This is a genomic window from Reyranella humidisoli (genome assembly GCF_019039055.1).
Taxonomy (GTDB): Bacteria; Pseudomonadota; Alphaproteobacteria; order Reyranellales; family Reyranellaceae; genus Reyranella; species Reyranella humidisoli.
The window spans coordinates 1,286,589-1,339,248 of sequence record NZ_JAHOPB010000001.1; the positions used below are offsets into that span (position 1 = coordinate 1,286,589).

Genomic DNA, 52,660 nt, shown 5'->3' on the forward strand with positions numbered 1-52,660 from the left:
GGTCACGTCGATGAACTTGCCCTTCTGGAAGGCGGTGGCCTTGAACGGCTTGATCTCGGTGTTGATGAGGGACACGCTTGAAACTCCTTGGTTAACTCTTCGCAACGGTTACTTAGGTTCGTTCTAAGATCGTTTAAAGCGAAAAATACCGAATTGAATAATCGCTTAAGACGATTACATAGGGTGCATGAAACCCGTCCCCACCCTGCGCCAGTTGCGGTACCTGGAAGCCGTGGTCGAGCGCTGCCACTTCGGGCAGGCCGCCTCCGCCTGCAACGTCAGCCAGTCCACCCTGAGCGCCTCGATCCAGGAGCTGGAGGGGTTGCTGGGCGCCCCGCTCCTGGAGCGCACCAAGCGGTCGGTCGTGCCCACGGCGCTGGGCCGCCTCGTGGCCGAGCGGGCGCGCGGCCTGCTGAAGGGCGCGGAGGATCTGGTCGACCTGGCACACGCGTCGCGCGATCCGCTGTCGGGGCCGCTGCATCTCGGCGTGATCCCGACCATCGGCCCGTTCCTGCTGCCGCGAACGCTGCCGACCCTGCGCAAGGCCTTTCCCAAGCTGCAGCTCTACCTGCGCGAGGACCAGACGGCGCGCCTGCTCGACCGCCTCGACAGCGGCGAACTCGACGCCGTGCTGCTGGCGCTGCCCTATGCGCTGCGCGATCTGGAGGTCATGGAACTCGGCGAGGACCCGTTCTCGATCGTCCAGCCGGCGGGCCACCGGCCGGCCGCCAACATCGCCGACGAGAACCTGCTGCTGCTGGAGGACGGCCACTGCCTGCGCGACCAGGCGCTGGCGGCCTGCGAGCTGGAGGGCGCGCGGCGCAATGCCGGCTTCAACGGCACCAGCCTGCATACGCTGGCGCAGATGGTGGCCAACGGCCTGGGCGTGACGCTGATGCCGCAGATGGCCATCGACGCCGGCATCCTGCGCGGCCTCGACGTCACGGTGAGGCCGCTCGCCGGGGCGGTGCCCCATCGGCGCATCGGCCTCGTGTGGCGTCGTTCTTCCGCGCGCACGGAAACCTTCCGCGCGCTCGGCGAGGCGCTGACGGCCGAACTCGCGAAGTCATGAAGAAGTGCAGGTCAGCTCTGCAGGATTGAGTCGACGGGTCCCACAGGCGCCCGTGCTAGGTCGGGAGTGCAGAGAATAAAGGCCTGTGCGCCCGACCGCGGATCTCGCGGTCGGGCTCTTTTTTTGTCTCACAGGCCGGCAGCGTTACTGCTGCTGTCCGGGCGCCGGAACCGGTTCCGGAGTCGGCGTCGCGGGGATCGGCGTGATCCGCGGCACCTCGGGTGTCCGGGGCGCGTTGGTCGTCGCGCCGATCCCGGCCGGATCGGGGCTGCGGGCCATATCGTTCCGGTCCGCCGTGTTGCCCGAGAAGAACATCAGGCCCGCGGCGGCCACGATGGCCGCCACCACGCCGACCACGAGGTAGAGCCCGCGGCTTGGCGCCTTGGGTGTCATGACGACGTCGTCGTAGACGGGTTTGTCGAGCCTCGGATCGTAGTCGGTCATGGCGCTACTCCTGTGGGGTGGCCTGGGGGGCTGCCGGAGTCGGGGCCGCCGGGTTCGCCGGCATCGGAATCGCGGCCGGGCGATCCGGATTGGTGGCGCCCGGCGTGGCCGGGGTTTCCGTCACGGTCCGCTCGATCGGCGCCTGCGCCTGCTCGGGACCCATGCTGTTCTGCGGATTGCCGAAGTACAGGAAGCCACCCACCAGGGCGACGCCCGCAAGCACGGCGAGCAGCACATACCCCGGGCGTCCGTCATCCGGCGCACGATAGGGGTCGGCCTGGCGGTTCAGGGGGGTGTAGCCGGGACGGCCGGGACCCAGGTTGGGATCGTAGTCGCTCATCTGGTCCTCCTCTTGCTGTGTGTCTGCGCGTCCAACGACTCCCCGCAGCCAATGGTTTCCCCGCGAGGGGGTGGCTGCTACCCTGCCCTGCAGATTCCGGAGGTCTCATAAATGCCCGATTCGCTGCCTTTTTCCGCTGGTGCGACGCAACCGGCGCTGCTCGATGCGGCGGGCGCGGCCGCCCTCGTGGCGTCCTACGCGCCGGTCAGCGTGACCGCTGCCGTCAAGGATATCGGGCGTATCGATGCGCACATGGGCCGCTTCATTGCGCTTTCGCCGATCTGCCTGATCTCGACGGCCGACGCCTCGGGCAAGCAGGACGTGACCCCGCGCGGCGATCCGCCGGGCTCCTTCAAGGTGCTCGACGAGAAGACCATCGCGCTGGCCGACCGCCCCGGGAACAACCGGCTCGATACGCTGCGCAATCTGCTGGAGAACCCCGAGGTCGCGCTGATCTTCCTGCTGCCGGGCGTCAACGAGACGGTGCGCGTCGCCGGCACCGCGCGCCTCTCGGTCGATCCGGCGCTGCTCGACTCGATGGCGGTGCAGGGCAAGGCGCCGAAATGCGCCATCGTGATCTCGGTGCGCCAGGCCTATCTGCACTGCGCCAAGGCGCTGCTGCGTTCGCGCCTGTGGTCGCCGGACTATGTCCAGCCCAAGGGCGCTTTCCCGTCCATCTCGCGCATGGTGGGCGACCAGATCGGCCTCAGCGAGGAGGAGAAGAAGAAGCGCGAGGCGGCCACCGAGCACGCCTACAAGGAAGGCCTATGGGCACCTATACAGTAACGGGACAGCGCGCCCGCCAGATGCGGGTGGTGCCGGCCGACGTGTTGAAGCGGCTCTATGCGCGTGACGATACCAAGGGCCTGGTCCAGACGGGCGCGCATCTCGCGCTGCTCGTTCTCGGCGGCTGGCTGGTGCTCGAGACGCGCGGTACCTGGTGGGTGCTGCCGGCGCTGCTGCTGCAGGGCGTGTTCGTGAATTCGCTGTTCGGGGCGATGCACGAGTCGGTGCATTACGGATCGTTCAAGACGCGCTGGATGGCCGACGTGCTGGCCTTCTTCTCGGGTGCGGCGATCCTGAACAATGCCGGCTTCTACCGGCACTATCATCTTGCCCATCATCGCTACACCCAGGATCCCGATCGCGACCCCGAGCTGATCACGTCGGGCACCCCGCGGACCTGGGGCGCCTATCTTTTCCGAGTGAGTTCGATCCCCTTCCTGATGATTCGCGCGCGCGACATCTTCCTGTTTCCCTTCGGCTTCCGCGGCGACGTCACCTACATCCACGAGGCGGCCTGGCCCGAGGTGCGGCGCTGGGGCCGCTGGCTGCTCGCCTTCTATGCCGTGCTGATCGTGGGCTCGATCCTGCTCAAGACCGATGCCGTGCTCTGGGTCTGGTTCATCCCGCTGCTGGTCGGCCTGCCCTTGCTGCGTCTCTATCTCCTGACCGAGCACACGCTCTGCCCCAACAGCGACGACGGCTTCGCCAACACGCGCACGACGATCTCAAATCCCATCGTGCGGTTCCTGATGTGGAACCTGCCCTATCACGCCGAGCATCACCTGCTGCCGAACATTCCGTTCCATCACCTGCCCGAGGCGCACAAGCATCTGCGGCCGCACCTCAAGTATATAGCCAGGAGCTATACCCAGACACACGGTGAGATCATCCGCAGCTTCGGCTGAACGAAACGGGGCGAGGATATGAGGACAAGCGAAGGCATCTGGTCGGCGGATCATGTCCGGCTGCAGCGCGGCGGCACGCTGAAACAGGCCCGGATCGTCTGGAAGACCTACGGCACGCTGTCGCCCAAGCGCGACAACGTCATCCTCTATCCCACCAGCTACGGCGCCCATCACACCGACATCGAATGGCTGGTCGACGTGCGCCACTGCCTCGATCCCAGTCGCTACTTCATCGTCATCCCCAACATGATGACCAACGGCCTCTCCTCCTCGCCGTCGAACACGCCCGATTTCCCCGAGGTGACGACCTTCGACAACGTCATGCTGCAGCGGCAGATGCTGGTGGAACTGTTCGGCATCGACCGGCTGAAGCTGGTCTATGGCTGGTCGATGGGCGCGCAGCAGGCCTATCACTGGGGCGCGCTGTTCGGCGAGGCGGTCGAGCGCATCGTGGTCAACTGCGGCTCGGCGAAGACCGCGCCGCACAACTTCGTCTTCCTCGAAGGCATCCGCACCACCTTGCAGTCCGCCGCCACGCCGCAGCAGGGCCTGCGCGCCATGGGCCGGATCTATGCCGGCTGGGCACTCAGCCAGACCTTCTATCGCCGCGAGATGTGGCGCGGCCTGGGCTTCAGCAGTCTCGAGGATTTCCTCGTGCGGTCGTGGGAAGCCAATTTTCTGCGCCGCGATATGAACGACCTGCTGGCCCAGCTTTTCACCTGGCAGCACGGCGACATCTCCGCCAACGATCTCTATCGTGGCGACCTGCAGATGGCTTTGGCCGGTATCAAGGCCAAGGTGCTGCTGATGCCGTCGGCGACCGATCTCTACTTCCAGACGGACGACAACAGGGAAGAGTTGCCGTATCTCAAATATGGAAAGCTGGTGGAGATCCCGTCGGTCTGGGGTCATCGCGCCGGCAATCCGCGCGACAATCCCGAGGATGCCGCGTTCATCGATGCCCAGGTGGAGGCTCTGCTGAATGATTGAGATGCTGCCCGCGGACGGGCTGGTGATCGTCGCCAAGCACGAATGCCATACCTGCGTGCTGGTCGAGCCGGTGATGCGGAGCCTCGACAGAGCGGGTGCGCTCACGGTCATTACCCAGGACGATCCGGCCTTTCCCTCCGGCGTCGGCCGCGTGCTCGACGACCAGCAGCTCGAACGTTCGTTCCATCTCAGGATCGAGGCCGTGCCGACGCTGATCCGCTACGAGGGCGGCCGCGAAGTCGGCCGCACCGTCGGCTGGGATCGAGCCGAGTGGACCCGCCTCGCCGGCAGCGCAGCCGAGGGCAAGGGCCTGCCGGCCTGGCAGCCGGGCTGCGGCTCGCGCAGCGTCGAGCCCGGCGTCCAGGAAGCGCTGATCGCGCGCTACGGCGATCCCGGGCTCGCGTCGCGAGAGATCCCGGTCGGCGAATGGGACGATCCCATCGAGGCCTGCTTCGAGCGCGGCTGGAGCGACGGCCTGCCCGTCGTGCCGCCGACCGACGAGCGCATCCTGCGCATGCTGGGCGGCACCGACCGCAAGCCAGACGAGGTGGTGGGCCTGGTGCCGCCGAATCTGGCGCCCTGCACGGTCGAGAAGGTGGCGATCAATGCGGTGATGGCCGGCTGCAAGCCGGAATACCTGCCTGTCGTGCTGGGCGTGCTGGAGGCGGCGCTCGATCCGCTGTTCGTGCTGCACGGGCTGCTCTGCACCACGCACTTCTCTGGGCCGCTCGTCATCATCAATGGACCGGCGGCGAAGGCCGTCGGGATGAATTCCGGCGTCAATGCGCTGGGCCAGGGCAATCGCGCCAACGCCACGATCGGCCGCGCGCTTCAACTCATCGTGCGCAACGTGGGCGGCGGGCTGCCGGGCGGCATGGACCGCGCGACCCTGGGCAATCCCGGCAAGTACACGTTCTGCTTCGCCGAGGACGAATCCGATCCGGACTGGGAGCCGCTGGCGCAACGCCGCGGCATCGAAGCCGGCAAGAGCGCCGTCACGCTGTTTCACGCCGAGGGCGTCCACGGCTTCATCGACCAGAAGTCTCGCACGCCGGAGGAGCTCACGCGCTCGCTGGCGATGGGCCTGTTCGGGGTCGGCCATCCCAAGCTCTGCGACTCGGGCAACGCCGTGCTGGTGCTCTCGCCCGAGCACTATCGCATCTTCAAGGACGGCGGCTGGAATCGCCGCCGCATCGAGGACGAGCTTTACCAGGCGCTGAAGCGGCCCGGCCGCGACCTCATCCACGGCGCGCAGAACGTGCCGGAGGGACTGCCGGCGTCGATGGCCGACAAGATCGTCGACAAGTTCCAGCCCGACGGGCTGCTGATCGTTCGCGCTGGCGGTCCTGCCGGTCTATTCTCCGCCATCATCGGCGGCTGGCCCGGTCAGCGTGTGCGCGAGGAATGCCAGGCCGTCACCCACGAGATTCGCTGAAGGAATTTCCCATGAGTTATTCGAGCAAGCTGCGCGATCCCACCGCCGAGACCTCACCGACCCGCCGCGCCCGCCTGGCGCCGCCGGCCTCGCTCGACGGCAAGGTCGTCGCGCTGATGGATATCGGCAAGTCGCGCGGCGCGGAGTTTCTCGACCGGCTCGAGGGCCACTTCAAGTCGGCCGGCGTGACCACGAAGCGATATCGCAAGCCGACCAATACCAAGGTGGCGCCCGCCGCGGTGATGCAGACCATCGCCGCCGAAGCGCAGCTCGCGGTAATCGCCTTAAGCGATTGAGGCTCATGCACATCGTGCAGTCTGCACGACCTTCATAATCTCGACGGACGCGGGCTCCCCGGCGTCAACATCGTGACCACCGAATTCGTGGACGGCGTCACCGCGCAAAGCGATGCGCTGGGCTTCGAGCCGGCTGTCGTCTACGTCCCGCATCCCATCCAGAACCGCACGAAGGCCGAGGTCGAGGAAATCGCCGACCGCGCCTTCGCCCAGGTCATGGCGATGTTGAAGAGCGCCTAGAGTCTTTCCGTCTCACATTGACCGACCTCATCCTGAGGAGGCGCGAAGCGCCGTCTCGAAGGATGGGCAATAAACTCGGTGCGCGTGCCCACCCTTCGAGACGCGCTCCTGCGGAGCGCTCCTCAGGGTGAGGTGGTCTTTGCAGTGGTGATTCTTCCTCGACCGGAAAGGCCCTAATCCTTCTCCGGCACCACGGCCGGCTGCACGGAATTGTCGTTGGCCGAATCGGCATCGGTTTCGACAGGTGCCGACGATTGCGGCGGCAGCGGTGCGTTGGCGATGAAGGCCGCGACGACGGCGGCGGTGGCGCGCGGCGCTTCTTCCATCGGGTTATGGCCGAGGTTCTCGAAGATCTCGAGCTTGGCGCCCTTGATGTCCTCCTGGAAGCGGAACGCGTCGGCGACCGGCACCCAGCGGTCCTTGGCGCCCCAGATGATCAGCGTCGGCACGTCCATGCGCCTGAGCGGCGTGGGATCGAGCGGTTCCTGCGTGCGGGCGCGCTGCAGGGTCGCCTCGCGATTGCCGGGGAAGCGCTGAAGTTCGGAATAGCGCCGGATGCGCTCGGGCGTCACCATTGCAGGGTCGGCATAGACCTCGGTGAGAGATCGGCGGACCAGCCCCTCCGGCTTGAAGTAGATGCCGATGTCGCCGACGACCGGCGTGCGGGCGAGGCGGGTCGGCAGCGGCGCCTCGCCGCCCTTGCGCGGATAGCCCGCGGCGTCGACGAGGATGAGCTGGATGACGCGATCGGGCCGGGTCGCGGCGAAGGTCCAGGCAACGGCCCCGCCCAGCGAATGTCCCGCCACGACGACCTTTTCCAGGCGGAGCGTGTCGATCAGCACCTCGATGAAGTCGGCATAGGCTTCCACCGTATACTCGTCGCGCGGCCAGGCACCGGTCAGGCCGTGTCCCGGCAGGTCGACGGAAATGACCCGCGCCTCCTTGCCGAGTTCGCGCGCCCAGCCTTCCCACGTGTGCAGCGAGCCGTTCGAGCCATGGATCAGCAGGATCGGCACGCCGTCGGGATTGCCCTGCTCGCGGACATGGGCGCTCACGCCGCCGACATCGACGAAGCGGGAGCGGTCGTTCGTGTAGCGGGCGATCAGCGTCTCGGGCCGCAGCGAGGGCGCATAGGCCCACATCGCCACGCCGGCCAGCACGGCGACGCCGAACAGCGCATAGAGCGGCCAGCGCCGCCGTGGGGCCTCGTCCCTACGGCGCCGGGGTGGCATCGCCCGGTCTTTCGGTGGAGGTCTCCTTCGTTTCCGGCGAAGGGTCGGCGTGCAGCGAGAAGTTGAGCTTGTCGAGGCCCCGAACCTTGAACTCCGGGACGGGGCTGGGGTCGATGATCTTGTTCTCGATCAGCTTCTGCAGGAGCGCGCGGTTGAGATCGTTGGTGACGATCAGCCGGTCCTCGAGGCGGGCAACGAACACGAACAGCTCGAAGTCGAGGCCGCTGGAGGCGACCTTCACGAAGCGCACGATCGGCGCCGGCACGCGCAGCACGCGGGCGTGGCCCAGCGCGGCTTCGCGCAGTATCGCTTCCATCGCATTCACGTCCGTTCCGATCGGCACCGTCAGCTTGATCTCGATGCGGCTCGACGTGTCGGAATAGGTGCGGTTCACGACCGGATTCTGCAGGAACAGGCTGTTGGGAACGATGACGTGGGTGCGCTGGAAGGTCTCGATCTCGGTCGCCCGGATGTTGATGCGGCGCACGAAGCCTTCGTGGCCGTTCACGGTCACCCAGTCACCCGCCTTGATCGGCCGCTCGACCAGGAGGATCACGCCCGAGATGACGTTGTTGGCGATGTTCTGGAGGCCCAAGCCGATGCCGACCGACAAGGCGCCCAGCACGATGGCGAGGTTGGTGAAGTCGACGCCCAGCGCGCCGATGCCCACCAGGATGGCGATCATCACGCCGGCATAGTTGAGGCCGGCATCGATCGACTGGCGCAACGGCAACGGCGCATCGACCGTCGGCAGCACGCGATCGCGTACGATGCCGCGCACCAGCCGCGCCAGCAGCATGCAGACGAAGAAGGCAACGATCGCCATGCCCACGTTGCCCAGCGAGATCGTGACGCCGCCCACCTTGACGCCGCGCAGGAGCTGGCCGAACCCGTCCATGATCGCGTCGGTGTCGACGTTCCAGGTCGCGGGGATGGCGATCGACAGCAGCAGGATCAGGGCCGCGTCGAACACCAGCAGCACCAGATACTGGCCGCGCAAGCTGGTGTCGGGCGCCAGCCCGAGGCTGCGACGAACCCACTTGCCCGATGGCGAGTTGGGGGACGCCGCCGCTTCCAGCAGGTCGGCGACGAGCCGGTGCAGCAGCAGGGCGATGCCGATCAGCAGGCAGGTCGTCGAGATCGCCGAATGGAGGTGCGAGCCGAGGGTCGCGTAGCCGATGAGCGAGAAGACGATCGACGAGAAGACCGCGACCACGAGCGCGAGCCGCGCCACGGTCCACCAGGTGCCGCCGATCATCGGTGGCAACTCCGAGCCTTCGGGACGGGCCGCCCGCCAGGCGCGGTTTGAGAGGGCAGGCAGGCTGAGGACAGCCACGACGCTGGTCAGCACGACGGCGCCGACCGCGGCCACGGCGTCGCGCCCGTCGCCGCGCGTCAGCGCCAGGTAGATGAATTCCAGAGGCAGGCTCACCGAGAACAGGCGGCGCAGGGCTTGCGACAGATAGTGTGCGGCATCGTCGGTCAAGGGCAGCACGCGCCACTCGGGGCGCTGCGGCGACAGGCCGGCGGAGGTCATCCCGAAGACCAGCAGCAGCAGCACGAGGCGCAGCACGGCATCGGGAATCAGCGTGTCGATCGGAGCGGGTGGATGGCTGGCCAGCAGCAGCTTGCCGATCAGCCACACCGCCAGGATGGGTACGAGGACGAGACCGAGCCCGTCGATGGCCGTCACGATGGTCTGGTCGCTGTGGGCGTCGATATGCGTGCCGCCCCGTCCGAATCGGCGACGCAGCCATCGCCCGACCCACCACAGGAGGATCGTGATGACGGCCCACAGGCCGAGGGGCACCAGGTCCGGGCTGGCGGAGCCCAGCGACAGGAAACCGTCGCGGCTCCAGGTCGCCATGGCGGTGGTGAGGCCCTTCACCGACGCCACAAGCTGCGGCCCGATCTTGTGCCAGACGCCGGGCGACAGGGGCGAGGGATCGCGACGCAGCAGGGTCTGCAGCACCAGTTCGCCGCGCAGCCTGGTCATGCGTTCCAGAAGCTGGTCGGCACGGGCGATCACGACCTCGCACTGCTTGTAGCGGCTCTCCGCGACCGTGGCCTGTTCGGTCAGCCGTTCGCGCTCGGCCTTCACCGCATCGGTCTCGGGGGGCGCGTCGGTGCCGGGCTTCAGTTCGAGTGGCGCCAGGAGCTTCTTGGTGTCGGCCAGGTCGTTGCGGGCCAGGGCGGCCGCGGCGAGCGCCGCCGCCCGCACATCGGTTGTCTGCTCGCGCAGCCCATCGATCTCGACCGGCAGCAGGTCGGCCTGCTCCGTGCGCGCGGCGATGCGGTCGAGCTGCCGCCCCCACAATTCGATGAGCTGGCCGAACGGTCGCTGCGGCACGACGGTCTGGGCCGAGGCCGCGACACTGGCGAACAGCAGCACGAGCCATGTGAGGCGGGCTAAAGATCGCATTCGCTGAGCGATTCCCGGAAACGACGAAAGGATTTCGTGGTCCCTACCACGGGCGGCCCGGATCGGGCCATGCCGACGGCCTTCTGGCCCCGCGAGAGGGCGAAATCAGGGCGCATTTCGCTGCGCTCCCGTCACGGCCGCTTCGCCGTTGACAGGGCCGGGACGACGCGGAACCTTGCCGCCCGAAACGAAAAGGGAGACAGGCATGGCCGAGGGCCAAGGTTCCGTTGGCGAAGTCCGCATCAAGCCCGACCGCCTGCACGACTTCACGATGGCGATCTGCCGGGCCGATGGCAGCTCCGCCGAGGAAGCGAAACTCGTCGCCGACCATCTCGTGCTGGCCAACCTGTTCGGCCACGACAGCCACGGCGTCGGCATGATGCCGCACTACATCCAGAACACGATCAACGGCGCCTGCAAGCGCAACCACCACGCCAAGATCGATCGCGACAACGGCGCGGTGATCGTGGTCGACGGCGGCGCCGGCTACGGCCAGGTCATCGCCAAGGAGGCGATGGACATCGGCATCGAGCGGGCGAAGAAGCACGGTGTCTGCGTGGTCGGCCTGAAGAACTCCCACCATATCGGCCGCATCGGCCACTGGGGCGAGCAGTGCGCGCGCGCCGGCATGGTCAGCACCCATTGGGTGAACGTGCATGGCCACAAGTCGCTGGTCGCCCCGTTCGGCGGCGCCGAGGCGCGCTTCACGACCAACCCGTACTGCACGGCCATCCCGCGCAAGGGCCAGGAGCCGATCGTGCTCGACTTCGCCACGAGCCAGGTCGCGATGGGCAAGGTCCGCGTCGCCAACAACAAGAAGATCCAGATGGAGGAAGGCCTGCTGATCGACGCGGCGGGCAATGCCACCACCGAGCCCGGCGTGATGTACAACGCGCCCTACGGCGCCATCCTGCCGTTCGGCCTGCACAAGGGCGGCGGCCTCGCCGTGATCTGCGACCTGCTGGCCGGCGCGCTGACCGGCGGCCGCACGCACAGCCCGCGCACGATCAAGAAGGACGGCACCGACATTATCAACAACATGCTGTCGATCATCATCGATCCCGATTCGATGGGCGGCACCGCCTTCTTCGAGGACGAGGTCGACAATTTCATCGGCTGGGTGAAGTCGGCCAGGCCGCAGCCCGGCGTCGCCGAGGTGCTCGTGCCGGGCGAGCCCGAGCGCGCGCGCAAGCTCGATCGCGAGAAGAACGGCGTGCCGATCGACACCACCACCTGGCAGCAGCTCGTGGACACGGCGCGCACGGTGCGCCTGAACGACACCGACATTCCCCAGATGTCCGGCGCCTGACGCGACCGGAAGACAGGAGAGACCGAGCATGGCCAAGATGAAGCTCTACTACGCGCCCTCGTCGCCCTATGCGCGCAAGGTCAGGGTGCTGGCCATCGAGACCGGGCTCGACAAGAAGCTGGACCTGGTCAACGTCGCGCTGACGCCGGTGGCGCCCAATGCCGACGTCGACAAGCACAATCCGGTCGGCAAGATCCCGGCGCTGTCGATCAAGAACATGGACCTCTTCGACTCGCCGGTGATCTGCGAGTATCTCGACAGCCATCACAAGGGTCGCAAGCTGTTTCCGCGCAAGGGCCGCGAGCGCTGGATGGCGCTGCGCCAGCAGGCGATGGCCGACGGTCTGCTCGATGCCGCGCTGCTCGCCCGCTACGAGAGCTTCCTGCGGCCCGAGGAGAAGCGCTGGCCCGACTGGTCGAAGGGCCAGATGAAGAAGATCGACGGCGTGCTCGACCAGCTCGAAGCCGAATCGAAGGTGCTTAAGGGCAAGCCGACGATCGGCACCATCTCGATCGGCTGCGCGCTGGGCTATCTCGACTTCCGGTTCGCCAACCACGACTGGCGCCACAAGCGGCCCAAGCTCGCCAAGTGGTTCACCGCCTTCTCGAAGACGCCGTCGATGAAGGCCACCGTCCCGCCGCCGGCCTGATCGACATGACCGCCGACGAAATCATCGCCCGCCTCGGGTTGCAGCCGCACCCCGAGGGCGGGCATTTCCGCGAGACCTTCCGGGCGGCCGATCCATTGGGCAAAGGTGGACGCGGCGCCAGTACGGCGATCTTCTTCCTGCTGAAGGCGCGCGAGCGTTCGCATTGGCACAAGGTCGATGCCGACGAGGTCTGGCACCATTACGCGGGCGCGCCGCTCGAACTGTCGATGAGCGACGATGGCCACGCCACGCGCCACCTGCGTCTCGGAAGCGATTTCGGCCTCGGCGAGACGCCGCAGATCGTGGTGCCGCGCGGCGTCTGGCAGGCCGCGCGCTCACTCGGCAACTGGACCCTGGTCGGCTGCACCGTGGCGCCGGCCTTCGACTTCGCGGGCTTCGAACTCGCCCCGCCCGGCTGGCAGCCGGGCGCCTAGCGCTTCCAGAGTTCGCGCGAAGCCAGCACCGCGCCGACCGTGACCAGAAGGGCGGCGGCGATCAGCGTCCCGGTTGGTTCGGCGAGGCCGCAGGCGACCAGGATCGCGGTCGACAGGATCGGCGTGGCGTAGGAGATGGCGCCCAGCGCGCGAATGTCGCCGCGCTTCACCGCATGATCCCAGAAATAGAAGGCCGAACCCGCCGGCCCGAGGCCCAGCGCCAGTACGGCCAGCCAGGCCGTCCCACTCGCCGGCCAGACGGTGCGCTCGAAGGCCAGATGGCAGGCGAGCGAGAGCAGGGCCGACGCGGCGCAGAAGGCGGCGATCGCATCGGTCGGCGTCTCGCCGAAGCGGCGCGACAGAACGGAGTAGATCGACCAGGCGAAGGCGCAGCCCAGCGCCAGCAGGTAGCCCAGCGCGTGGCTGTCGGCGAAGTTCAGCCCGCGGCCAAAGGCCAGCAGCGCCACGCCCGCGAAGCCCAGGGCGGCGCCGGCCAGATGCGGCCAGCCCAGACGTTCGCCCGCCAGCGGCGCGGAGAGCAGGACGATCAGCAACGGCCAGAGATAGTTGATGAGGTTGGCCTCGGCCGGTGGCGCGAGCTGCAGGGCCGCAAAATAGAGGGCGTGGTAGCCGAACAGGCCGCCGATCCCCAGCAACCAGACGCGCGCCGGCCAGCCGACCAGTCCGGCCCACCCCACGCCGCGCGAAAGCGCGCGCACGATGCCGATCGCGGCACCGACCGAGAAGGTCATGGCGACCATCTGGAAGGGCGGGATCGGGCCGGCCAGCACCGAGAGGAGGGCGAGCGAACTCCACAGGGCAATGGAGATCAGGCCCGCCGCCATGGCCTGGCGCCGGATACTGGGGTCGGTCGTCATCGACGCCGCATAGAGAATGAAGCGGAGATTGTCGAGCGGATGCGCAGAACGCTTTTCGCGAGTACGATGCGGCTGCAGCGGAGCCTGGATGTTCGTTAGGCCGACCAATCCGATCAGTCATCGACTGGCGCGTATCGCCTTCATCTTAGCGACCGTGGGGTCGCTGATCGTAGCCGTCTCCGGCCCGCTGCATCGTTACCTCGGCCTCGACATCGAGGCGGCCATCGCCGTCTTCCGCTATGGCTTCTATCTCACGGTCGCGGGCATTGCGCTCGGGCTCGGCACCATGCTGCCTGCACGGCCCGGCGACCGGCGGCGCGGCTTCGTGGCGGCCTTCCTGGCCATCGTGATCGGTGCTGCCGGCGCCTGGGTGCCTCTGCACTGGTTTCTGGAGGCGCAGCACCGGCCGGCGATCAACGACATCACCACCGACACCGCCAGCCCGCCGCCGCTGGTCGCCACCGCGCAATTGCGGCGCGGGGCGCCCAATCCGCCCGCCTATCCGAAAGACAATGCCGCGATCCAGCGCGCCGCTTTTCCCGACATCGAGCCGGTAATACTGGCCGTGCCGCCGGCGGAGGCCTTCAAGCGCGTCGACCGCGTGGCCACGGCACTGGGCTGGGAAATCGTGGCGCGCGTGCCGGCCGACGGTCGCCTCGAGGCGATCGCGACCAGCCCATGGTTCGGCTTTCGCGACGACATCGTCGTGCGCATCCGGCCGCAGGGACCGGGCAGCCGCATCGACATCCGCTCCAAGAGCCGCATCGGCGAAGCCGATCTCGGCGGCAATGCCGAGCGCGTACGCACCTTCATCGCGCGCCTCAAGGCCGAGATCTGACGCTCTACGCGAGCGGCAGCGTGAAGCAGAAAAGCGTGCCCTGGCCGTTGGATTCAATGAGCGCGATGTCGCCGCCGTGCAGGCGCACCAGGTCGCGGGCGATGGCCAGCCCGAGGCCCGTGCCACCCGGCCGTCCGCCGGACGTGAACGGCTGGAAGAGCTGCCTTGCCACCGCGGGCGGGATGCCGGGTCCGTTGTCGGACACTTCGAGCAGCAGGTATCCGCCGTTGCGGCGGGCGCGGACGGTGACGCAGGTGGCGCCGGCCTCGAAGGCGTTGCGGCCAAGATTGATGAAGACACGATAGAGCACGTCGCGGTCGCACCGCGCCGCGCCGCCGCGCCCGATCTCGTTGATCCAGGTGCGCAGCGCATTGGGATCGTGGTCCTCGCCCTGCTCCTGAAGCGCCACGCCGACCTCGTCGACCAGATCGGCGAGATCCACGTCGGCCAGCCGGGGGGACGGCTTGTCGCGCACATATTCGATCGCGTCGCTGGCCAGCCGCGCGGCGCGGTCGATCGTGTTGAGGATGGTCGGCGCCAGCGCGCGGGTACGCTCGTCGTTGCTGCGCGCCAGCCGGTCCGACAACAGGCGTGCCGTCGAGAGCATGTTGCGCAGGTCGTGGTTGATCTTGTTGGTCGCGGCGCCGACCTCGGCCAGCCGCGACTTCCGGCGCAGCGACGCGCGCAATTCGCGCTGGAGGATCTGGAACTCGCGGTCGACCACGCCGATCTCGTCGTTGCGTCGCGGCGGCGCGCGATCGGTGTTCGCCTCTTCCGGCGCGCGCCGGAAAGCCGTCATGGCGGCCGACAGGTCCTGGAGCGGACGGACGACCAGCCAGCGCAGGGCGAGGTAGAGAAGCGACGCCGTGAACAGGGCGATGATGACCGACAGGACAAGGATACGGCTGGCATAGGCGTACATCGCCTCGCGCATCGGCGGTTCGTCGGCGACGATCCAGACCATGGCGCCGGGCATGCGCATCGATTCGCCGCCGACCCGGATATAGTGTGAACCGTTGCGTGCCATCGCCTCCAGCGCATCCCAGATCATGCCGAGGGCGCCGCGGTCCTTCAGATTGAAGCCCTGCATCTCCGGCCGCGGCTCGATGTTCATGAGCGCGCGCTTGGGCTTGTTCGGCTCGACCAGCACGACGGCTTCGACGCGGGCATGCGCCAGCAGCGAGCGCTTCACCTCTTCCGTCACCATGTTGTCGGGCGTGGCGTCGAGTGCGAGCGCCGCCAGCGTGCCGCTCTCGATCAGCTGTTCGAGATAGACCAGCCGGAAGCGCGCGATCGAGGGCAGGAAGATCGCGACCTCGGCCGTCATCACGGCGACGACGACCAGCCCCAGGATTCGCCACGACAGGCCGAAGGCAGGACTGCGCCGCCGCGCGGGGCGGACGGATTGTTCCGTCAGGGTGGCGTCGGCGGTCATCGCGCCACTTTACCAGACCGGCAATCGGGCGAGGAAGCGGACCAGCCCGCGCGTGCGCGGCCCGAACAGCGTTTCGGTATAATAGCTGCCCGCCGCCCGTTTGGCGGTTTCGCCGAGCGTCGGATAGGGCGGCACGAACCCGGCCAGGGTCGAGATCTTCAGCCGGCCGGCCATGGCCAGGCACCAGGTCTGGATCAGTTCGCCGGCCTGCGGGCCGGCGATGCCGGCGCCCAGGACGCGACCGCGACGGTCGGTGATGGCCTTCACGAGGCCATCGGTTTCGTGCTCGGTCTGCGCGCGGTCGTTCTCGGAGAATTTCCAGCGCAGGACCCTGATGCCGTCGCCGTGCTTCGCGCGCGCCTCGCGTTCGCCGAGGCCGACCTGTGCCAGTTCGGGGTCGGTGTAGGTCGCCCAGGGCACGATGCCAGGATTGAGCTTCGCCGGCGCCCGGAACAGCGCGCCGCGGATGAAGAGAGAGGCCTCGTGACCGGCCATGTGGGTGAAGGCGTAGAGGCCGTTGCAGTCGCCGATCGCCCAGACGTTGCGGTTGGAGGTCCTGAGCGAATCGTCGACGGTGATGCCGCGCCTGTCGTGGGCAATGTCGGCCTTGTCGAGATCGAGTACCTCGACGTTGGGAATCCGTCCGGCCGCGACCAGAAGATGCGACCCCTCGATCCTCTCGCCGCCTTCGAGCACGGTCGCGATGCTGCCGCCGGTGCGCTCGACCGACGCGACCCGCGTCCCCTCGCGAATGTCGATTCCCTCGGCGCGCAGCCGGGTCACCACGATCGCCGACAGTTCGGGATCGTCCTTGGCCAGGCAGGTCGCCGCTTCCAGCACGGTGACGCGCGCGCCCAGCCGCCGGAAGGCCTGCGCCATCTCCACGCCGATCGGCCCGCCGCCCAGCACCATCAGGTGCGAGGGCAGCGTGCGGTTGGCGAAGATCGTCTCGTTGGTGAAGTGCGGGACCTCGGCTAGGCCCGGCACGGGCGGCAGTGCGGGGCGCGAGCCCGTCGCCAGCACGATGCGCTTGCTGCGGATGCGGTGGCTTCCCGCCAGCAACTCGTTGCGGCCGACGAAGCGGGCTTCGTCCTGCAGCACCCGCACGCCGAGCGCCTCGAACCGTTCGACGGAATCGTTGGGCGCGATCGCGGCGATCACGCCCGCGACGTGATCCATCACCTTGCTGAAATCCACCGTGGGCTCGACCGGCGCGATGCCGAAGGCCGCGCCGCTGCGCTGCGCCTGGGCCGCGCGGGCGGCGGCGATCAGCGCCTTCGACGGCACGCATCCGAAGTTGAGGCAGTCGCCCCCCATCGGCCCACGCTCGACCAGCACGACGTCGAGGCCGAGCTGGGCGGCGCCGGAGGCCACGACCAGACCGGCCGAGCCGCCGCCGACGATGCAGACATCGGGCGTGAGCAGGCCGCTCATCTCAGGCCCCGCGCTTGCGGCGCAGGCGACCGTAGATCACGGGGACCAGCGACAGGGCGGCGAGGCCCAGCAGCGGCACCAGAATGCGTCCTTCGAAGATGATCCCGAGATCGGGCTGTTCGCCTCTCTTCAGCACCATGCCGAGTCCGGAGCCAACGCTGGCATAAACCACGGCCGCCGGCGCGATGCCGAGCATCGTCGCGGGCACGTATCGCCGCAGCCGCATGCCGAGCAGGGCCGGGACGATGTTGATCAGCCAGAAGGGAAACACCGGCACCAGCCTCAGAAACAGCAGATAGCTGAAATCGTTGTGGTGGAAGCCCGCCTCGAAACGCGCCAGCCGGGCGCCGGCGCGCTCCCGGAAGAGATCGCGAAAGGCGTAGCGCGCGGCGAGGAAGACGGCGATCGAGCCCGCCGTCGCGCCGAGAACGGAGAGACCGGCGCCTGCCCAGGTGCCGAACAGGAATCCGCCGACCGGCGTTGCCAGGATGGCGATCGGCAGCGAGAAGGCGACCATGAACGCATAGGCCAGCATGAACCCGAACGCCGCCAGCACCTGGTGTGCAGCGACCCACGCCGTCAGCGTCGCCTTGTGACGGGCCAGCATCTCGAATGAGAAATAGCGCTCGAGACCGAGCAGCAGGAAGGTCGCCAACCCGGCCAGCAGGATCGCCACTGGCAGCAGCCGGCGCAGTGTCGACGGGTTCATCTGGCCTTTCGTCTCGTTCAGCTTCGATATTGACGCTGCGGCGCCGATCCTCAAAGCACATGCTTTCACGCCTGGGTGAGCGACCGCCTCATGAAGGCAGGCCCGGATCGGTCGCCGCGAGACCTGGCCTTTGCGCCATCCGTTCCCACCACGCGGTCAGCCGCGGCCGCATCCCCAGCAGCTCAAGGCCACGCCTGGATTGCGCGAAGTAGGCGATCATGGCGCCGAGATGGAGGTCGGCCAGCGAGAGATCGGGACCGGTGAGCCATTTGTCGCTCGCCGCCAGCGACTCCAGGGCGTCGAGCACCTTGGCGGAGGAAGCCAGGCCCTTCTCGAGCTCGACCGGATCGCCGGCCGTCCCGGCATGGGGGCGAACGACATCGTGGACGAAGACCTGCCGGACCAGCGGCCAGTAGGCGTAGGCGTCGACCACGCCCATGATCTGGTCCATGCGGGCGAGCCGGCGTGTATCGGCGGGCTGGAGGGCGGGTCCTGGAAAGGCCCGGTCGATGTAGCGGACGATGGCGCCGGTCTCGTAGAGCCCGAATCCGTCATGGACCAGGGCCGGCACGCGTCCGAACGGGTGGAGGGCCAGATAGGCGGCAGGAATGTCGCCGGCGAAGGGGTTAACCTCCACCCGCTCGTAGGTGACGCTCTTTTCCGACAGCGCCAGACGGGCGATCCGGACGTACACGCTGTAGCGGTAGCCGTGAAGAATGAGGGTCATGGAGCATCCTAGCCCTCGTTGACTCCGGCGGGGCACATGCTTATTACCTCGCCCACGGATTTCGCCCCCGGTGCACCGCGCGGGGGCCTTGTTGTGTTCTAAGGAGTTGCGTCATGAAACGCACTTATCAGCCGAGCAAGCTGGTTCGGGCCCGCCGTCACGGCTTCCGGTCCCGCATGGCGACCGTCGGAGGCCGCAAGGTCATCGCGAACCGTCGTCGGTCCGGCCGCAAGCGTCTGTCGGCCTAGTTCTATTGGCCGCGGCGCGCCTCGGGCGTCTGCCGAATCGTAGCGACTTCCTACGCGTCCAGGCCGGGCGGCGATGCGCCATGCCCGGCTTCGTGCTGCAGGTCGCGCCTCTTCCGGCCGATCTCGTCTTTCCGGCCATCCGGGTCGGCTTCACCGTCAGCCGCAAGGTCGGCAACGCCGTCGTCCGCAACCGGGTCCGCCGCCGGCTGCGCGAAGTGGCGCGCCTCGTGATCCCGCAGGCGGCGCGCGCCGACCAGGATTACGTGCTGGTGGGCCGCCAGGGAGCCATCGGCCGGGACTTCCTCGCGCTGCAGGCCGAGCTGCAGGAGGCACTGCGGCGCCTCAAGTCCCTCACCGTCGCGACGCCATGACTGCCCCTTGATCTGCATTGGCTGCTTGCGCCGGAGCGCTTAAATCGCCAGTTTCCGGGCCGCATGATGTCCTTGGTCCTGCGCGGCGCGATTCGTTTCTACCAACTCACGCTCGCCTACTTCTTCGTCGGTGCCTGCCGCTACGAGCCGTCGTGCTCGGCTTACGCGGTCGAGGCGCTGTCGAAGCATGGCGGGCTGCGGGGAAGCTGGCTCGCCGCGCATCGACTGTGCCGCTGCGGCCCCTGGGGGGCTGGTGGCTACGATCCCGTTCCGCCGGCCGCCGCGCGCCCGCGCACGCCGCTTTCCTGTCACTCCGCCCGGCGCACCTGACGCGTCACGAAAGATCGCCGACCAATGGATCAGAAGAATTTTATCGTCGCCATCGTCCTCTCGGTGCTGATCATCGTGGGCTGGCAGGTGGTGTTCCCGCCTTCCAAGCAGGCGACGCAGAACGGCCAGCAGCAGGCGTCGACACAATCGGGCGCGCCCGCGGCACCGGCCGGTCAGAATGGCACCGCGCCCGGTGCGGCGCCCGGTCCCGGCAGCGTTCCAGGGCAGCAGCCGATCGTGAGCCGCAGCGAAGCCGTTGCCCTCACGCCGCGCGTCACCTTCAGCACGCCCGAGCTCGTCGGTTCGATCTCGCTCAAAGGTGCGCGCATCGATGACGTGCAGCTCGTGAAGTATCGCGAGACCATCGATCCCAAGAGCCCGCCGGTGCCGGTCCTGTCGCCGGTCGGCAGCAAGAGCCCCTACTACGCCGAGTTCGGCTGGTCCGCGTCGGATCCCGCGATCAAGGTGCCGGGCGCCGACACGATCTGGACATCGGAAGCGCAGAGCGTAGCGCCCGGCAAGCCGGTCAAGCTGACCTGGGACAACGGCCAGGGCCTGGTCTTCGGCCTCACCATTGCGATCGACGAATTCTTCATGTTCGACGTGAAGCAGAGCGTCGAGAACAAGACCGACAAGCCGGTCACGCTGTTCCCGTGGAGCCTGATCGTCCGCTATGGCGAGCCGACCTACGAAGGCATGTACATCCTCCACGAGGGTCCGTACGGCGTCTTCAACGGCACGCTGAAGGAATTCAGCTACTCTGACTTCAAGGGCGGCAAGCAGCAGAAGATCGCCACGACCGGCGGCTGGGTCGGCATCACCGACAAATACTGGATGTCGGTGCTGGTGCCCGACCAGAAGTCCAAGGTCGACGTCTCGATCAAGCAGACCGGCGCCGGCGCCGACGTGAAGTACCAGGTCGACTATGTCGGCAGCGGCGTCGCCGTCGCGCCGGGCGCGACCACCACGACCGAGGCCCGGCTGTTCGCCGGCGCGAAGATCGTGCGGGTGATCTCCGACTATGAGAGCAAGTACGGCATCGAGAAGTTCGACCTCACGATCGACTGGGGCTGGTTCTGGTTCTTCACCAAGCCGCTATTCTGGCTGCTCGAGTGGCTCTACGTGCATCTCGGCAATTTCGGCCTGTCGATCCTGGTGCTGACCGTGATCGTGAAGGCCGTGTTCTTCCCGCTGGCCAACAAGTCCTATGCGGCGATGAGCAAGATGAAGCGGCTCCAGCCCGAGATGGAGAAGCTGAAGGAGCGCTATGGCGAGGACCGCCAGCGCATGAACCAGGAGCTGATGCAGCTTTATCGCCGCGAGAAGGTGAATCCGGCGGCGGGCTGCCTGCCCATCCTGGTGCAGATCCCGGTGTTCTTCGCGCTCTACAAGGTGCTCTACACCACCATCGAGATGCGCCATCAGCCGTTCTACGGCTGGATCAAGGATCTGTCCGCGCCCGATCCGCTCACGATCCTGACCGGCTTCGGCATGTTCCCGTGGGACGTCCCGACGTTCCTGCACTTCTTCAACATCGGCATCTGGCCCATGATCATGGGCGTCACGATGTACCTGCAGCAGAAGCTGAACCCGCAGCCGACCGATCCGGTGCAGGCGCGCGTGTTCCAGTTCCTGCCGATCCTGTTCACCTTCATGCTGGCGCCCTTCGCCGCCGGCCTGGTGATCTACTGGGCGTGGAGCAACACGCTCTCGATCGCGCAGCAGTACATGATCATGCGCCGCCACGGCGCGCCGATCGGCAACAAGGCGGCACCGGCGGCACTTCCGGCCGCGCCGGCTCCCACCGACAACAAGAAGGGCGGCAAGGGATCCGGCAAGAAGAGCTGATGCCGGACAAGTCACCCGACGCCGCGGCCGACGAGGGATTCTCGCCGGCCGAGATCGAGGCGGCCCGCAAGCTGTTCGCGGGCCCCTGCGACTTCGTCTCGGGCGCCGCCTCGGTCGAGTCCCTGCCCGGCGTCTCGCTGCCGGAAGTGGCGTTCGCCGGCCGCTCCAATGTCGGCAAGTCGAGCCTGGTCAACGCGCTGACCGGCCGTCGCACCCTGGCGCGCGTCTCGGGTAATCCCGGCCACACGCGGCAGGTCAATTTCTTCAACCTGGCCGACCGGCTGATGCTGGTCGACCTGCCGGGTTACGGCTTCGCCAAGGTCTCGCGCTCGATGAAGGAGACCTGGCAGGATCTCGCCTCGGCCTATCTGCGCGGTCGTCCGACCCTGATGCGCATCTTCGTGCTGATCGACGGCCGGCACGGCGTGAAGGAGAGTGATCGCGAGACGATGCGCAACCTCGACAGCGCGGCCGTCTCCTACCAGATCCTGCTGACCAAGACCGACTATCTGCGCGCGTCGGACATCCCCGCCGCGGTCAAGGCCGCCGAAGCGGTGGCGCGCAAGCACGGCGCGGCCCACCCCGAGGTGCTGCCCACCAGCAGCGAGACGGGTTTCGGCATTCCGGAACTGCGCGCCGAGATCTTCGCGGTCGCGCAGCTTTAGAATCTCCGTCGTCTCGACCGGAGCCTCGCGCAGCGAGGCTCCGGTCGAGACGATGAGGTCTATATTTACGCCGCGTCGTGGAAGATCACGCCCAAAGTGAAGCGCTCGCCTTCGCGCAGGCTCGACACGCCGTGGCGCATGGCGGTGCGATGCCAGCCGCGCACGCCCTTCGACGGTCGTTCGTTGACCGCAAAGATCGCCGCATCGCCCTGCTCGAGCGGCACGACCTCGCCGCGCGACTGCATGCGCGGCCGCTGCTCGACCAGCATGAACTCGCCGCCGGTGAAGTCGCGGCCGGGGGCACTCAGCAGCACGACGACCTGCAACGGAAACACCATCTCGCCGTAGAGGTCGCGATGCAGGCAGTTGTAGTCGCCCGGCCCGTAGCGCAGCAGCAGCGGCGTCGGCCTTGTCTGGCCGGCCGCGTGGCACTCGCGCAGCCAGGCGTCCAGGGTCGCCGGGAAGCGCCTGGGCTTGCCGAGCTGCTCGTTCCAGCGGTTGGCGACCTCGGCGAGCGCCGGATAGAGCGCCTGCCGCAGTCGCTCGACCGGCTCGGGAAGGTCGTAGGCGAAATACTGATACTCGCCCTGCCCGTAGCCGTGGCGCTGCATGACGATGTGCTTGCGGAATCGGGCCTGCTCGGGCCACAGGGCGGCCAGCGCCCGGCACGCCTCGGCGTCGATCAGGTTCTTCGCCACGGTGAAGCCGCGATTTGCCAGGGTTTCGCTGTCGAAAATCTGTGTAGCTGCCATTCGGACATCCTGACGCGGCGGGACCGGTTCTTCTATCCGCGACCCGCCTGATATATTATGCGCCTTGGCCCTCTCCCGCGCGGAGAGGGCTTTCGTTCAATTGGGGATGCTGGAAATGGCCGAGGCTGTTCAACCGGACAAGGAGCAGAAGCGTCTCATCCGCATGGCGGAGACGATCTCCAAGGCGCTCCCCTACATGCGCCGGCACAACGACGCCACCTTCGTGGTGAAGTATGGCGGCCACGCCATGACCGACCCGAAGCTCGGCGACCTTGTCGCCCGCGACGTGGTGCTGATGAAGCAGGTCGGCATGAACCCGATCGTCGTCCATGGCGGCGGCCCGCAGATCAACAAGATGCTGGAGAGGGTCGGCATCAAGAGCACGTTCGTGAACGGGCTGCGCGTCACCGACGCCGCGACGATGGAAATCGTCGAGATGGTTCTGGCCGGCTCGATCAACAAGGCGATCGTGGCCGACATCAACGAATGCGGCGGCATCGCCGTCGGAATCTGCGGCAAGGACGGCAACCTGATCCTGGCCAAGAAGGTCACGCAGATCCGCGATCCCAAGACCGGCGAACTCCTCAATGTAGACCTGAAGCAGGTCGGCGAGCCCGCCAAGATCAACGTCATGGTGCTGGAGCAGCTGCGCCGCGCCGACGTGATCCCGGTGGTTGCCCCGATCGGGTTCGGCGTGAACGACGAGCTGACCTACAACATCAACGCCGACACCTCGGCCGGCGCCATCGCCGGGGCGATGAAGGCCAAGCGCCTGCTGTTCCTGACCGACGTGCCGGGCGTCCTCGACAAGGACGGCAAGGTGATTCCCGAGATGACGATCGAGCAGGCGCGCGCTCTCATCGCCGACGGCACGATCTCCGGCGGCATGATCCCCAAGGTCGAGAACTGCATCGATGCGGTGAACTCGGGCGTCGAAGCCGCCGTCATCATGGACGGGCGGGTGCCGCACTGTCTCCTGCTGGAAGTCTTCACCGAAGCGGGCGTCGGCACCATGGTCCGGCGCAGCTGAGCCCGGTCTGACCTTGAAAAGCCCCTTTTCCCTGCATATTTAGGCCCAATGGCTCTCCTGCCCATCCTCACGGCGCCCGATCCGCGCCTGAAGAAGAAATCCCTGCCGGTCGACGCCGTCGACGCCGGTGTGCGCCAGCTCATGGATGACATGCTGGAGACGATGTACGACGCGCCCGGCATCGGCCTCGCCGCGCCGCAGGTCGGCGTGCTGAAGCGTGTCATCGTGCTCGACATCGACCGCGAGGACACCAAGACCGGCCCGCTGTTCATGGCCAATCCCGAGATCGTCGCGGCGTCGGACGAGGACGTCGCCTACGAGGAAGGCTGCCTCTCGGTGCCGGACCACTATTCCGACGTGGTTCGTCCCGCGACGGTAACGGTTCGCTACCTCGACCGTGACGGCAAGCAGCAGGACCTCGCCTGCGACGGCCTGCTGGCGACCTGCGTGCAGCACGAGATCGACCATCTCGACGGCGTGTTGTTCATCGACCACATCTCGGCGCTGAAGCGGAACATGATCCTTCGCAAGCTCCTGAAGGCGCGCAAGGAACAGGAACGCGACGCGGCCGAAGGCCGGCCCGCGAAGGCCCACGCGAAGGAAGATCCCGAGCACGCACTCTGAGGTTGAGGCGGGCGCGACGCGCTGACCACAACCAAGGTGTCATCCTGAGCGTAGCGAGGGATCCTTAATCTTCTGCCGCGCGAGGATCCCTCGCTACGCTCGGGATGACACTGTTGTTGGAGCGAGGCTCCTTGCAAGCGATTCAATCGATCAGCTTGCCGTCGGCATCGAAGAACGGAAACGGGCCCTCATAGTCGCCGATGACGGCGGTGTGGGTCACGAGCTGGCCGTCGTTCCACCAGTGCAGCATGAATCCCGGCGGCTCCATGCAGAAGCGGCTGGGGGCATCGGGATGGATGTCGAGCGCCACCTGATGGGCGGGACTGGGGCAGGTCATGGCCGGCCGGCCACCGACCTGGGCGTGGATCGTGCGATGGAGATGGCCGCACAGGATCAGTTCGATCTGGGCATGTTTTGCGACGACGTCCGCAAAGGCCTCGCGGCCCAGCAGCCCGATCTTGTCCATGTGGCCGATGCCGGTGACGAACGGCGGATGGTGCATCATCACCAGCGTCGGCGCTTCCGGCTTGTCGGCCAGCGTCCGGTCGAGCCAGTCGAGGCGCTCGCGGCAGAGTTCGCCGCCGCCCTGGCCGGGGACCAGCGTATCGAGGCCGACCAGGCGCAGCGGATAGTCGTCGATCGCGAACTGCAGGAACCTGCCCCGCTCCGGCAGGTAGCCGCCGTCGCGGAAGGCGTCGCGCATCGCCTCGCGCTCGTCGTGATTGCCCGGGATGGCGACGATGCGCTGCCGGATCGGCGCCAGGATCGACTTCAGGTGTTCGTATTCCTCGGGCCGGCCGAGATCGACGAGGTCGCCGGTCAACAGCACGATGTCGGGTTGCGGGCTCAGCGCCAGAAGCTCCTGCACGCAGCGGCGCAGCATGGAGGCCGTGTCGACCTTCCTGTAGGCGAGCTTGCCGGGCAGCTTGATGTGGGTGTCGGTGATCTGGGCAATCAGCATGTCATGCTCCTCACAGGACCAGCAGGCCGCGCGGATCGATGGCCAGGCCCACCGCCTCGCCATGCTGGAAGTCGCGTCGCGCCGTGCTCTCGATCACCAGCGGGCGCTCCTCACCGACATCGACGAAAAGCCGCGTGCGGTCGCCCAGGAAGAAGGCCGACGCCACCTTGCCTTGCAGGCTCGCCGCCTCGCCGCTCTCGGCGACACGGATGTCCTCGGGCCGGAACAGGATCTCGGTCGCCGTGGCGGGCGCTTCGGCCCAGGGAACGATGCCGGCTTTGCAGCGGAAGATGCCTTCGCGGGCCGTGCCGGTCAGCCGGTTCATCGTGCCGATGAAGTCGGCCACGAAGCGCGTGGCCGGTCGCTGGTAGATCTCGCGCGGCTTGCCGATCTGGGCGACGCGACCATGCTCCATGACGACGATGCGATCGCCCAGTGCCATCGCCTCGGCCTGGTCGTGCGTGACGTAGATCGCCGTGATGCCGAGCGAGCGCAGCAGCGAATCGATGTCGAGGCGCAGCGTGTCGCGCAGCTTGGCGTCGAGGGCGGTCAGCGGCTCGTCGAGCAGCAGCGCCCGTGGCCGCACCGCGATGGCGCGCGCAAGCGCCACGCGCTGGCGCTGGCCGCCCGAGAGCTGGTCGATGCGCCGGTCCGCGAGCCGCGTGATCTGCATCATCGCCAGCATCTCCGAGACGCGCGCCTTCACCTGCGCATCCGGTACCTTGCGGATGCGCAGGCCGTAGCCGACGTTGCCGGCCACGGTCATGTTCGGGAAGAGCGCGTAGGACTGGAACACCATGCCGACATTGCGCTGCTCGATCGGCAGGTGCGTGACATCGACCCCGTCGAACAAGACCTTGCCGCCGGCATCGGGCTCTTCCAGCCCGGCGATGATGCGCAGCGTCGTGGTCTTGCCGCAGCCGGAGGGGCCCAGGAACACGACGGTCTCGCCGGCATGGATGGCGAGATCGAGCGGCTCCAGCGCGCGGGTACCATCGACGAAGGTCTTGGCGCAGTTCTCGAGCGCGATGGAGACGGGTTTGCCGGCGTCGGTCATTCTGTTTCCTCCGCCACCAACTTCACCGGTCGCGGCTTGGCAAAAGCCTGCATGGCCAGCAGCAAGGGCATGATCATCACGAAGAAGACGAGCGTGTAGGCGCTGCCGACCTCGAGCCGCAGCGACGCATAGGCGTCCGCGAGGCCCACGGGCAGCGTCTTGGTGAACGGCGTGTGCAGCAGCCAGGTCATGTTGAATTCGCCCATCGACAGCGTCACCACCATCAGCGAGCCGGCGAGGATGCCCTGGCGGCAGTTGGGCAGCACGATGTCGCGGAAGCGTTCCCAGAAGCCGGCGCCCAGCGACGCCGCGCCTTCCTCGAGCGTCTTGAGGTCGATCGCCATCAGCACGGCGAGCACGCTGCGCACCATGAAGGGCAGGGTGAAGAGCACGTGGCCCACCAGGATGAAGGCCCACGAGGTGCGAAAGCCCGACAGGGTGCCGTAGGTCACGATCAGCGCCAGTGCGGTCGCGAGGCCCGGCACCGCGACCGGCATCACCAGCAATTCCTCGATGGCGCGGGTCAGCGCGTTCTGGCGCTTGGCCAGCACGTAGGCCGCCGGGATGCCGAGCACGAGTGTGGCGGCGAGGCAGGCGAGCGACAGGCCGATCGACAGGAAGATCGTGTCGCGATAGCCGTTCCAGACCTCCATCACCCAGCGCAGGGTGAGGCCGCTCTCGATGCCGACGAAGTAATTCACCGTGAGGCCGGCCATGATCGAGAGGATCATCGGCACGATCAGGAAGGCGCAGACCAGCAGCGTGAAGCCGAGCTGGAAGTAGAAGAGACCGCGACGCTTCATGTCAGCCTGCCGCCGCGACGCTGGATCCGGCGGCGGTGCGTGCCGCTGCGAGGACAACCCAGGTGACCGCGCCCAGCACGAAGCTGAGCGCCGCCGCCATGGCGATGTTCGCCGAGAGGGTGAACTCGGTGTAGATGACCATCGGCAGGACGTCGATCCGGGCGGCGAGCGTGAACGCCGTGCCGAACGCACCGACCGCCGTCGCAAAGCAGATCGCGCCCGCGGAAATGAAGGCGGGCTTCAGCCCGGGAATGATGACGTCGAGCACGACGTGCCACGGCGAGGCGCCCAGCGAACGCGCCGCTTCCTCGAGCTTGGGGTCGAGTTTCTCGGCGGCAGCCATCACGGTGAGGATGGTGCGCGGGATCGAGAAATAGACGTAGCCCATGAAGAGGCCGGAGAGCGTGTAGGCGAAGACCAGCTTCTCGCCGGTCAGCGCCTGCGTCACCTGGCCGATCAGGCCCTGGCGGCCGGCCAGCATGATCACCATGAAGCCGATCACCACGCCGGGAAAGGCCAGCGGAAAGGTCAGCATCGCGACCAGCATGCCGTTGCCGGGGAACCGGTTGCGCTGCAGGAACACGCCGGCAATGCCGCTGATGACGAGGGTCGCGGCCGTCGTCGCGGCGGCCACGGCGAGGGTGGAGAGCAGGCTGTTGAAGTAGTTGGCGTCGGTCACGATCGCGGCATAGGCCGCCCATCCGGTCTTGCCGCTGCCGCCGATGAAGAACAGCCGTGCCATGGGCAGCAGGAAGAAGGCCGCGAAGAAGATGCCGGCCGGCAGCAGGAGGAAGATCAATCGGCGGAGTTCGTTCCGCATGGTTGGTGGTTCCTTCTTGCACACCCCTCATCCTGAGGAGGCGCGAAGCGCCGTCTCGAAGGATGGGCAATCAGCGTAGTGCTCGTGCCCACCCTTCGAGACGCGCTCCTATGGAGCGCTCCTCAGGGTGAGGTCGTAGCTGAGAGCAGCGGGGTGGCGACCTTGCCGTCACCCCGCTGTACCCGTCCCGTCAGTTCACTTCCTTGCGGTAGCGCTCGACGATCTGCGGCTGCGCCTTGGCGAGGCTCTTGAGGTCCACCGGCTTGGCGCGGGCATATTCCGCGTCGGGCAGGAACTTGGCCTTGGCCTCGGCCGACAGCCGGTCGGCGAAGACCGGGCGCAGATAGGCATTGCCCCACATCGCCTGGCTCTCGTCGGACAGGACGAAGTCGAGCACCTTCTTGCCGTTGTCGGGATTGGGTCCCTTGTTCACCAGGCCCATCACATAGGGGAACACCAGCGTGCCCTCCTTCGGGATGACGAACTGCACCGGCGCCTTGTCGGTGTACTGGCCGCGATAGGCGTTGAAGTCGTAGTCGAGCAGGATCGGGATCTCGCCCGAGATCACGCGGGCATAGGAAGTCTGCTTCGGCACGATCGGCTGGTTCTTGGCCAGTTCCTTGAAGAACTTGATGGCCGGATCGAGATTTTCGTAGGTGCCGCCCAGCGCGAGGTTGATCGCCATCACGCCGAGCTGGCCGACGGCGGCCGAGGTCGGGTCGAGATAGCCGACGAGGCCCTTGTATTCGGGCTTCAGCAGGTCGGCCCAGCTCTGCGGCACCGGCTTGTTGCCGAGCGCGGCCTTGTTCACGAACAGGCCGAGCGTGCCGGAGTGGATCGTGAACCAGTTGCCGTCGGGATCCTTGAGGTCGGCCGGGATCTTCTCCCAGTTCTTCGGCTTGTACGGCGTCAGCACGCCGGCATCCTTGGCCGGATCGGCCGCGATGCCGCCGAGATAGGTGACGTCGGCCACCGGGCTGCCCTTCTCGGCGATCAGCGCGGCGATGGCCTGGCCGGAGTTCTTGTTGTCCGGCGGGACCTGGATGCCGAGCCTGGCCTGGATGGCCTTGAGCTGCGAGCCCCAGTCGGCCCATTCGGGCGGGCAGTTGTAGCAGATGGCCCGCTGCTGGGCGGCGGCGCCCGTGATGTTGCCCAGGGCGACGACGCCCAGGGCGGCCGCGATGGCGAGATGTTTCAGCATGGGATCAACCCCTCCTTGTTTGACCAGTCGAACCGTTGGACGCGACGTCGTCTGACCAGACGACGAGCCGGACGCCCGCGTCGCGCAATTGCCCGGCAATGGCATCGGGCGGCGGCCGGTCGGTGAAGACGGCGCTCGCCTCTGTGACGTGGCCGCCGCGCACCGTGGCGCCGCGGCCGAACTTGGAATGGTCGAGGACGAGGAAGCGCTGGCGGCAATGCTGCGCCAGCGCGCTGCGCATCGTGACCTCGTCGGTGCTGAAATCGAGCAGCGTGCCGTCCTCGGCGACGCCGCCGACGCCGTAGATGCCGATGTCGGCGGCGAAGCGGCCGAAGAAGCCGTGGGCCTCGCCCGCCACCACGTCGTGATCGAGGTTGCGCAGGCGTCCGCCGGCCACCGTGATCTCGCTCGAAGCGCTGCGGCTCAGCGCCAGCGCGACGTTGAGGTTGTTCGTCATCGCGCGCAGCCCGGCATGCTCGGCCAGCGCCAGCGCACATTGCTCGGGCGTCGTGCCGATGCCGAAGAACAGCGAGGCGCCGTCCGGTACGTCGCGCGCCACAAGCTGGGCGATCCGCCGCTTGGCGTCGATGTTCAGGACGCGGCGGGCGGGATAGGCGAGGTTCTCGCCGTCGGGCGGCAGCTCGACGCCGCCGTGGCGGCGGCGCAGCAGGCCACGGTCGCAGAGCAGGTTCACGTCGCGCCGGATGGTCTGCGGCGTCACGCCGAACTGAAGGGCAAGCGCCTCGATCGCCTGGAACCCGTCCCCCCGGACGCGTTCGACGATGGCGCGGGCGCGATCTTCCGCCTGCATTCCCGGATCCTGAGCCCGTTTCCTGTCCCGTTCGATCTGCATGGTTCGAATGAACAATGCAGACAGTTGTTTTCGTTCAGATGACTTTCACATGAACATTATGTGTCGTCAAATGAACGAAGGCCGAGCGAAGCTGGGCCAGGGAGCGTCAGGACATTGCGCAGCAATGGCGGGGAGCGTCGACGGCAGAGGGATCACTCATGACCCCTCCGGCCGCCTCGCGTGGCGTTCTTGCCTTTTCTGCGCGGCGCGGGCCTCTGCGCCTTCGTCGCTTCGCTCCTGCAGGCGCTGCCGCCCGCCGGCGCGAAACGAGTTTCGCGCCTTACTGAGCCGCGATCTTCGACGCGGCCGGCGCGAAGTCGCGTTCCATCTCGCGGCGCAACTTCACCGCAGTCAGGGACTCGTCCATCACCACGTCGGCGTAGGTCAGGGACTGGCCGGCCTTGATCGGCTTTACCAGCTTGACGTTGTGCGCGAGGCCGAGCGGCAGGCTGCCGAGGCCGGTCGACTTCTCGGACGGGAACAGCTTGCCGTAGACCGTGTAGCCGCCCTCGCCGTCCAGCATTTCGCCGGGCTTGAGGTCGCGCTTGGCGGTGGCGATGACGTCGGCATGGAAGCCGATCGGCGTGCCGGTCGGTTCCTTGCGCAGGCCGATAGAGGCGACCGACATGCCGACCTCGAGGCCGATCAGGTGCCAGCGCTTGTACATGACGGAGTAGCGACCGCTCGGGTCGGTCTGCAGCATGTACTCCTCGAAGCAGTTCTTCTGGTACTCGGTGGCGGCCTCGAACACGACCCACACGCCCTTGCGGATCTCGTAGGGGATGGCGCGCCCGTCCTTCTCCAGCGACGAGGCGACTTCGACCTGGCCCTTGTGATGGAGCTGGCCGCCTTCGGAGATCGGCCGCATCACGAAGGGCAGGTCCTCCACGGAACACGGCGGGAAGGCGAGGCCGTCCGGCGCCGGCGTGAGGCCGGTGGCATTGGCGACGGCGGTGCTCTCGATGGCGGGCTTGGAGCCGTCGAGGAACGAATTGAACATCTTGGGGTTCAGGCCGCCGCGCCTGGCCTGCTCCTCGTTGAGGCCCCAGTATTTCCACACGGTCTCGGGCGTCGACTGCGCGAAGTGCGGCAGCCACTTGTGGCCGCGGCCGGCCGCCGTCACCTCGAAGCCCGAGGTGCGGGCCCAGTCGACCAGCTCGCAGATCAGTGCCGGCTGGTCGCCATAGGCCAGGGAGTAGATCACGCCGGCAGCGGCGGCGCGCTTGGCCAGCAGCGGGCCGCAGAAGGCGTCGGCCTCCACGGTGACCATGACGACGCTCTTGCCGTGCCTAAAAGCTTCGAGCGCGTGCTCGACGGCGGCGATCGGATCGCCGGTCGATTCGACGATGATGTCGATCTCGGGGTGGCTGACCAGCGCGCGCCAGTCGTCGGTGAGATGGGTGCTGCCGTGCTTGCGCGCGTCCGCGAACGAACTGGCCTGCGTCACGTCGGGCTTCCAGCCGAGCCGCGCCAGGTTCTCTCTCGCGCGGTCGGGCGAGAGATCGGCGATGCCCAAGAGATGGATGCCCGGCGTCGTGGGAATCTGCGACAGGTACATCGAGCCGAACTTGCCGGCGCCGATGACGCCGATGCGCAGCGGATTGGCTTCGGCCGCGCGGGCCTGAAGCATGCGATGGAGACTCATTGTTTCCTCCGGAAGTCTTCGTTTATTCCGCCGCGACCTTGCGATTGACGGCGCGGATTACCGCATCGTCTTCCCAGGCATCGATCGGCGTGAAGTCGCGGTGCGCGATGTAGTCCGGCCGCTTGAAGCGGCGGATCGCGTTGCTGATCGAATTGTAGGTCACGTAGATGATCTGGCGATCCCACGGCGACATGTTGGGGCCGCTGCCATGGACCAGCGTGCCGTGGAAGAAGATCGCCGAGCCCGGACCGCCCTTGGGCGCGACGATGCCGCCCTGGTCGACGAGCTTGGCGATCGTGTCGTTGTCGATCGTCCAAAGCGGATACGACGTGGTGGTGAGGTCGTGCTTGGCCTCAATCGCGCCCTTCTTGTGGCTCCTGGGAATGAACCACAGAGGACCGTTGAACTCGTTCACCTCGTCGATGAAGACCGCGAGGTTCATGGCGCGCGCCTCGGGCATGTCGTCGTCGGCCTTCCAGGTGCCGTAGTCCTGGTGCCACTGCCAGACATCGCCGTCGAAGGCGGCCTTACCGTTGATCTTGAACTGGTGGATGTAGGTCTTGTCCTTCAGCAACTGCTCGGCCGGCTCCACGAAGCGCGGATGATGGATCAGCGCCTCGAACACCGGATGATAGGTGTGGACCGCGAAGGCGGTGCGCACGACGTCGCCGGTCTTCTCGCGGATGTTCTCGGGACGGCGTTGGGCGAAGACCTCGGGCACCGAGGACTTCAGGATCTTCGTTTCTTCCGGCGAGAAATATTCCGGGAAGAAGAGATAGCCCTCTTCGTCGAATTGCTTCAGCTGCTCAGAGGTGAGCTTCATGGTGGTTCCTCCTTTGGCTTGTCGTCTTTGCTTGTAGAAGCGCCGTCTTCAGGCGGCGCGGGAAATCACGACTTTCAGACGTCCCGTGAGAATGTCGGCCATCTGCTCGGCATGGCCCCGGCACAGCGCCTCGGCCTCGGCCGCCTGTCCCGCCTCGAGGGCGCGCAGGATGCCTTCGTGCTCGTCCCACACACTGACGCGCAGATCCTCTTCGCTCAAGGCGGCCGCCATGACCCGGCGCAGATGCTGCCAGTGCTGCTGCGCGGTCTCGCCGATCACGGGATTGCCCGAGGCTTCATAGACGAAGAGATGGAAATCGATGTCGGCCTCGATGACCGACGGGATGTAGCCGCTTGCCACGGCACGCCGGCCGACGTCGAGCAGGGCCCGACCGCGCTGCACGAGGTGGGGCGTGTAGTTCGCGGCGGCGAGCCGGGCGGCGGCGCCGTCGAGGGCGGCGCGGACGACGTAGAGATTGCGCGCCTGCTGCACGTCGAGCGGGGCGACGCACACGCCCTTGCGGCCGGCGTCGATCAGGAAGCCCTCGCGCCGCAGCAGCATCATTGCCTGCAGGACCGGCTGGCGGGACACGCCGAACTGCTGGGCGATCTCCTCCTGGGTGATCCGGGCGCCGGCCTTCAACTCGCCCGAGCAGATCGCCTCCAGGACGGAATCGTGGATACGCTCGGAAAGATCGGGTTCAGGCTGGATCGGACGCATGGCCTGTATACAGAACACCGAAGGGCCGCGAGTCAACCGCCTAGCGAACTTTCAGCCCTTTCGATGCAATAACCTGGAGGCCGCGATCGGGATAGTCGGTGATCAGCCCGTCCACGCCCAGGTCGATCAGCCGGGCCATCTCGGCCGGCGCGTTCACCGTCCAGGGAATGACCTTGAGGCCCAGAGCCTGCGCTTCCTTCACGTTCTCCGCCGTGACGTTGCGCCAGAACGGGGACCATACGGTGCAGCCCGCCTGCCGGGCCAGCCGGGGGACCGAGCCGCCCTGGGCGGCCAGGTCGAGCCCGCCCAGCCAGGGCGAAGGCTTCCCGCTGGCGCGCTGGACCGTGTCGAAGTTGTTGCTCTCGATGGTCAGGCAGGCCGTGGCGATTTCCGGGGCCAGCTTTCGGGCCTCGATCACGGCGCGCCAGTCGAAGGATTGCAGCGTCGTGCGGGCCTCGGCCTTGCCCTTCCGGATGCCATCGACCGCCAGCTTCGCGAAGGCCGCCGGGTCGAGGGTGAGGTCGGGCTTGGCCGGGTCGATCTTGATCTCGATGTTGAACCGGACCTGGGGCGCGGCCTGCGCGAAGAACTCGGCGAGGGTCGGGGAGCGCTGGCCGTCGACCGGCTTCTGCTCGGGGAACTGCTGGGCGTACTTGCTGGCCGGGTTCACGCGACCGATGTCGTAGCGCTTGAGCTCATCCAGGGTCAGCGTGCGGATGGCCGGTCCCGAAGTCGTGAGCCACTGCCCGTCCGGGCCGCGCGTCAGGTCGGGATTGAGCACGGGGTCGTGGCTGATGACCACGACGCCGTCGCGCGTCACCGCGAGGTCGGTCTCGAGCGTGGTGACGCCGAGATCCTGCGCCACCTTGAAACCCGCCAGCGTGTTCTCCGGTGCCAGCCCGCGCGCGCCGCGATGGCCCTGCAGGTCGAAGGCCGCCGCGAGGGCGGTGCTAGCCGCCCAGATTGCGCAGGCGAGCGATGCGATCCGCGATATCGGGATGTGTGGCGAGAAGCGCCGGAGTCTTCGAGGTGAACTGGTTGATCGGGTTGACGATGAAGAGATGCTGCGTGGCACGACTCACTCCGGGAAAGGGCGCGGCTTTCTCTGCGAGCTTGCCGAGGGCAGAGATGAGACCGTTTGGATTGCGCGTGAACTGCACGGACGTCGCGTCGGCAAGGTACTCGCGCTGGCGCGACACCGCCATCTGCACCGCCTTGGCCGCGATCGGCGCCAGGATCGCGACCACGAGCAGGACGACGATCAGGATGCTGCCGCCCGAGCTGCCCTTGCGGTCGCTGCTGCGCATCCGGCCCAGGTTCATCGTGCGCAGGGCCATGTCGCAGACCAGCGCGATCAGGCCGACCGTGACGCCGACCACCACCATGTAGCGCGTGTCGAGGTTGCGAAGATGCGCCATCTCGTGCGCCACCACGCCCTGCAGCTCGTCGCGATCGAGCGTGTCCAGCAGGCCCCGCGTGACGGCGATGGTGCCGCTGCCGACCTTGTTGCCGGTGGCGAAGGCGTTCAGTGCGTCGGTCTCCAGCACCATGACCTTCGGCATCGGCACGCCCGCGGCGATCGAGATCTCCTCGACGACGTTGTAGAGCTGCGGCGCGTCCTTCTTCTCGATCTCCTTCGCGCCGGCCATCGACAGCACCATCCTGTCGCCGACCGCCAGCGAGATCGCGCTCCAGCCGATGCTGGCGGCCGCCATCAGGCCGGCGCCGGCAATGCCGACCTGGCTGACCGCGGGCAGGGAGCCGGAGGACTCGCCTTCGAGCAGCACGCCGACCAGATAACCGATCCCGCCCGCCAGCGCGGTGAGGACCGCCAGCAGCACCATCGTGTTGCGGCGGTTCGCCGCCTGTGCGGCGACGAAGTCCGTGGTGGCGCTCATGCGCCGCTATCCGTCAGCGCAGCGCGACTTTCGGCACTTCGCGCTCGGCCTCCGGCATGTTGAACAGGTCCATCGGCCCGAAGCCCAGCGACGCCGCGGCCAGCACGGCGGGGAAGCTCTGGCGGCGCGTGTTATAGGTGTTCACCGAGTCGTTGTAGAACTGGCGCGCGAAGGCGATCTTGTTCTCGGTGGTCGTGAGCTCCTCCTGGAGCTGCATGACATTGTCGTTGGCCTTGAGCTGCGGGTAGTTCTCCATCAGGGCGAGCAGCCCGTGCGTCGCCTGGCTGAGCGCCGCTTCCGCCGGCCCCGATTGAGCCGGGTTGCCGGCCGCCGCGACCGCGTTGTTGCGCGCCTGGATCACCTTGGTGAGCGTCTCCTGCTCGTAGGCCATCGCGTCCTTCACCACCTGAACGAGATTGGGAATGAGATCGTGCCGGCGCTTCAGCTGCACGTCGATCTGGCTCCAGGCTGTCTGCGCCTGGTTGCGGCCGCCGACGAGGCCGTTATAGACGGCGATCAGCCACAGGCCGATGGCGACGACGATGCCGAGGAAGATCCATGAGCTCATGCCAGTTCTCCTTTGCCGCGGCCGCCAGTCTAGTCATGATCGTGGCCGCCCGGGAGGAATAACGATGGAAACGTCAGAACTGCTGAAGTCTTTCTGCTCGGCCGTCGAGCGCCGCGACGGCAAGGCGTTCGCGAGCCTCTTCACCGAGGATGCGGTCTATCACGACGTGTTTTACGGCGATTTCGTGGGCCGCGAGCGGATCGCCGAGATGATCGACGACTGGTTTCATCGCACCGCGCACGAGTTCCGCTGGGACATGCACCGGCCGGTGAGCGACGGCAGGATGCTCTACGCCTACTACACGTTCAGCTACGTCTCGAAGCTGCCCGGCGCAGAAGGCAAGCGCGTCGGCTTCGAGGGTTGTTCGATGATGCAGCTGCGCGATGGCCTGATCCTCGACTATCGCGAGGTGGCCAATGTCGGGCCTGCCTTCGTCGAACTGGGCTTCGCGCCCGAGCGCACGTCCAAAATCCTCGCCAAGGAGGGCGCGCATCTCAGGTCACAGCCCGAGTGGAAGCGCCATCTGGCGTAGGGGCGGACGATCAGCCGTTATAGGCGCGGCTGCCGCGGTCGCGCAGCCACAGGCGGATGAGCAGGCGCTTGCGCTCTGCATCCGGCCAGTCGCGGAACCCGGTGCGCTTGTGGCCGAGCGCGCGATTATCGATCAGCTGCATCTGGCCGGGCTGAAAGACGAAGCGTGCGGCCATGCCCGGCGCGTTCAGGATCGCTTCGAAAGCTTCGATCGCGGCGACCCCCTCGGGGTCGAGATCGACGCCGGCCAGGGCATGGCCGTTGGTCACCTGGAAGCGCGACAGCCGGGCGATCAGGCGGCCGTCCTCGCGCTCCAGCATCGGATGGTGCGTCGTCATGACGTCGCCTGGCGCATGCTCGCGCTGGCGGTCGAAGTAGAACGGCTGGTAGAGCCTCGGCAGCAGGTCGGGATGCTGCCGGCGCATTTCCTCATGCGCGGCCGCAAAGCTCACGATGCCGCTCACGCCGCCTTCCATCGCCGTGCGCACGCACAGCAGGCCGACATAGTGCGGCGGGACGAGATTGTAGCTGTTGTCGGTGTGGAAGTTCTGTTCGGCGTTGGTGATGTCGGGACGCACGCCGTTGCCGGGAGGTTTGCCGAGATCGGTGACGTCGTAGATCGAAGTGCCGTCCCATTTCTGCGCCACCGGGCGGGCGACCAGCGAGGCCAGCAGCCACCACACGGCGCGCAGGCCATCCTTCGACCAGCGCTCGACGGGCAGGCGATCGACGATGGCGAAGCCCGGCCCGTCATCGAGGCTCTGTTTGACGTCGCGCATGAAGGCGCGCGACGCGTCGAGCGGGAAATCCTCCGGCCGCAGCAGGAGGAGCGGCACGGGATCGCGATCGAGTGCGGCGACGAGCCGATCGAGTTCGCGCCCGACGTCGCCGGGGAGCGCGATCCGCCCCGTTTCCGGCGCCAGCGTGTCACCGCGCCAGAGCAGCCGATCGGGCATTGCCTCGCGAGGCAACGGCACGGAAAGGTCGGCTGCGTCGGCCACGGTCGTCCTAGTCGCGCAGCAGCTCGTTGATCGAGGTCTTGGAGCGGGTGCGCTCGTCGACGGTCTTCACGATCACGGCGCAATAGGTCGACGGACGATCCGGACCGCCGCCGATGTTGCCGGGCACCACCACCGAATAGGGCGGCACCTTGCCGATGTGGATCTGGCCGGTGGCGCGGTCGACCACCTTGGTGGTGGCGCTGATGAACACACCCATCGAGAGCACCGCGCCGGTGCCGACGATCACGCCCTCGACGACCTCGGAGCGGGCGCCGATGAAACAGTTGTCCTCGATGATGACCGGGTTGGCCTGCAGCGGCTCGAGCACGCCGCCGATGCCGACGCCGCCCGAGAGGTGGCAGTTCTTGCCGATCTGGGCGCAGGAGCCGACCGTCGCCCAGGTGTCGACCATGGTGCCGGTGTCGACATAGGCGCCGAGGTTGACGAAGGACGGCATCAGCACGACCGACGGGGCGATGTAGGAGCCGCGGCGCACGATCGAGCCGGGGACCGAGCGGTAGTTCGCCTTGGCGAAGCGGGCGGCGTCCCAGCCGGTGGTCTTGAGCGGCACCTTGTCGAACCAGGGGGCGGCGCCCAGGCCGGGGAACGACGCGCCGCCGTCCATCGGCACCGAATCGTAGAGGCGGAAGGACAGCAGCACGGCCTTCTTCAGCCACTGGTTCACGACCCATTCGTCGCCGAACTTCTCGGCGGTGCGGAAGGTGCCGTCGTCGAGGCCGGCGATCGCCGTCTCGACCGCGTCGCGGACTTCGCCCTTGGTGGCGCTGTTGATGCCGTCCCGCGCTTCCCAGGCCGCGTCGATCGCGGTTTGCAGCTGCTTGCTCATCGAAAATCCCTCGAAAAATGCCGCCGGACCATAGCGGCGGGAGGCCCGGAGTCAATGTTCCGGCTATGCTGCGGCATGGCCTTCAAGATCCCCGAATCGGTGCTGGTTGTGGTCCATACGCCCCGGCTGGACGTGCTCGTGCTGGAGCGCACGGGGACGGGCCTCTGGCAATCCGTGACCGGCTCGCGGGAGCTGGACGACCCCGACCTTGAGGCAACGGCCCGCCGCGAGTTGCTGGAGGAGACCGGCCTGGCGGTCGGAACGCTCACCGACTGGCGGCAGACCAACCGCTACGAGATCTGGGCGCAGTGGCGCGGACGCTATGCGCCCGACGTCACCCACAATGTCGAGCATGTCTTCGGTTTCCAGGTGCCGGAGCAGACCGTGGCGACGCTCGACCCCGCCGAGCACGTCGCGCAGCTCTGGCTGCCCTGGCAGGAGGCCATGAAGAAGGTCTTTTCGCCCACCAACCGCGACGCCATCTGGCAGCTCCAGCGGCGGGTGCTGACGAAAGTAAGTAGAAGGATTCCTCGCTGCGCTCGGAATGACACGGATGTAAGTGCCGATGCAGTTGAGAGTGTCATCCTGAGCGAAGCGAAGGATCCTTCATCATAGGCGATTGCCCCCCGCCCGCTCTCGGGCATAGTGGCTCCGCATGACTGTTCCCCACGTGGCCGCCGCGCCGCCCGTCCGTGAAGCCTCGAAGCTCGGCCAGGTCAGCTGGGCGCTGTTCGACTGGGCCAACCAGCCGTTCTTCACCATCATCACCACCTTCATCTTCGCGCCCTACTTCGCCAACGTGCTGGTGGGAGATCCGGTGAAGGGCCAGTCGGCCTGGGCATTCACCCAGTCGGCCTCGGGCATCCTGATCGCGCTGATGAGCCCGTTCCTCGGCGCCATGGCCGACGCCGGCGGCCGTCGCAAACCCTACATCCTCTTCTTCCAGCTTCTGCTCGTCGCGGGATGTGCCGGCCTCTGGTTCGCCTATCCCAACCGCTCCGACCTCATCCTGCCGATCAGCTGGGCGGTCATCCTGGCGACGATCGGCGCCGAGATGTCCATCGTGTTCAACAATTCCCAGCTGCCCAACATCGTGCGCCCCGAGCGCATGGGCTGGCTGAGCGGCTTCGGCTGGGGGCTGGGCTATTGCGGCGGCCTCGTCTCGCTGATCGTCGTGCTCGCGGTGTCGATGCCCTCGATGTTCGGCCTTTCGGCGGGCGACGGGCCACTGTTCGGCCTCGACGTGCCGAGCCACGAACTGGAGCGCCTGGTGGGTCCGGCCTCGGCGTTGTGGATCGCGATCTTCGTGCTGCCGATGTTCCTGTTCACGCCCGACTCGGCCGGCGCGCGGCGCCAGCCCCTGCTGGTCGCGGCGCGCGAAGGCGGGCGTTCGCTCCTGGCGACCCTTAAGCGTGTTCCGCGCTTCGGCAACGTGCTGCGCTATCTCATCGCCTTCATGCTCTACAATGACGGTCTCGCCGCGATCATCGCCTTCGGCGGCGTCTATGCCGCCGCGACCTTCGGCTGGAGCACGGTGACGCTCGGTATCTTCGGCATCATCCTGACCGTCTTCGCAATTCCCGGCGCGTTTCTGGGCGGCAAGCTCGACGACTGGATCGGCAGTAAGCGCACGGTACAATTCGCCATCGCCGGCGTGATCCTGGCGACCCTGGGCATCGTCAGCGTTACCGCGACGCATGTTTTCTTCGTGGTGCCTGCCGATCCGATCAGCCCGACGCGCGGCCTGTTCGGCTCGCTGCAGGAGAAGGTGCTGATGGGCTTCGCGCTGATCCTGGGCTTCTGCATGGGGCCGATGCAGGCGGCCAGCCGCACGATGGTGGGCCGCATCGCGCCCCCGGGCATGACCGGCGAGTTCTATGGGCTGTTCGCCCTGTCGGGTCGCGCCACGGCCTGGATGGCGCCGTTCGCCATCGGCGTCGTCACGGCGGCGACGCAGTCCACCCGCATCGGCATGGCCTGCGTCCTGTTCTTCCTGGTGGTAGGCTTCATACTGCTCTGGAAGGTGCGCGAGGAGCGCGCCACCCCCGTGTGAAGGAGGACCGCATGATCACCGCTATCGTGAACTTCAAGTTGCCGGCCGACATCGATGCGAAGAAGGCCGCCGAACTCTTCAAGGGCTCGGCGCCCAAGTATCGCGGCATGAAGGGCCTGATCCGCAAATATTATCTGTTCGACGGCGAGAAGCGGATCGGCGGCGGCGTCTATCTCTGGAAGAGCCGGGCCGATGCCGAGGCGGTCTATACGCCGCAATGGCAGGCCTACATCGCCGAGCGCTACGGCGCGCCACCCGAGATCCGCTATTTCGAGACGGCTGTCGTCGTCGACAACGACGCCGACACGATCACCGCCGACGCGGCCTGAGCGGCACCGCCGACGCCGCCTGAGTGGCATCGGCGGCGCCGGTTCTCAGTTGCCGCGACGCGCCGCCTCGATCCGGGCGACGTCGATCTTTTTCATGTCCATCATGGCTTCGAAGGCGCGCCTGGCTTCGTCGCCGCCTGCCGCCAGCGCGTCGGTCAGCGCGCGCGGCGTGACCTGCCACGACAGGCCCCATTTGTCCTTGCACCAGCCGCAGGCGCTCTCCTGGCCGCCGTTGCCGACGATGGCATCCCAGTAGCGGTCGGTCTCTTCCTGGTCGTCGGTGGCGATCTGGAACGAGAAGGCCTCGGTCTGTTTGAAGACCGGACCGCCGTTGAGCCCCAGACACGGGATGCCCAGCACCGTGAACTGCACCGTCAGCACGTCGCCCTTCTTTCCCGACGGATAGTCGCTCGGCGCCTTGTGGACGGCCGTGACCTGGCTGTCGGGAAAGGTCGCCTCGTAGAAGCGGGCGGCTTCCTCGGCGTCCTTGTCGAACCAGAGGCATATCGTGTTCTTTGCGGTTGCCATCGGCCTGTCCTCAGACGTCGAGGATCGGCGAGAAGCCGCCGTAGATCATGCGCTTGCCGTCGAAGGGCATCTGATGATCCTTCATGCGCGGATCCTCCATCATCTTCTTCCAACCCTCGTCGCGGACCTGCCTGGAAGGCCATTCGATCCACGAGTAGACGATCTTCTCGTCGGGCGTCGCCTTCACCGCGCCCTTGTAGTCGGTGACCTTGCCGTCGGGCACGTTGTCGCCCCAGGTCTCGACGATGCGGAGCGCGCCGTAGTCCTTGAAAACGGTTGCCGCCTTCTTCGCCATGTCGAGATAGGCCTGCTTGTTGCCGGCCGGCACCGCCGCGACGAAGCCATCGACATAGCCGGTCCTGGAACCCGTCTTGCCGGCCTCGTCGAGGATCGGCGTAAAGCCGGCGACGATCATGCGCTTGCCGTCGAACGGCATTTCCATCTTCTCCATGCGCGGGTCGCTCATGAGCTTCTGATGGGCTGCGTCGGCCACTTCCTTGCTGGGATATTCGATCCACGAGAAGACCACGACCTCGTCGGGCGTGGCCTTCACGGCGCCCTTGAAGTCGGTGAGCTTGCCGTCCGGTACGTCGTCGCCCCAGGCCTCGACCTGGCGGGTGGCGCCGAATTCCCTGGCGATCGGCGAGAAGTCCGCGGCGGCCTTGCGATAGGCTTCCTTCTTATCGGCGGGCACCGGCAACACGAATCCCTGCACGTAGCTCATGGCGACCGTCCTTTCGGTTGATTTCGGAAGGAAGAGTTGATATCAACGTAATTACATCATGTCAAAGAATTCGAACGCCACGTTCCAGACGACGGTTCACGTCTACAATCACTGCCTTTGCTTCGCCGCGCAGCGTGCCGCCCGTGCGTTGGCGCGACGGTTCGACGAGGCCTTGTCACCGATCGGGCTCACCAGCGGCCAGTTCTCGCTGCTGACCTCGCTCAACCGGCCGGAGGCACCGTCGATGGGCTCGATCGCCGCGCTGCTGGTGATGGATCGCACCACGCTCACCGCCAACCTGAAGCCGCTGGAGCAGCGCGGCTGGGTCGAGATCGCGGTCGATCCGGCCGACCGGCGCGTGCGCCGGCTCATCCTGACGGCGGCCGGCCGCCGGGTGCTGCAGTCGGCGCTGCCCATCTGGCAGGACGTGCATGGCGAGATCGACCGGCTGATGCCGGCCTCCGATGGCCGCACCTTGCGTCGCGGCCTGCGGGCGCTTGCTTAGCGCGTCAGGCGGCGAGAGCGCCGATCCCCGCCACCGCGATGGGCAGGGCGACGAGCGCGAAGAGGGTCTGCATGGCGGTGATGCCGGCCATCAACGGAGCGTCGCCGCCGAGCTGGCGGGCCATGATGTACGCCGAGGAAGCGGTCGGCAGGGCCTGGAAGAGGAGCGCCGTGACCAGCGCCGGCCCCGTCAGCCCCATGAGCGAGGCGACGAGCACGGTTACCACCGGCATGGCCAGGAACTTGATCGCCGAGGAGGTGGCGACCGGCGCCATCCAGCCCCGCAGCGATCCGAACTCCAGGGCCGCACCCACGCAGAGCAGTCCGAGCGGCAGCGACGCAGCACCCAGAGCCCGCAGCGCCGGCTCGACACCGGACGGAAGGCCGAGGCCCAGAAGCTGGAAGCCGATGCCCGCGAAGGAGCCGAGCACCAGAGGATTCGTCACCAGCTGCCTGGCGATGCCACGGCCGCTCAGCCGCGCGGATCCGTGACGGGCGAACACCAGAACACAGAGAATGTTGACGGTCGGCACGATCGCGGCGCTGCAGAGGGCTGCCAGCGCGATCCCCTGCGCGCCGAACAGGCCGGCAGCCAGGGTGACGCCGACATAATTGTTGAAGCGGATGCCGCCCTGGAAGATCGAGGTGAAGGTCGGTCCGTCGACCCGGAGTACCGGCCGCAGCGCGACGAGCAGCGCGGCTACCGCCAGGATCGAGAGAATGAGGGTCGTCGCGAGTTCGCGTGCCGGCAGCGCGTCGAGCTTGGCGGTGGCGAGACTGTGAAAGAACAGGCACGGGACCAGCACGTAGTAGCTGAGCCGTTCCGCCTGCGGCCAGAATCCCTCAGCAAGGAAACCGAGGCGCCGCAGCCCCATGCCGAGCATGATCAGCAGGACGATGGGCAGGAGGGCGAGGATCACGTCGGCGCTCATGGCCATTTCTGTACGCCGCGGTCCACCCCGAGCAGAAATTCTGAATACTCAATAGATCGATGAGTAATTATCATCGAATCCATGTCGCTTCGCGCCCTCCGCACGCTCCAGGCCATTGCGCGTCACGGATCCTTCGCCGGCGCCGGCAAGGCGGTCGGCCTCACCCAGTCTGCCGTGAGCCTGCAGGTGAAGGCACTGGAGGAGGAGTTCGGTGCGCCGTTGTTCGATCGCTCGCGCCGCCTGCCGGTGCTGACCGAGGCGGGCCGGATCGTCGTCGCCCGGTCCGCCGAGGTGCTCGCGCTGTACGACGACATTTCGGCTGCGCTGGGCGATGAACGCTCGCTTGCGGGTCGCCTGCGGGTCGGCGCCGTACAGACGGCGCTGGCCGGCGTCCTGCCCGATGCGCTGGTTGCGTTGAACCGCGCCCATCCGCGCGTCCGCGTCTCCGTGTCGGTCGGCCTGTCGGCGGAGATGGCCGAGAAGGTCGCGGCGGGGGAACTCGATGCGGCGCTGACCACCGAGCCGGTGCGGCCCTATCCGGCCGGCCTCGTCTGGACGCCGCTCTATCAGGACCGCTTCTGGCTGTTCGCGCCGCCGGGCCAGGCGCGGCGCAGCGCGCGCGACCTGCTGGCCGAGCTGCCCTTCATCCGCTTCGACAGCAAGGCGTGGGCCGGCCGCGTGATCGACCGCGAGCTACGGCGCATGCGGGTCGAGGTCCACGAGGAGATGGTGCTCGACAGCCAGGACGTGATCCTGCGCATGGTCGAGAAGGGGCTGGGCGTCGCCGTGCTGGCGGTGTCGGACGAGATCTTCGCCGGCCTGCCACTGACCTGCCTGCCGTTCGGCGAGCCGCAGCTCATCCGCAACATCGTGATGCTGGAGCGGCAGGACCGCCGCGGAGGTGGACTCGCCGTGGCGCTGGCCGATGCCGTCAAGGGCGCCAAGGAAGCGGCATCGGCGACGGCCCGGAAGCGCCCGAAGGTCTCCCGCAAGGCTAAGCCGCGACGGTCTTCCCCCTGAAGGTGCAGAGGTCGCTCACGACGCAGGCCGGACACAGCGGCGTGCGGGCCTTGCAGGTGTAGCGGCCGTGCAGGATCAGCCAGTGATGCGCATGCAGCTTGTATTCCTCGGGCACGCGCTTCAGCAGCTTCAGTTCGACCTGCAGCGGGTTCTTGCCCGGCGCCAGCCCCGTGCGGTTGCCGACGCGGAAGATGTGCGTGTCGACGGCGATGGTCGCCTCGCCATAGGCCACGTTCATCACCACGTTGGCGGTCTTGCGGCCGACGCCCGGAAGCGCCTCCAGCTCCTCGTGCGTGCGCGGCACCTCGCCGCCATGCCGATCCAGCAGGAGGTGGCTGAGCGCGATCACGTTCTTCGCCTTGGTGCGGAACAGGCCGATGGTCTTGATGTGGTCGATCAGCTTCTGCTCGCCCAGCGCCACCATCTGGGCCGGCGTCTTCACGAACTCGAACAGCGGTCCGGTGGCCCGGTTCACGCCGACATCGGTGGCCTGCGCCGAGAGCACGACGGCCACCAGAAGCTGGTAGACATTGTCGTATTCCAGCTCCGTCTCGGGCTCCGGCATTGCCTTCCTGAGGCGTGCAAAGAACTCGGGGATGACGGCGGTCTTCATCAGGGCCATATAGCTTCCTACCATGACCGAAGCGCCCGTTCCGGCGGTTCATTTCGCCACCTCGCTGAAGCCCTATCGCAGCCTGTCTGCGGACGGCTTCCGCTTCGTCATGCTGGCCGCCGTCGCGGCCAACCTGGTGATCGGCCTGCCCCTGTTCCTCATGGGCGCCTGGCCGGTCTTCGGCTTCATGGGCCTCGACGTCTTCCTCCTGTGGTGGCTGTTCCAGCGCAGCTATTTCGACGCACGGCGCACCGAGACGCTGACCCTGACCGACCACGACCTGGTCGTGGTCCGGATCTCGCCCGACGGCGAGCGCGAGGAGCTGCGGCTCGACGCCTACTGGCTGAAGGTCGAGGCGACCGAGGAGCGCCTGGTCGTGACCTCCCGGGGCAACCGCGCCGTGATCGGCCGCTTCCTCGGCCCCGAGGAACGCTTGAGGGTCGCCGACCGCCTCAAGGCCGCCATCGCCGAGATGCGCGCGCCCCGTTACGATCACGGTTGGGACGAGTAGCTTAAGGAGACTTCGAGTTAAGCCCTCTCCGCCCGCGCGCAGCGCGGGGGGAGAGGGAGGGGACCCGCGTAGCGGGGAGGGTGAGGTGGGTCTTCGACTCTCATTCCCGCACGACGCATCCGTATCAGGCGCCACCTCACCTCCCCGTTGCTGCGCAACGGGTCCCTTCCTCTCCCCCACTTCGTGGCGGAGAGGACATGTGAGATGGCCTTGCTCAGAGCCCCAGCACGTCCTTCATGCCGTAGAGGCCGGGCTTCCTGCCCTCCAGCCACTTGGCGGACTTCACCGCGCCGGCGGCATAGGTCTCGCGGCTGAACGAGCGGTGGTTGAGTTCGAGCCGCTCGCCGGCCGCCGCGAAGTAGACCGTGTGCACGCCCACCTCCTCGCCGCCGCGCAAGGTGGCGAAGCCGATCTCGCCCGTCGGCCGCGCGCCGGTATGGCCGTCGCGGCTCTTGCGCCAGACTTCCTCGAGCTGGACCTTGCGGCCGGCTGCCGCCGCGCGACCGAGCGCCAGCGCGGTACCGGAAGGCGCATCGATCTTGTGGCGATGGTGCATCTCCAGCACCTCGATGTCGTAGCTGGGATCGAGCATCGCCGCGGTCTTCTCGACCAGCGCCAGCAGGATGTTGACGCCCAGCGCCATGTTGGCCGCCCACATGATCGGCACCTTCTTCGCCGCGTCGTGGATCAGCTTGGTCTGGATGGGATCGAGGCCGGTCGTGCCGATCACCATGGCGACGCCCTTGTCGCTCGCGACCTTGGCATGGGCCACGGTCGCTTCCGGCACGGTGAAGTCGATCACGCACTGGGCGGCGGCGATGGCGGCGGCGCTGTCGTCGCCGATCAGCACGCCGTTGGCTTCGATTCCGGCAACCTCGCCTGCGTCCTTGCCCAGCGCCTTGCTGCCGGGCCTCTCGCTGGCCGCGGCCAGCGACACGCCCTCGGTGCGTGCGATCTGTCGAACCAGCATCTGGCCCATGCGCCCGGAGGCGCCGACGACGGCGATCTTCATCTCGTTCCTCTCAAATTTCTTGGCGTAAACTAACGAATTCAGGACGAGGGGAACACATGCTCTTCATGGTGGTCGAGAAGCTCAAGAACCAGGACGGCAAGGCCGTCTATCGCAAGCTCCAGAAGGGCCGCGGCCTGCCCGACGGGCTGGAGTTCGTCGCGAGCTACGTCACGGCCGATCTCGGCCGCTGCTTCCAGCTCATGCGCACCGACGACATCACGACGTTCCAGCGCTGGATCGCCGACTGGCAGGAGGTCGTCGAGTTCGAGGTCGTGCCGGTGGTCGAAGGCAAGACGACGCGCGAGGCCCTCGAACCGCTACTGTAGGAACAGATTCCGACGAAGGAGAGCAGGCGATGATTACAGGTGGCTGCCATTGCGGCGCGATTCGCTATCAGGCCGGGGGCGACGCCCTCCACCACGCGCTATGCCATTGCACGGACTGTCGGCGGCACGCCGGGGCGCCGATGGTGGGTTGGACGATGTACCCGCACGATGCGGTCAAGGTGACCAAGGGCACTCCCAAGGTCTACGCCTCATCGGAGCATGGAAGGCGGCATTTCTGCCCCGACTGCGGCACCGGGCTGTTCTACGACAACGCCAAGATGTTGCCGGGGCTCATCGATATCCAGAGCGCGACTTACGACGATCCGGATGCAGTGCCGGCGCAGGTCCACATCCAGGTCGCCGACCGGATCGGATGGATGAAGAACGCCCATGAGCTGCCAGCGTTCGACCGCTATCCGCCGCAGCCGTGACGCGGGCGGCTACTTCCAGGGATCGGCCACCTTCGGCCAGAACGGCGTCTTGCGCTTGGTGTAAGGCCAGCGGGTGACGTCTGGGTCGGCGGCGCCGGGCGTGGCGACGTAGAGGATCTCCTTCGCGACGCCGACGAAGCCGTTATAGAAATGCTGCGCCGACTTCACGACGACGACGCGGTAGTCCGCGGGCTCGGCGCCGACCGCGCGGAAGGCGTCGGCGTGGAAGGTCTGGTTGCGGCGCGTGCAGATCGCGATGTCTACATGCTCCGACGAGAGCAGCGCCATGTCGCCGAGCGGGGACATCACCGGCCCGTAGGGCTGGAAGACGTTACGGGCGATCTTCTTCACCGTGACGTCGAGGTCGACCGGATCGCCGCTCACTGTGCCTGACTTGCCGCCCAGCCGCATGCGGATGCGCGCGCCCTCGCCCGCCTCCTCGGCGATCTGAAAGGCCATCGGATCCCACATCACGCCGAACAAAGCCGGGCCGATCTCGCGCTCGACCAAGGCCTTCAGCACGAAGGTCGAATCGCCCGGCGCGCCCGAGCCCGGATTGTCGGCGCGGTCGGCCAGGACCAGCGGTCCCTGGTTGTGCGAGGCGGCGCGGTCCATCGCCTCGTCGATGGTCAGGTATTTGGTGGCATAGCGTTCGCGGTTGTCCCACAGCTCCTTGCCCAGCTGCTCGGCCAGGGCTTCGGCCTTCTTCATGTCGCCGTCGGCCACGACCAGGGTGCGGGTGCCGACATCTTCCACGTCGGCGAAGGAGAAGCCGTGGCTCAGCGAGACGGAGAGGATGCCGTCCTTGCCCTCGAGGCTCTTCATGCGGACGACGTACTCGCTGATCGGCGGCACGGAGGTGCGGTACTGCGCGATCATGCGGCAGTCGTAGCGCGCCATCACCGGCTTCACCTTGCCCTCGACCGTGTCGGCAATGATGGCAAACAGCTCGGCCGCCCGCTCCATCGTGTCGGTGTGCGGGTATTCCTTGTAGCCCACCAGCACGTCGGCGCTGTCGAGCATCAGCGCGCTCAGGTGACAGTGCAGGTCGAACTCGGCGCCGATCGCGACCTTGGGCCCGACGATGGCGCGGATGCGCGACAGGAGATCGCCCTCGCAGTCGTCGTAGCCGTCGGCCACCATCGCGCCGTGCACGTTGATCAGCACGGCATCGAGCGGCAGGGCCGCCTTCACGCCATCCAGGACCTCGTCGCGGAAATCCTCGTAGACCTTGCGCACGGTCGTGCCCGAGGGGGCGGCGAAGGTCGAGAGCCCCTCGATCACCGTCCAGCCGCGCTTCTCCGTCTCCTTGCGCCAGACATGCATCGGGGCGGTGAAGTTGGTCGGCGCGTGCTTCGTGGCGTCGCCGTGCCAGATGCCGTGCTCCTGATAGCCGCGCAGGCCGGTCGGGAAGGGCACGAACTGGTTGGTCTCGGTCCCGAGGGCCGCGATGAACACACGCTTGGTCAACGAATTACTCCTTGGCGCAATGGCAGCCCACGACATGGTCGTCGACCACGCCCGAGGCTTGCATGAAGGCATAACAGATCGTGGAGCCGACGAACTTGAAGCCGGCCTTCTGCAACGCCTTGGACAGGGCGTCGCTCTCGGGCGTTCGTGCCGGCACGCCCTTCAGGTCCTTCGGGCGGTTCTTCTTCGGTTTGCCGCCGACGAAGCTCCACAGGAACCTGGAAAAGGAGCCTTCGCGCTCCATGAGCGCGAGATAGGCCTGGGCGTTGGTCACGCTGGCGGCGATCTTGCCCTTGTGGCGGATGATGCCGGGATCGAGCAGCAGCTTCTCCAGCTTCGCAGGGCGATAGCGCGCGATCTTCTCCGGGGCGAACCCGTCATAGACCTTGCGATAGTGCTCGCGCTTGCGCAGCACCGTGATCCAGGAGAGGCCCGCCTGGCAGCCTTCGAGGGTCAGAAGCTCGAACAAAGCGCGGTCGTCGCGCAGCGGACGGCCCCATTCCGTGTCGTGGTATTTCTGGTAGAGCGGATCGTCGGAGACCCAGCCGCATCTTGGCTTGCCGTCCGCGCCGCTCACTCTATCGTGCTTCCAAACCATGTGAGGAAGCTACCCAATGTCCAAGGTCCCCGCCAATCTGAAGGTCTGCATTTTCGATGTATTCGGCACCGTCGTCGACTGGCGCGGCAGCCTGATCGCCGACCTGCCCGCGCTCGGCAGGAAATACGGAATCGAGACCGACTGGACGAGCTTCGCCGACGACTGGCGCGGCCTCTACCAGCCGCAGATGGGCCGGGTGCGCAAGGGCGAGCTGCCGTGGACGCGCATCGACGACCTGCACAAGGAAGCCTTCGAGATGCTGCTGCAGAAGCGCGGCCTCAAGCATCCGGGCGAGGAAGGCGCGTGGGAGTTCACGCACCTCTGGCACAAGCTGCGCCCCTGGCCCGATTCGGTCGAGGGCATCGGCATGATGAAGAAGAAGTACGTCGTGGCCACGCTCAGCAACGGCAACGTCGCGCTGCTGATCAATATGGCGAAGAACGGCGGCATCCCGTGGGATCATTGCTTCTCGGGCGAGACCTTCCATCACTACAAGCCCGACCCCGAGGCCTATCTCGGCGTGGTCGACAGCATGTATCTCAAGCCCGAGCAGGTCATGCTGGTCGCGGCGCACAACAACGATCTCGCGGCGGCGCAGAAGTGCGGCCTGTCGACCGGCTTCGTGCTGCGCCCCGGCGAACACGGCCCCGGCCAGACCCGCGACCTCAAGGCCGAGGGCGACTGGAACGCCGTTGGCACCTCGATGATCGATCTCGCGAAGAAGCTTGGGTGCTGATTCTGCTGAATAAGGATCCTTCGCTTCGCTCAGGATGACACCGATTTTTGGATCGGCGCACTGCGCCAATCCCAGCAATAGTGTCATCCCGAACGAATTGAGGGATCCTTAGCTCTCTTACACCCCGATCGTCGTCAGATCCTGGAACCAGTGCTGGGCCTGGATGTAGGACTTGATCTTGGGTGACAGCGCGTGCGGGTTGGTGTCGTGGACGACCCAGATCAGCACGGCGTCGTCGACCACCTTCTCGTGCACCCTGGCCATGATGGCGTCCTGCCTGGCCGGATCGAACTGCTGGAGCGCCTCGTCGATCAGCTTGTCGACCTCGGGGCTGGCATAGTTGCTCCAGTTCACGCCGACGGGCGCACCCTGGTTGGACGCGAAGAAGCGCGTGAAGGCGTAGAGCGGATCCGACGTCACGTAGGCGATGTTGTTGGCAGTGACGTCCTTGTTCATCTCGGCCTTGGCGCCGGCGCGCCACGCGGTGTAGAGCGCCTCGAGCTCGACGACCTTGAATTCGAGGTCGATGTAGACGTCCTTGAACATCTGCTGGATGGCCTCGTTCATCGGCAGAGACAGCATCTGGCCGCTGCCGCCCGAGGCGACCACGAATTTGGTCTTGAGCGGCTGGGCTTTGCTGAAGCCGGCGGCGCTCATCAGCATGCGCGCCTCGTCCGGTGCGAACTTGATCTCGAAGTTCGGCTTGCCGAACCACGGGCTCGACTTGTCGACCTGGCCGAATGCCGGCGTGGCGAGGCCGCCCAGCAGCTGCACGATGGCGGTACGGTCGATCGCGAGGTTGGCGGCCTTGCGCAGGCGGATGTCGGTCCACGGCGAGCCCGGCAGCATCGACGGGTGATAGTTCCAGACGTGCGGCGTGACGTTCTGCACGATCTTCATGCCGGCCTTGGTCAGGCGGTCGACCGTGTCGGGCGTCGGCGTCTCGATCAGATCGACGGAACCTGAGAGAAGGGCGGCCGTGCGCGTCGCACCCTCGGGTGCGACCACGAGGATCATGCGGTCGGCCTTGGGGATGCGCTTGGGGTTCCAGTACGCCTCGTTCTTGACCAGTTCGGCGCGCTCGCGCGGCACCAGGCGGGCGAGCTTGAACGGGCCGGTGCCCGACGGCTCGGAGGCGAACTTGTTCCAGTCCTTGCCGAGCTTCTCGAACTGCGCCGGGCTCGAGACCAGGAACCACAGCATCTGGTAGGGAAAGAGCGCGTCGACGACCTTGGTCTTCACCTCGACCGTCATGTCGTCGATCTTCTTGTAGCTGGCGACCGACGGCAGGCGCGGCCGCACCTGCGAGGCCTGGCGCTGATCGAACTGCGGCGCCTTGGTATCGAACACCTTGTCGAAGTTCCAGATTACCGCGTCGGCGTTGAACGCGGACCCGTCATGGAACTTCACGCCGTCGCGCAACTTGAAGGTCCACAGGGTCTTGTCGGCGTCGTTGACCTTCCACTCGGTGGCGAGGCCCGGGATCAGCTTGCCCGGCCGGTCGGAGATATCCATCTCCCAGGCGACCAGCGGATCGTAGAGCGTGTAGCCGGTGAACTTGTAGGCACCGGCGCCGCGATCGGGCTGGCCGGTGGTGAGCGGCACGTCGGCCATCGAGATGCCGAAGCGCACGACCTTTTCCTGTGCAAGCGCGGGGATCGGCAGCGCCGCCAGCGCACTGGCGGCAATGAAGGTACGGCGGGACACGCTCATTTCGGGACTCCTGTCAGAGTTTCGGTCGGTGCGAGCGCCACGGCGTGGCGCGTTCGTAGGCGGATCCGGCGGCGATGACGCTGGCTTCGTCGAAGGCACGGCCGGCAAGCTGGAAGGCGAGCGGCATGCCGTCGGCGCCGAAACCGCAGCACACCGCGGCGGCGGGCTGGCCGGTGACGTTGAACGGCATGCTGAGCGAGGGCTTGCCGAGGAAGTGGAAGATCGGCGCCGGCTCCTCGAAGATTTCCGGCGGGCCCCACTGGTTGGCCGTCATCACGAGGTCGTAGCCGCGCATCGCCTCGCGCGTGTCCTGCTGCAGCTTGCGGCGGAAGCGCAGCGCCGAGATGTACTGCTCGGCCGACAGGAAGGCGCCGAGCTGGAAGCGCCGCCGCGTCGTGTAGCCGAACTTCTCCGGCCGCTCGATCACGTCACGGCGATGGATGGCATGCGCCTCGGTGGTGATGATGACGCGGCCGCAGATGTGATAGTCGCGGATATCGGGGAAGACCACCTCCTCGACCGTGGCGCCGAGGTCGCGCATCACGCGCACGGCCTCTTCCATGCCCTTGGCCATGTCTTCCGACAGCTTGCCGTCCGGGCCTTCGTACCAGCTGCGGGCCAGGGCGATGCGCATGCCCTTGATCGGGCGCTGCGCCGCGGCGCCGTAGTCGACCTTCGCGGTGCGCGCGGAGGCCTGGTCGTTGGGATCGTGGCCGGCCAGCACGTCGAGCATCAGCGCGCAGTCCTCGGTCGTCCAGGCCATGGGCCCGGCGGTGTCGAGGCTGAAGGAGAGCGGGAAGACGCCGCAGCGACTCACAAGCCCATAGGTCGGCTTGATGCCGGCGATGGCGCAGTAGCCTGCCGGGTTGCGGATCGAGCCGCCGGTGTCTGATCCCATCGCGCCCATGCAGAGCGCCGCCGCGACGGCCGCGCCCGAGCCGCTCGAGGAGCCGCCGGGCTGGAACTCGATGTTCCACGGGTTGCGCACG

The 52,660-nt window shown here is 67.1% G+C and carries 61 protein-coding genes (2 of these 61 only partly in view); 27 read left to right on the forward strand and 34 right to left on the reverse strand.

Features of this window, described 5'->3' with window-relative positions; genetic code table 11:
* A protein-coding gene (gene ahpC, locus KQ910_RS06245; RefSeq protein ID WP_216957604.1) for an alkyl hydroperoxide reductase subunit C crosses the window boundary here: on the reverse strand, positions 1-75 show its 5' portion. 495 nt of this gene lie to the left of the window's left edge; 75 of the gene's 570 nt are visible here — the first part of the coding sequence; its start codon is at positions 73-75; its stop codon lies beyond the left edge, outside the window.
* Between the two features lie 112 nt (positions 76-187).
* Here ahpC and KQ910_RS06250 point away from each other — a divergent pair, with 112 nt between their 5' ends.
* The gene (locus tag KQ910_RS06250) at positions 188-1,072 is read left to right on the forward strand and encodes a hydrogen peroxide-inducible genes activator (RefSeq protein ID WP_216957605.1); all 885 of its coding nucleotides are present in this window, start codon (positions 188-190) and stop codon (positions 1,070-1,072) included.
* A gap of 144 nt (positions 1,073-1,216) precedes the next feature.
* Here the strand turns inward: KQ910_RS06250 and KQ910_RS06255 are convergent, their stop codons facing one another.
* On the reverse strand, positions 1,217-1,516 hold the full coding sequence (locus KQ910_RS06255; protein WP_216957606.1) for a hypothetical protein: 300 nt from the start codon (positions 1,514-1,516) through the stop codon (positions 1,217-1,219).
* Between the two features lie 4 nt (positions 1,517-1,520).
* The gene (locus KQ910_RS06260; RefSeq protein ID WP_216957607.1) at positions 1,521-1,856 is read right to left on the reverse strand and encodes a hypothetical protein; all 336 of its coding nucleotides are present in this window, start codon (positions 1,854-1,856) and stop codon (positions 1,521-1,523) included.
* Positions 1,857-1,967: 111 nt separating this feature from the next.
* On the opposite strand from KQ910_RS06260, the gene KQ910_RS06265 reads away from it, so the two are divergent.
* From KQ910_RS06265 to KQ910_RS27095, 5 genes are read left to right on the forward strand one after another with little or no spacing between them, the layout of a single operon-like run.
* Entirely contained in the window at positions 1,968-2,642 is a 675-nt protein-coding gene (locus tag KQ910_RS06265) for an MSMEG_1061 family FMN-dependent PPOX-type flavoprotein (protein WP_216957608.1), read from the forward strand.
* The gene (locus KQ910_RS06270; protein ID WP_216957609.1) at positions 2,624-3,547 is read left to right on the forward strand and encodes a fatty acid desaturase; all 924 of its coding nucleotides are present in this window, start codon (positions 2,624-2,626) and stop codon (positions 3,545-3,547) included. Before KQ910_RS06265 ends, KQ910_RS06270 begins: the two co-directional genes overlap by 19 nt.
* A gap of 18 nt (positions 3,548-3,565) precedes the next feature.
* Positions 3,566-4,537, forward strand: a complete 972-nt coding sequence (locus tag KQ910_RS06275) for an alpha/beta fold hydrolase (RefSeq protein ID WP_216957610.1) — start codon at positions 3,566-3,568, stop codon at positions 4,535-4,537.
* Positions 4,530-5,972 carry a thioredoxin family protein gene (locus KQ910_RS06280; RefSeq protein WP_216957611.1) on the forward strand — a complete coding sequence of 481 codons (1,443 nt, stop codon included), beginning with the start codon at positions 4,530-4,532 and terminating at the stop codon, positions 5,970-5,972. The genes KQ910_RS06275 and KQ910_RS06280 overlap by 8 nt, the downstream gene beginning before the upstream one ends.
* An 11-nt stretch (positions 5,973-5,983) precedes the next feature.
* A complete protein-coding gene (locus KQ910_RS27095) occupies positions 5,984-6,508 on the forward strand; it encodes a UGSC family (seleno)protein (RefSeq protein WP_304627766.1) in 525 nt (174 codons plus the stop codon).
* A gap of 173 nt (positions 6,509-6,681) precedes the next feature.
* Here KQ910_RS27095 and KQ910_RS06295 read toward each other — a convergent pair whose 3' ends face one another.
* A complete protein-coding gene (locus KQ910_RS06295; RefSeq protein ID WP_304627767.1) occupies positions 6,682-7,740 on the reverse strand; it encodes an alpha/beta fold hydrolase in 1,059 nt (352 codons plus the stop codon).
* A complete protein-coding gene (locus KQ910_RS06300; RefSeq protein WP_216957614.1) occupies positions 7,721-10,162 on the reverse strand; it encodes a DUF3772 domain-containing protein in 2,442 nt (813 codons plus the stop codon). Before KQ910_RS06300 ends, KQ910_RS06295 begins: the two co-directional genes overlap by 20 nt.
* A gap of 205 nt (positions 10,163-10,367) precedes the next feature.
* Between KQ910_RS06300 and KQ910_RS06305 the strand changes: the two genes are divergently transcribed.
* Genes KQ910_RS06305 through KQ910_RS06315 form a run of 3 tightly spaced genes read left to right on the forward strand, consistent with a single transcriptional unit; the run spans position 10,368 to position 12,554 of the window.
* Positions 10,368-11,471, forward strand: a complete 1,104-nt coding sequence (locus KQ910_RS06305) for a malate/lactate/ureidoglycolate dehydrogenase (protein ID WP_216957615.1) — start codon at positions 10,368-10,370, stop codon at positions 11,469-11,471.
* A gap of 28 nt (positions 11,472-11,499) precedes the next feature.
* Positions 11,500-12,120, forward strand: coding sequence for a glutathione S-transferase family protein (locus KQ910_RS06310; RefSeq protein ID WP_229600342.1), 621 nt, complete (start codon positions 11,500-11,502; stop codon positions 12,118-12,120).
* Positions 12,121-12,125: 5 nt separating this feature from the next.
* The gene (locus tag KQ910_RS06315) at positions 12,126-12,554 is read left to right on the forward strand and encodes a cupin domain-containing protein (RefSeq protein ID WP_216957616.1); all 429 of its coding nucleotides are present in this window, start codon (positions 12,126-12,128) and stop codon (positions 12,552-12,554) included.
* Here the strand turns inward: KQ910_RS06315 and yddG are convergent.
* Positions 12,551-13,432, reverse strand: a complete 882-nt coding sequence (gene yddG / locus KQ910_RS06320) for an aromatic amino acid exporter YddG (RefSeq protein ID WP_216957617.1) — start codon at positions 13,430-13,432, stop codon at positions 12,551-12,553. The two genes, KQ910_RS06315 and yddG, sit on opposite strands and share 4 nt — an antisense overlap.
* A gap of 88 nt (positions 13,433-13,520) precedes the next feature.
* On the opposite strand from yddG, the gene KQ910_RS06325 reads away from it, so the two are divergent.
* A complete protein-coding gene (locus KQ910_RS06325) occupies positions 13,521-14,270 on the forward strand; it encodes a DUF1499 domain-containing protein (protein WP_216957618.1) in 750 nt (249 codons plus the stop codon).
* Between the two features lie 4 nt (positions 14,271-14,274).
* On the opposite strand, the gene KQ910_RS06330 is transcribed toward KQ910_RS06325, so the two are convergent.
* From KQ910_RS06330 to KQ910_RS06345, 4 genes are all read right to left on the reverse strand, one after another.
* Positions 14,275-15,705: a sensor histidine kinase gene (locus tag KQ910_RS06330; RefSeq protein WP_216957619.1), complete on the reverse strand. Its 1,431-nt coding sequence runs from the start codon at positions 15,703-15,705 to the stop codon at positions 14,275-14,277.
* Between the two features lie 9 nt (positions 15,706-15,714).
* Positions 15,715-17,139 (reverse strand): dihydrolipoyl dehydrogenase family protein, encoded by a 1,425-nt coding sequence (locus tag KQ910_RS06335; protein WP_216957620.1) that lies wholly within the window; start codon positions 17,137-17,139, stop codon positions 15,715-15,717.
* A gap of 1 nt (position 17,140) precedes the next feature.
* The gene (locus tag KQ910_RS06340; RefSeq protein ID WP_216957621.1) at positions 17,141-17,848 is read right to left on the reverse strand and encodes a TVP38/TMEM64 family protein; all 708 of its coding nucleotides are present in this window, start codon (positions 17,846-17,848) and stop codon (positions 17,141-17,143) included.
* A gap of 88 nt (positions 17,849-17,936) precedes the next feature.
* Positions 17,937-18,575, reverse strand: coding sequence for a glutathione S-transferase family protein (locus tag KQ910_RS06345; protein ID WP_216957622.1), 639 nt, complete (start codon positions 18,573-18,575; stop codon positions 17,937-17,939).
* 113 nt (positions 18,576-18,688) lie between these two features.
* Between KQ910_RS06345 and rpmH the strand changes: the two genes are divergently transcribed.
* The 5 genes from rpmH (at position 18,689) to yihA (ending at position 22,037) form a co-directional block, all read left to right on the forward strand.
* Positions 18,689-18,823, forward strand: a complete 135-nt coding sequence (rpmH, locus tag KQ910_RS06350; RefSeq protein WP_068199953.1) for a 50S ribosomal protein L34 — start codon at positions 18,689-18,691, stop codon at positions 18,821-18,823.
* A 5-nt stretch (positions 18,824-18,828) separates the two neighbouring features.
* Positions 18,829-19,194, forward strand: a complete 366-nt coding sequence (rnpA, locus tag KQ910_RS06355) for a ribonuclease P protein component (RefSeq protein WP_216957623.1) — start codon at positions 18,829-18,831, stop codon at positions 19,192-19,194.
* 63 nt (positions 19,195-19,257) lie between these two features.
* Positions 19,258-19,524 (forward strand): membrane protein insertion efficiency factor YidD, encoded by a 267-nt coding sequence (gene yidD / locus KQ910_RS06360; protein ID WP_216957624.1) that lies wholly within the window; start codon positions 19,258-19,260, stop codon positions 19,522-19,524.
* Between the two features lie 24 nt (positions 19,525-19,548).
* Positions 19,549-21,372 carry a membrane protein insertase YidC gene (gene yidC / locus KQ910_RS06365; protein WP_216957625.1) on the forward strand — a complete coding sequence of 608 codons (1,824 nt, stop codon included), beginning with the start codon at positions 19,549-19,551 and terminating at the stop codon, positions 21,370-21,372.
* The gene (yihA, locus tag KQ910_RS06370) at positions 21,372-22,037 is read left to right on the forward strand and encodes a ribosome biogenesis GTP-binding protein YihA/YsxC (RefSeq protein ID WP_216957626.1); all 666 of its coding nucleotides are present in this window, start codon (positions 21,372-21,374) and stop codon (positions 22,035-22,037) included. Before yidC ends, yihA begins: the two co-directional genes overlap by 1 nt.
* 65 nt (positions 22,038-22,102) lie before the next feature.
* Here the strand turns inward: yihA and KQ910_RS06375 are convergent, their stop codons facing one another.
* On the reverse strand, positions 22,103-22,789 hold the full coding sequence (locus KQ910_RS06375) for a 2OG-Fe(II) oxygenase (RefSeq protein ID WP_216957627.1): 687 nt from the start codon (positions 22,787-22,789) through the stop codon (positions 22,103-22,105).
* Positions 22,790-22,904: 115 nt separating this feature from the next.
* Here KQ910_RS06375 and argB point away from each other — a divergent pair, with 115 nt between their 5' ends.
* Both argB and def read left to right on the forward strand, forming a co-directional pair.
* Positions 22,905-23,819, forward strand: coding sequence for an acetylglutamate kinase (argB, locus tag KQ910_RS06380; RefSeq protein WP_216957628.1), 915 nt, complete (start codon positions 22,905-22,907; stop codon positions 23,817-23,819).
* 48 nt (positions 23,820-23,867) lie between these two features.
* Positions 23,868-24,443, forward strand: coding sequence for a peptide deformylase (gene def, locus KQ910_RS06385; protein ID WP_216957629.1), 576 nt, complete (start codon positions 23,868-23,870; stop codon positions 24,441-24,443).
* A 142-nt stretch (positions 24,444-24,585) separates the two neighbouring features.
* Here the strand turns inward: def and KQ910_RS06390 are convergent, their stop codons facing one another.
* The 12 genes from KQ910_RS06390 to KQ910_RS06445 form a co-directional block, all read right to left on the reverse strand.
* Positions 24,586-25,404 carry a phosphodiesterase gene (locus KQ910_RS06390; protein WP_216957630.1) on the reverse strand — a complete coding sequence of 273 codons (819 nt, stop codon included), beginning with the start codon at positions 25,402-25,404 and terminating at the stop codon, positions 24,586-24,588.
* 10 nt (positions 25,405-25,414) lie between these two features.
* Positions 25,415-26,461, reverse strand: a complete 1,047-nt coding sequence (locus KQ910_RS06395) for an ABC transporter ATP-binding protein (RefSeq protein ID WP_216957631.1) — start codon at positions 26,459-26,461, stop codon at positions 25,415-25,417.
* On the reverse strand, positions 26,458-27,264 hold the full coding sequence (locus KQ910_RS06400) for an ABC transporter permease (protein WP_216957632.1): 807 nt from the start codon (positions 27,262-27,264) through the stop codon (positions 26,458-26,460). The genes KQ910_RS06395 and KQ910_RS06400 overlap by 4 nt, the downstream gene beginning before the upstream one ends.
* A 1-nt stretch (position 27,265) precedes the next feature.
* Entirely contained in the window at positions 27,266-28,084 is an 819-nt protein-coding gene (locus tag KQ910_RS06405) for an ABC transporter permease (protein WP_216957633.1), read from the reverse strand.
* Between the two features lie 190 nt (positions 28,085-28,274).
* Positions 28,275-29,285 (reverse strand): extracellular solute-binding protein, encoded by a 1,011-nt coding sequence (locus tag KQ910_RS06410; protein ID WP_216957634.1) that lies wholly within the window; start codon positions 29,283-29,285, stop codon positions 28,275-28,277.
* 4 nt (positions 29,286-29,289) lie between these two features.
* A complete protein-coding gene (locus KQ910_RS06415; protein ID WP_216957635.1) occupies positions 29,290-30,096 on the reverse strand; it encodes a DeoR/GlpR family DNA-binding transcription regulator in 807 nt (268 codons plus the stop codon).
* A gap of 322 nt (positions 30,097-30,418) precedes the next feature.
* A complete protein-coding gene (locus KQ910_RS06420) occupies positions 30,419-31,783 on the reverse strand; it encodes an NAD(P)H-dependent oxidoreductase (protein WP_216957636.1) in 1,365 nt (454 codons plus the stop codon).
* Between the two features lie 22 nt (positions 31,784-31,805).
* The gene (locus KQ910_RS06425) at positions 31,806-32,606 is read right to left on the reverse strand and encodes a phytanoyl-CoA dioxygenase family protein (protein ID WP_216957637.1); all 801 of its coding nucleotides are present in this window, start codon (positions 32,604-32,606) and stop codon (positions 31,806-31,808) included.
* Between the two features lie 48 nt (positions 32,607-32,654).
* Complete coding sequence (locus tag KQ910_RS06430; protein ID WP_216957638.1) at positions 32,655-33,326, reverse strand: GntR family transcriptional regulator; 672 nt, start codon at positions 33,324-33,326, stop codon at positions 32,655-32,657.
* Between the two features lie 40 nt (positions 33,327-33,366).
* Positions 33,367-34,326: a glycerophosphodiester phosphodiesterase gene (locus tag KQ910_RS06435; RefSeq protein ID WP_439653328.1), complete on the reverse strand. Its 960-nt coding sequence runs from the start codon at positions 34,324-34,326 to the stop codon at positions 33,367-33,369.
* Positions 34,277-35,224, reverse strand: coding sequence for a M48 family metallopeptidase (locus tag KQ910_RS06440; RefSeq protein WP_216957639.1), 948 nt, complete (start codon positions 35,222-35,224; stop codon positions 34,277-34,279). Before KQ910_RS06440 ends, KQ910_RS06435 begins: the two co-directional genes overlap by 50 nt.
* A gap of 13 nt (positions 35,225-35,237) precedes the next feature.
* Entirely contained in the window at positions 35,238-35,792 is a 555-nt protein-coding gene (locus KQ910_RS06445) for a LemA family protein (RefSeq protein ID WP_216957640.1), read from the reverse strand.
* 64 nt (positions 35,793-35,856) lie between these two features.
* Here KQ910_RS06445 and KQ910_RS06450 point away from each other — a divergent pair, with 64 nt between their 5' ends.
* On the forward strand, positions 35,857-36,324 hold the full coding sequence (locus tag KQ910_RS06450; RefSeq protein WP_216957641.1) for a nuclear transport factor 2 family protein: 468 nt from the start codon (positions 35,857-35,859) through the stop codon (positions 36,322-36,324).
* Positions 36,325-36,334: 10 nt separating this feature from the next.
* Here KQ910_RS06450 and KQ910_RS06455 read toward each other — a convergent pair whose 3' ends face one another.
* Both KQ910_RS06455 and dapD read right to left on the reverse strand, forming a co-directional pair.
* On the reverse strand, positions 36,335-37,324 hold the full coding sequence (locus tag KQ910_RS06455; RefSeq protein ID WP_216957642.1) for a TauD/TfdA family dioxygenase: 990 nt from the start codon (positions 37,322-37,324) through the stop codon (positions 36,335-36,337).
* A 7-nt stretch (positions 37,325-37,331) separates the two neighbouring features.
* Complete coding sequence (gene dapD / locus KQ910_RS06460) at positions 37,332-38,171, reverse strand: 2,3,4,5-tetrahydropyridine-2,6-dicarboxylate N-succinyltransferase (protein WP_216957643.1); 840 nt, start codon at positions 38,169-38,171, stop codon at positions 37,332-37,334.
* A gap of 75 nt (positions 38,172-38,246) precedes the next feature.
* Here dapD and nudB point away from each other — a divergent pair, with 75 nt between their 5' ends.
* From nudB to KQ910_RS06475, 3 genes are read left to right on the forward strand one after another with little or no spacing between them, the layout of a single operon-like run.
* Complete coding sequence (gene nudB / locus KQ910_RS06465) at positions 38,247-38,786, forward strand: dihydroneopterin triphosphate diphosphatase (RefSeq protein WP_216957644.1); 540 nt, start codon at positions 38,247-38,249, stop codon at positions 38,784-38,786.
* A gap of 40 nt (positions 38,787-38,826) precedes the next feature.
* The gene (locus KQ910_RS06470; protein WP_216957645.1) at positions 38,827-40,224 is read left to right on the forward strand and encodes an MFS transporter; all 1,398 of its coding nucleotides are present in this window, start codon (positions 38,827-38,829) and stop codon (positions 40,222-40,224) included.
* Between the two features lie 11 nt (positions 40,225-40,235).
* The gene (locus KQ910_RS06475; protein WP_216957646.1) at positions 40,236-40,553 is read left to right on the forward strand and encodes a YdhR family protein; all 318 of its coding nucleotides are present in this window, start codon (positions 40,236-40,238) and stop codon (positions 40,551-40,553) included.
* Between the two features lie 45 nt (positions 40,554-40,598).
* On the opposite strand, the gene KQ910_RS06480 is transcribed toward KQ910_RS06475, so the two are convergent.
* Together KQ910_RS06480 and KQ910_RS27345 are read right to left on the reverse strand one after the other, a co-directional pair.
* The gene (locus KQ910_RS06480; protein ID WP_216957647.1) at positions 40,599-41,081 is read right to left on the reverse strand and encodes a VOC family protein; all 483 of its coding nucleotides are present in this window, start codon (positions 41,079-41,081) and stop codon (positions 40,599-40,601) included.
* Positions 41,082-41,091: 10 nt separating this feature from the next.
* A complete protein-coding gene (locus KQ910_RS27345) occupies positions 41,092-41,805 on the reverse strand; it encodes a DUF1428 domain-containing protein (RefSeq protein WP_216957648.1) in 714 nt (237 codons plus the stop codon).
* 58 nt (positions 41,806-41,863) lie between these two features.
* Between KQ910_RS27345 and KQ910_RS06490 the strand changes: the two genes are divergently transcribed.
* Positions 41,864-42,310, forward strand: coding sequence for a MarR family winged helix-turn-helix transcriptional regulator (locus KQ910_RS06490; RefSeq protein ID WP_216957649.1), 447 nt, complete (start codon positions 41,864-41,866; stop codon positions 42,308-42,310).
* A gap of 4 nt (positions 42,311-42,314) precedes the next feature.
* Here the strand turns inward: KQ910_RS06490 and KQ910_RS06495 are convergent, their stop codons facing one another.
* Positions 42,315-43,241 (reverse strand): AEC family transporter, encoded by a 927-nt coding sequence (locus tag KQ910_RS06495; RefSeq protein ID WP_216957650.1) that lies wholly within the window; start codon positions 43,239-43,241, stop codon positions 42,315-42,317.
* A gap of 81 nt (positions 43,242-43,322) precedes the next feature.
* On the opposite strand from KQ910_RS06495, the gene KQ910_RS06500 reads away from it, so the two are divergent.
* Positions 43,323-44,261, forward strand: a complete 939-nt coding sequence (locus KQ910_RS06500; RefSeq protein ID WP_216957651.1) for a LysR family transcriptional regulator — start codon at positions 43,323-43,325, stop codon at positions 44,259-44,261.
* On the opposite strand, the gene nth is transcribed toward KQ910_RS06500, so the two are convergent.
* The gene (gene nth, locus KQ910_RS06505) at positions 44,236-44,883 is read right to left on the reverse strand and encodes an endonuclease III (protein ID WP_229600343.1); all 648 of its coding nucleotides are present in this window, start codon (positions 44,881-44,883) and stop codon (positions 44,236-44,238) included. The genes KQ910_RS06500 and nth overlap by 26 nt on opposite strands.
* 13 nt (positions 44,884-44,896) lie before the next feature.
* On the opposite strand from nth, the gene KQ910_RS06510 reads away from it, so the two are divergent.
* Positions 44,897-45,385 carry a DUF2244 domain-containing protein gene (locus KQ910_RS06510; protein ID WP_216957653.1) on the forward strand — a complete coding sequence of 163 codons (489 nt, stop codon included), beginning with the start codon at positions 44,897-44,899 and terminating at the stop codon, positions 45,383-45,385.
* 214 nt (positions 45,386-45,599) lie between these two features.
* On the opposite strand, the gene dapB is transcribed toward KQ910_RS06510, so the two are convergent.
* A complete protein-coding gene (dapB, locus tag KQ910_RS06515; RefSeq protein WP_216957654.1) occupies positions 45,600-46,397 on the reverse strand; it encodes a 4-hydroxy-tetrahydrodipicolinate reductase in 798 nt (265 codons plus the stop codon).
* 56 nt (positions 46,398-46,453) lie between these two features.
* Between dapB and KQ910_RS06520 the strand changes: the two genes are divergently transcribed.
* Together KQ910_RS06520 and KQ910_RS06525 are read left to right on the forward strand one after the other, a co-directional pair.
* Positions 46,454-46,723 (forward strand): DUF3303 domain-containing protein, encoded by a 270-nt coding sequence (locus KQ910_RS06520; protein WP_216957655.1) that lies wholly within the window; start codon positions 46,454-46,456, stop codon positions 46,721-46,723.
* 29 nt (positions 46,724-46,752) lie between these two features.
* The gene (locus KQ910_RS06525) at positions 46,753-47,154 is read left to right on the forward strand and encodes a GFA family protein (RefSeq protein WP_216957656.1); all 402 of its coding nucleotides are present in this window, start codon (positions 46,753-46,755) and stop codon (positions 47,152-47,154) included.
* A 9-nt stretch (positions 47,155-47,163) separates the two neighbouring features.
* Here the strand turns inward: KQ910_RS06525 and KQ910_RS06530 are convergent, their stop codons facing one another.
* A complete protein-coding gene (locus KQ910_RS06530; protein WP_229600344.1) occupies positions 47,164-48,624 on the reverse strand; it encodes a M81 family metallopeptidase in 1,461 nt (486 codons plus the stop codon).
* Between the two features lie 4 nt (positions 48,625-48,628).
* On the reverse strand, positions 48,629-49,201 hold the full coding sequence (locus KQ910_RS06535; RefSeq protein WP_439653318.1) for a DNA-3-methyladenine glycosylase I: 573 nt from the start codon (positions 49,199-49,201) through the stop codon (positions 48,629-48,631).
* A gap of 37 nt (positions 49,202-49,238) precedes the next feature.
* On the opposite strand from KQ910_RS06535, the gene KQ910_RS06540 reads away from it, so the two are divergent.
* Positions 49,239-49,958 carry a haloacid dehalogenase type II gene (locus KQ910_RS06540; protein ID WP_216957659.1) on the forward strand — a complete coding sequence of 240 codons (720 nt, stop codon included), beginning with the start codon at positions 49,239-49,241 and terminating at the stop codon, positions 49,956-49,958.
* A 117-nt stretch (positions 49,959-50,075) separates the two neighbouring features.
* On the opposite strand, the gene KQ910_RS06545 is transcribed toward KQ910_RS06540, so the two are convergent.
* Positions 50,076-51,671 (reverse strand): ABC transporter substrate-binding protein, encoded by a 1,596-nt coding sequence (locus KQ910_RS06545; protein WP_216957660.1) that lies wholly within the window; start codon positions 51,669-51,671, stop codon positions 50,076-50,078.
* 13 nt (positions 51,672-51,684) lie between these two features.
* Positions 51,685-52,660 carry the 3' portion of an amidase gene (locus KQ910_RS06550; RefSeq protein ID WP_216957661.1) on the reverse strand. 422 nt of this gene lie beyond the right edge of the window, so the window shows 976 of its 1,398 coding nt (coding positions 423-1,398); its start codon lies off the right edge, out of view; it ends in the stop codon at positions 51,685-51,687.

What these genes read in the sequence shown, in the direction of transcription:
- KQ910_RS06525 (WP_216957656.1), top strand. Translation starts at nt 46,753, where the DNA reads ATGATTACAGGTGGCTGCCATTGCGGCGCGATTCGCTATCAGGCCGGG.
- def (WP_216957629.1), top strand. Translation starts at nt 23,868, where the DNA reads ATGGCTCTCCTGCCCATCCTCACGGCGCCCGATCCGCGCCTGAAGAAG.
- dapB (WP_216957654.1), bottom strand. Translation starts at nt 46,397, where the DNA reads ATGAAGATCGCCGTCGTCGGCGCCTCCGGGCGCATGGGCCAGATGCTG.
- KQ910_RS06375 (WP_216957627.1), bottom strand. Translation starts at nt 22,789, where the DNA reads ATGGCAGCTACACAGATTTTCGACAGCGAAACCCTGGCAAATCGCGGC.
- nth (WP_229600343.1), bottom strand. Translation starts at nt 44,883, where the DNA reads ATGGCCCTGATGAAGACCGCCGTCATCCCCGAGTTCTTTGCACGCCTC.
- KQ910_RS06480 (WP_216957647.1), bottom strand. Translation starts at nt 41,081, where the DNA reads ATGGCAACCGCAAAGAACACGATATGCCTCTGGTTCGACAAGGACGCC.
- KQ910_RS06540 (WP_216957659.1), top strand. Translation starts at nt 49,239, where the DNA reads ATGTCCAAGGTCCCCGCCAATCTGAAGGTCTGCATTTTCGATGTATTC.
- KQ910_RS06415 (WP_216957635.1), bottom strand. Translation starts at nt 30,096, where the DNA reads ATGCAGGCGGAAGATCGCGCCCGCGCCATCGTCGAACGCGTCCGGGGG.
- KQ910_RS06255 (WP_216957606.1), bottom strand. Translation starts at nt 1,516, where the DNA reads ATGACCGACTACGATCCGAGGCTCGACAAACCCGTCTACGACGACGTC.
- KQ910_RS06260 (WP_216957607.1), bottom strand. Translation starts at nt 1,856, where the DNA reads ATGAGCGACTACGATCCCAACCTGGGTCCCGGCCGTCCCGGCTACACC.
- KQ910_RS06340 (WP_216957621.1), bottom strand. Translation starts at nt 17,848, where the DNA reads ATGAACCCGTCGACACTGCGCCGGCTGCTGCCAGTGGCGATCCTGCTG.
- KQ910_RS06300 (WP_216957614.1), bottom strand. Translation starts at nt 10,162, where the DNA reads ATGCGATCTTTAGCCCGCCTCACATGGCTCGTGCTGCTGTTCGCCAGT.
- argB (WP_216957628.1), top strand. Translation starts at nt 22,905, where the DNA reads ATGGCCGAGGCTGTTCAACCGGACAAGGAGCAGAAGCGTCTCATCCGC.
- KQ910_RS06495 (WP_216957650.1), bottom strand. Translation starts at nt 43,241, where the DNA reads ATGAGCGCCGACGTGATCCTCGCCCTCCTGCCCATCGTCCTGCTGATC.
- yddG (WP_216957617.1), bottom strand. Translation starts at nt 13,432, where the DNA reads ATGACGACCGACCCCAGTATCCGGCGCCAGGCCATGGCGGCGGGCCTG.
- yidD (WP_216957624.1), top strand. Translation starts at nt 19,258, where the DNA reads ATGATGTCCTTGGTCCTGCGCGGCGCGATTCGTTTCTACCAACTCACG.
- KQ910_RS06395 (WP_216957631.1), bottom strand. Translation starts at nt 26,461, where the DNA reads ATGACCGACGCCGGCAAACCCGTCTCCATCGCGCTCGAGAACTGCGCC.
- KQ910_RS06280 (WP_216957611.1), top strand. Translation starts at nt 4,530, where the DNA reads ATGATTGAGATGCTGCCCGCGGACGGGCTGGTGATCGTCGCCAAGCAC.
- KQ910_RS06315 (WP_216957616.1), top strand. Translation starts at nt 12,126, where the DNA reads ATGACCGCCGACGAAATCATCGCCCGCCTCGGGTTGCAGCCGCACCCC.
- KQ910_RS06445 (WP_216957640.1), bottom strand. Translation starts at nt 35,792, where the DNA reads ATGAGCTCATGGATCTTCCTCGGCATCGTCGTCGCCATCGGCCTGTGG.
- KQ910_RS06420 (WP_216957636.1), bottom strand. Translation starts at nt 31,783, where the DNA reads ATGAGTCTCCATCGCATGCTTCAGGCCCGCGCGGCCGAAGCCAATCCG.
- KQ910_RS06430 (WP_216957638.1), bottom strand. Translation starts at nt 33,326, where the DNA reads ATGCGTCCGATCCAGCCTGAACCCGATCTTTCCGAGCGTATCCACGAT.
- KQ910_RS06490 (WP_216957649.1), top strand. Translation starts at nt 41,864, where the DNA reads ATGTCAAAGAATTCGAACGCCACGTTCCAGACGACGGTTCACGTCTAC.
- KQ910_RS06275 (WP_216957610.1), top strand. Translation starts at nt 3,566, where the DNA reads ATGAGGACAAGCGAAGGCATCTGGTCGGCGGATCATGTCCGGCTGCAG.
- KQ910_RS06470 (WP_216957645.1), top strand. Translation starts at nt 38,827, where the DNA reads ATGACTGTTCCCCACGTGGCCGCCGCGCCGCCCGTCCGTGAAGCCTCG.
- KQ910_RS06500 (WP_216957651.1), top strand. Translation starts at nt 43,323, where the DNA reads ATGTCGCTTCGCGCCCTCCGCACGCTCCAGGCCATTGCGCGTCACGGA.
- KQ910_RS06270 (WP_216957609.1), top strand. Translation starts at nt 2,624, where the DNA reads ATGGGCACCTATACAGTAACGGGACAGCGCGCCCGCCAGATGCGGGTG.
- KQ910_RS06520 (WP_216957655.1), top strand. Translation starts at nt 46,454, where the DNA reads ATGCTCTTCATGGTGGTCGAGAAGCTCAAGAACCAGGACGGCAAGGCC.
- KQ910_RS06305 (WP_216957615.1), top strand. Translation starts at nt 10,368, where the DNA reads ATGGCCGAGGGCCAAGGTTCCGTTGGCGAAGTCCGCATCAAGCCCGAC.
- KQ910_RS06545 (WP_216957660.1), bottom strand. Translation starts at nt 51,671, where the DNA reads ATGAGCGTGTCCCGCCGTACCTTCATTGCCGCCAGTGCGCTGGCGGCG.
- KQ910_RS06250 (WP_216957605.1), top strand. Translation starts at nt 188, where the DNA reads ATGAAACCCGTCCCCACCCTGCGCCAGTTGCGGTACCTGGAAGCCGTG.
- yihA (WP_216957626.1), top strand. Translation starts at nt 21,372, where the DNA reads ATGCCGGACAAGTCACCCGACGCCGCGGCCGACGAGGGATTCTCGCCG.
- yidC (WP_216957625.1), top strand. Translation starts at nt 19,549, where the DNA reads ATGGATCAGAAGAATTTTATCGTCGCCATCGTCCTCTCGGTGCTGATC.
- KQ910_RS06335 (WP_216957620.1), bottom strand. Translation starts at nt 17,139, where the DNA reads ATGAGCGGCCTGCTCACGCCCGATGTCTGCATCGTCGGCGGCGGCTCG.
- KQ910_RS06325 (WP_216957618.1), top strand. Translation starts at nt 13,521, where the DNA reads ATGTTCGTTAGGCCGACCAATCCGATCAGTCATCGACTGGCGCGTATC.
- rpmH (WP_068199953.1), top strand. Translation starts at nt 18,689, where the DNA reads ATGAAACGCACTTATCAGCCGAGCAAGCTGGTTCGGGCCCGCCGTCAC.
- KQ910_RS06425 (WP_216957637.1), bottom strand. Translation starts at nt 32,606, where the DNA reads ATGAAGCTCACCTCTGAGCAGCTGAAGCAATTCGACGAAGAGGGCTAT.
- KQ910_RS06450 (WP_216957641.1), top strand. Translation starts at nt 35,857, where the DNA reads ATGGAAACGTCAGAACTGCTGAAGTCTTTCTGCTCGGCCGTCGAGCGC.
- KQ910_RS06405 (WP_216957633.1), bottom strand. Translation starts at nt 28,084, where the DNA reads ATGCGGAACGAACTCCGCCGATTGATCTTCCTCCTGCTGCCGGCCGGC.
- nudB (WP_216957644.1), top strand. Translation starts at nt 38,247, where the DNA reads ATGGCCTTCAAGATCCCCGAATCGGTGCTGGTTGTGGTCCATACGCCC.
- KQ910_RS06400 (WP_216957632.1), bottom strand. Translation starts at nt 27,264, where the DNA reads ATGAAGCGTCGCGGTCTCTTCTACTTCCAGCTCGGCTTCACGCTGCTG.
- KQ910_RS27345 (WP_216957648.1), bottom strand. Translation starts at nt 41,805, where the DNA reads ATGAGCTACGTGCAGGGATTCGTGTTGCCGGTGCCCGCCGATAAGAAG.
- dapD (WP_216957643.1), bottom strand. Translation starts at nt 38,171, where the DNA reads ATGAGCAAGCAGCTGCAAACCGCGATCGACGCGGCCTGGGAAGCGCGG.
- KQ910_RS06310 (WP_229600342.1), top strand. Translation starts at nt 11,500, where the DNA reads ATGGCCAAGATGAAGCTCTACTACGCGCCCTCGTCGCCCTATGCGCGC.
- KQ910_RS06390 (WP_216957630.1), bottom strand. Translation starts at nt 25,404, where the DNA reads ATGCTGATTGCCCAGATCACCGACACCCACATCAAGCTGCCCGGCAAG.
- KQ910_RS06410 (WP_216957634.1), bottom strand. Translation starts at nt 29,285, where the DNA reads ATGCTGAAACATCTCGCCATCGCGGCCGCCCTGGGCGTCGTCGCCCTG.
- KQ910_RS06510 (WP_216957653.1), top strand. Translation starts at nt 44,897, where the DNA reads ATGACCGAAGCGCCCGTTCCGGCGGTTCATTTCGCCACCTCGCTGAAG.
- KQ910_RS06330 (WP_216957619.1), bottom strand. Translation starts at nt 15,705, where the DNA reads ATGACCGCCGACGCCACCCTGACGGAACAATCCGTCCGCCCCGCGCGG.
- KQ910_RS06295 (WP_304627767.1), bottom strand. Translation starts at nt 7,740, where the DNA reads ATGCCACCCCGGCGCCGTAGGGACGAGGCCCCACGGCGGCGCTGGCCG.
- KQ910_RS06345 (WP_216957622.1), bottom strand. Translation starts at nt 18,575, where the DNA reads ATGACCCTCATTCTTCACGGCTACCGCTACAGCGTGTACGTCCGGATC.
- KQ910_RS06475 (WP_216957646.1), top strand. Translation starts at nt 40,236, where the DNA reads ATGATCACCGCTATCGTGAACTTCAAGTTGCCGGCCGACATCGATGCG.
- KQ910_RS06440 (WP_216957639.1), bottom strand. Translation starts at nt 35,224, where the DNA reads ATGAGCGCCACCACGGACTTCGTCGCCGCACAGGCGGCGAACCGCCGC.
- KQ910_RS06265 (WP_216957608.1), top strand. Translation starts at nt 1,968, where the DNA reads ATGCCCGATTCGCTGCCTTTTTCCGCTGGTGCGACGCAACCGGCGCTG.